Origin of the sequence: uncultured Winogradskyella sp., assembly GCF_947498345.1 — a bacterium.
Taxonomy (GTDB): Bacteria; Bacteroidota; Bacteroidia; order Flavobacteriales; family Flavobacteriaceae; genus Winogradskyella.
On sequence record NZ_CANMJY010000001.1, the window covers coordinates 115,343 to 173,013 of the forward strand.

58 protein-coding genes (2 of these 58 running past the window's edge) are annotated in these 57,671 nt (G+C 33.5%); 28 read left to right on the forward strand and 30 right to left on the reverse strand.

Annotated features, from left to right (window positions below):
• The 5 genes from Q0912_RS00455 to Q0912_RS00475 all read left to right on the forward strand — a co-directional run.
• A protein-coding gene (locus Q0912_RS00455; protein ID WP_299110771.1) for a DUF5686 and carboxypeptidase-like regulatory domain-containing protein crosses the window boundary here: on the forward strand, nucleotides 1-2,376 show its 3' portion. The gene continues 135 nt to the left of window position 1, outside the view; the window shows 2,376 of its 2,511 coding nt (coding positions 136-2,511); its start codon lies beyond the left edge, outside the window; its stop codon occupies nucleotides 2,374-2,376.
• Nucleotides 2,377-2,450: 74 nt separating this feature from the next.
• The gene (locus Q0912_RS00460) at nucleotides 2,451-3,851 is read left to right on the forward strand and encodes an arginine decarboxylase (protein WP_299110774.1); all 1,401 of its coding nucleotides are present in this window, start codon (nucleotides 2,451-2,453) and stop codon (nucleotides 3,849-3,851) included.
• Nucleotides 3,841-4,707 carry an agmatinase gene (gene speB, locus Q0912_RS00465; protein WP_299110777.1) on the forward strand — a complete coding sequence of 289 codons (867 nt, stop codon included), beginning with the start codon at nucleotides 3,841-3,843 and terminating at the stop codon, nucleotides 4,705-4,707. Before Q0912_RS00460 ends, speB begins: the two co-directional genes overlap by 11 nt.
• Complete coding sequence (locus Q0912_RS00470) at nucleotides 4,704-5,678, forward strand: deoxyhypusine synthase family protein (protein ID WP_299110779.1); 975 nt, start codon at nucleotides 4,704-4,706, stop codon at nucleotides 5,676-5,678. Before speB ends, Q0912_RS00470 begins: the two co-directional genes overlap by 4 nt.
• 14 nt (nucleotides 5,679-5,692) lie before the next feature.
• Nucleotides 5,693-5,998, forward strand: coding sequence for a hypothetical protein (locus Q0912_RS00475; protein ID WP_299110781.1), 306 nt, complete (start codon nucleotides 5,693-5,695; stop codon nucleotides 5,996-5,998).
• Here the strand turns inward: Q0912_RS00475 and Q0912_RS00480 are convergent.
• Nucleotides 5,995-7,365, reverse strand: coding sequence for a mannosyltransferase (locus Q0912_RS00480; RefSeq protein ID WP_299110783.1), 1,371 nt, complete (start codon nucleotides 7,363-7,365; stop codon nucleotides 5,995-5,997). The genes Q0912_RS00475 and Q0912_RS00480 overlap by 4 nt on opposite strands.
• Before the next feature lie 110 nt (nucleotides 7,366-7,475).
• Here Q0912_RS00480 and Q0912_RS00485 point away from each other — a divergent pair, with 110 nt between their 5' ends.
• The 5 genes from Q0912_RS00485 (at nucleotide 7,476) to Q0912_RS00505 (ending at nucleotide 9,841) form a co-directional block, all read left to right on the forward strand.
• A complete protein-coding gene (locus tag Q0912_RS00485) occupies nucleotides 7,476-7,709 on the forward strand; it encodes a thioredoxin family protein (protein WP_299110785.1) in 234 nt (77 codons plus the stop codon).
• 43 nt (nucleotides 7,710-7,752) lie between these two features.
• On the forward strand, nucleotides 7,753-8,484 hold the full coding sequence (locus tag Q0912_RS00490) for a hypothetical protein (protein ID WP_299110787.1): 732 nt from the start codon (nucleotides 7,753-7,755) through the stop codon (nucleotides 8,482-8,484).
• Nucleotides 8,484-8,747 carry a DUF2024 family protein gene (locus tag Q0912_RS00495; protein ID WP_299110789.1) on the forward strand — a complete coding sequence of 88 codons (264 nt, stop codon included), beginning with the start codon at nucleotides 8,484-8,486 and terminating at the stop codon, nucleotides 8,745-8,747. Before Q0912_RS00490 ends, Q0912_RS00495 begins: the two co-directional genes overlap by 1 nt.
• A 61-nt stretch (nucleotides 8,748-8,808) precedes the next feature.
• Nucleotides 8,809-9,411: a MarR family transcriptional regulator gene (locus tag Q0912_RS00500; RefSeq protein WP_299110791.1), complete on the forward strand. Its 603-nt coding sequence runs from the start codon at nucleotides 8,809-8,811 to the stop codon at nucleotides 9,409-9,411.
• A 1-nt stretch (nucleotide 9,412) separates the two neighbouring features.
• Nucleotides 9,413-9,841 carry an SRPBCC domain-containing protein gene (locus Q0912_RS00505; protein WP_299110793.1) on the forward strand — a complete coding sequence of 143 codons (429 nt, stop codon included), beginning with the start codon at nucleotides 9,413-9,415 and terminating at the stop codon, nucleotides 9,839-9,841.
• Between the two features lie 7 nt (nucleotides 9,842-9,848).
• Here the strand turns inward: Q0912_RS00505 and Q0912_RS00510 are convergent, their stop codons facing one another.
• The 6 genes from Q0912_RS00510 to Q0912_RS00535 form a co-directional block, all read right to left on the reverse strand.
• The gene (locus tag Q0912_RS00510) at nucleotides 9,849-11,339 is read right to left on the reverse strand and encodes a cellulose synthase family protein (RefSeq protein ID WP_299111885.1); all 1,491 of its coding nucleotides are present in this window, start codon (nucleotides 11,337-11,339) and stop codon (nucleotides 9,849-9,851) included.
• The gene (locus Q0912_RS00515) at nucleotides 11,339-12,028 is read right to left on the reverse strand and encodes a glycosyltransferase family 2 protein (protein WP_299110796.1); all 690 of its coding nucleotides are present in this window, start codon (nucleotides 12,026-12,028) and stop codon (nucleotides 11,339-11,341) included. Before Q0912_RS00515 ends, Q0912_RS00510 begins: the two co-directional genes overlap by 1 nt.
• The gene (locus Q0912_RS00520; RefSeq protein ID WP_299110800.1) at nucleotides 12,028-12,858 is read right to left on the reverse strand and encodes a hypothetical protein; all 831 of its coding nucleotides are present in this window, start codon (nucleotides 12,856-12,858) and stop codon (nucleotides 12,028-12,030) included. The genes Q0912_RS00515 and Q0912_RS00520 overlap by 1 nt, the downstream gene beginning before the upstream one ends.
• 244 nt (nucleotides 12,859-13,102) lie before the next feature.
• Entirely contained in the window at nucleotides 13,103-14,539 is a 1,437-nt protein-coding gene (locus Q0912_RS00525; protein ID WP_299110803.1) for a hypothetical protein, read from the reverse strand.
• A gap of 33 nt (nucleotides 14,540-14,572) precedes the next feature.
• Nucleotides 14,573-16,198: a 4Fe-4S dicluster domain-containing protein gene (locus Q0912_RS00530; protein WP_299110806.1), complete on the reverse strand. Its 1,626-nt coding sequence runs from the start codon at nucleotides 16,196-16,198 to the stop codon at nucleotides 14,573-14,575.
• A 2-nt stretch (nucleotides 16,199-16,200) separates the two neighbouring features.
• Complete coding sequence (locus Q0912_RS00535; RefSeq protein ID WP_299110809.1) at nucleotides 16,201-17,505, reverse strand: FAD/NAD(P)-binding oxidoreductase; 1,305 nt, start codon at nucleotides 17,503-17,505, stop codon at nucleotides 16,201-16,203.
• A 205-nt stretch (nucleotides 17,506-17,710) separates the two neighbouring features.
• On the opposite strand from Q0912_RS00535, the gene Q0912_RS00540 reads away from it, so the two are divergent.
• The 6 genes from Q0912_RS00540 to Q0912_RS00565 all read left to right on the forward strand — a co-directional run bounded on the left by Q0912_RS00540 (nucleotide 17,711) and on the right by Q0912_RS00565 (nucleotide 23,137).
• A complete protein-coding gene (locus Q0912_RS00540) occupies nucleotides 17,711-18,421 on the forward strand; it encodes a DUF547 domain-containing protein (RefSeq protein ID WP_299110812.1) in 711 nt (236 codons plus the stop codon).
• Nucleotides 18,422-18,488: 67 nt separating this feature from the next.
• A complete protein-coding gene (locus tag Q0912_RS00545) occupies nucleotides 18,489-19,358 on the forward strand; it encodes a transporter (RefSeq protein WP_299110815.1) in 870 nt (289 codons plus the stop codon).
• Nucleotides 19,359-19,434: 76 nt separating this feature from the next.
• On the forward strand, nucleotides 19,435-20,403 hold the full coding sequence (locus Q0912_RS00550) for a glycoside hydrolase (protein WP_299110818.1): 969 nt from the start codon (nucleotides 19,435-19,437) through the stop codon (nucleotides 20,401-20,403).
• A 59-nt stretch (nucleotides 20,404-20,462) separates the two neighbouring features.
• On the forward strand, nucleotides 20,463-21,725 hold the full coding sequence (locus Q0912_RS00555) for an outer membrane protein assembly factor (protein ID WP_299110821.1): 1,263 nt from the start codon (nucleotides 20,463-20,465) through the stop codon (nucleotides 21,723-21,725).
• Nucleotides 21,726-21,793: 68 nt separating this feature from the next.
• Complete coding sequence (locus tag Q0912_RS00560; RefSeq protein WP_299110825.1) at nucleotides 21,794-22,522, forward strand: metallophosphoesterase family protein; 729 nt, start codon at nucleotides 21,794-21,796, stop codon at nucleotides 22,520-22,522.
• A gap of 84 nt (nucleotides 22,523-22,606) precedes the next feature.
• Nucleotides 22,607-23,137 carry a hypothetical protein gene (locus Q0912_RS00565; protein WP_299110827.1) on the forward strand — a complete coding sequence of 177 codons (531 nt, stop codon included), beginning with the start codon at nucleotides 22,607-22,609 and terminating at the stop codon, nucleotides 23,135-23,137.
• Nucleotides 23,138-23,196: 59 nt separating this feature from the next.
• On the opposite strand, the gene Q0912_RS00570 is transcribed toward Q0912_RS00565, so the two are convergent.
• The 11 genes from Q0912_RS00570 to Q0912_RS00620 all read right to left on the reverse strand — a co-directional run bounded on the left by Q0912_RS00570 (nucleotide 23,197) and on the right by Q0912_RS00620 (nucleotide 31,578).
• Complete coding sequence (locus tag Q0912_RS00570) at nucleotides 23,197-23,886, reverse strand: TIGR04283 family arsenosugar biosynthesis glycosyltransferase (RefSeq protein ID WP_299110829.1); 690 nt, start codon at nucleotides 23,884-23,886, stop codon at nucleotides 23,197-23,199.
• A 33-nt stretch (nucleotides 23,887-23,919) separates the two neighbouring features.
• Nucleotides 23,920-24,876 carry a DUF547 domain-containing protein gene (locus Q0912_RS00575; protein WP_299110832.1) on the reverse strand — a complete coding sequence of 319 codons (957 nt, stop codon included), beginning with the start codon at nucleotides 24,874-24,876 and terminating at the stop codon, nucleotides 23,920-23,922.
• Entirely contained in the window at nucleotides 24,873-25,754 is an 882-nt protein-coding gene (locus Q0912_RS00580; protein WP_299110834.1) for a sterol desaturase family protein, read from the reverse strand. Before Q0912_RS00580 ends, Q0912_RS00575 begins: the two co-directional genes overlap by 4 nt.
• A gap of 64 nt (nucleotides 25,755-25,818) precedes the next feature.
• Nucleotides 25,819-26,787: an arsenosugar biosynthesis arsenite methyltransferase ArsM gene (arsM, locus tag Q0912_RS00585; RefSeq protein WP_299110836.1), complete on the reverse strand. Its 969-nt coding sequence runs from the start codon at nucleotides 26,785-26,787 to the stop codon at nucleotides 25,819-25,821.
• A gap of 3 nt (nucleotides 26,788-26,790) precedes the next feature.
• A complete protein-coding gene (locus Q0912_RS00590) occupies nucleotides 26,791-27,603 on the reverse strand; it encodes a purine-nucleoside phosphorylase (RefSeq protein ID WP_299110839.1) in 813 nt (270 codons plus the stop codon).
• A 3-nt stretch (nucleotides 27,604-27,606) separates the two neighbouring features.
• A complete protein-coding gene (locus Q0912_RS00595; protein ID WP_299110842.1) occupies nucleotides 27,607-28,326 on the reverse strand; it encodes a DM13 domain-containing protein in 720 nt (239 codons plus the stop codon).
• 13 nt (nucleotides 28,327-28,339) lie between these two features.
• The gene (locus Q0912_RS00600; protein ID WP_299110844.1) at nucleotides 28,340-28,939 is read right to left on the reverse strand and encodes a TIGR04282 family arsenosugar biosynthesis glycosyltransferase; all 600 of its coding nucleotides are present in this window, start codon (nucleotides 28,937-28,939) and stop codon (nucleotides 28,340-28,342) included.
• Nucleotides 28,932-29,444, reverse strand: coding sequence for a rhodanese-like domain-containing protein (locus Q0912_RS00605; protein ID WP_299110846.1), 513 nt, complete (start codon nucleotides 29,442-29,444; stop codon nucleotides 28,932-28,934). Before Q0912_RS00605 ends, Q0912_RS00600 begins: the two co-directional genes overlap by 8 nt.
• A gap of 35 nt (nucleotides 29,445-29,479) precedes the next feature.
• A complete protein-coding gene (gene arsS / locus Q0912_RS00610; RefSeq protein WP_299110848.1) occupies nucleotides 29,480-30,535 on the reverse strand; it encodes an arsenosugar biosynthesis radical SAM (seleno)protein ArsS in 1,056 nt (351 codons plus the stop codon).
• A gap of 7 nt (nucleotides 30,536-30,542) precedes the next feature.
• A complete protein-coding gene (locus Q0912_RS00615; RefSeq protein ID WP_299110850.1) occupies nucleotides 30,543-31,238 on the reverse strand; it encodes a hypothetical protein in 696 nt (231 codons plus the stop codon).
• A gap of 4 nt (nucleotides 31,239-31,242) precedes the next feature.
• Nucleotides 31,243-31,578 (reverse strand): arsenosugar biosynthesis-associated peroxidase-like protein, encoded by a 336-nt coding sequence (locus Q0912_RS00620; protein WP_008270413.1) that lies wholly within the window; start codon nucleotides 31,576-31,578, stop codon nucleotides 31,243-31,245.
• 136 nt (nucleotides 31,579-31,714) lie between these two features.
• Here Q0912_RS00620 and xdhC point away from each other — a divergent pair, with 136 nt between their 5' ends.
• From xdhC to Q0912_RS00635, 3 genes are read left to right on the forward strand one after another with little or no spacing between them, the layout of a single operon-like run.
• A complete protein-coding gene (xdhC, locus tag Q0912_RS00625; RefSeq protein ID WP_299110853.1) occupies nucleotides 31,715-32,506 on the forward strand; it encodes a xanthine dehydrogenase accessory protein XdhC in 792 nt (263 codons plus the stop codon).
• Between the two features lie 35 nt (nucleotides 32,507-32,541).
• Nucleotides 32,542-33,588 carry a hypothetical protein gene (locus Q0912_RS00630; RefSeq protein WP_299110855.1) on the forward strand — a complete coding sequence of 349 codons (1,047 nt, stop codon included), beginning with the start codon at nucleotides 32,542-32,544 and terminating at the stop codon, nucleotides 33,586-33,588.
• On the forward strand, nucleotides 33,585-34,076 hold the full coding sequence (locus Q0912_RS00635) for a nucleoside-triphosphatase (RefSeq protein WP_299110883.1): 492 nt from the start codon (nucleotides 33,585-33,587) through the stop codon (nucleotides 34,074-34,076). The genes Q0912_RS00630 and Q0912_RS00635 overlap by 4 nt, the downstream gene beginning before the upstream one ends.
• Here Q0912_RS00635 and Q0912_RS00640 read toward each other — a convergent pair.
• The 3 genes from Q0912_RS00640 to yiaA form a co-directional block, all read right to left on the reverse strand.
• On the reverse strand, nucleotides 34,053-34,535 hold the full coding sequence (locus Q0912_RS00640; RefSeq protein ID WP_299110886.1) for a hypothetical protein: 483 nt from the start codon (nucleotides 34,533-34,535) through the stop codon (nucleotides 34,053-34,055). The two genes, Q0912_RS00635 and Q0912_RS00640, sit on opposite strands and share 24 nt — an antisense overlap.
• A 47-nt stretch (nucleotides 34,536-34,582) precedes the next feature.
• The gene (locus Q0912_RS00645) at nucleotides 34,583-35,275 is read right to left on the reverse strand and encodes a CPBP family intramembrane glutamic endopeptidase (protein WP_299110888.1); all 693 of its coding nucleotides are present in this window, start codon (nucleotides 35,273-35,275) and stop codon (nucleotides 34,583-34,585) included.
• Nucleotides 35,276-35,360: 85 nt separating this feature from the next.
• Nucleotides 35,361-35,846, reverse strand: a complete 486-nt coding sequence (gene yiaA / locus Q0912_RS00650) for an inner membrane protein YiaA (RefSeq protein ID WP_299110891.1) — start codon at nucleotides 35,844-35,846, stop codon at nucleotides 35,361-35,363.
• A gap of 151 nt (nucleotides 35,847-35,997) precedes the next feature.
• Here yiaA and Q0912_RS00655 point away from each other — a divergent pair, with 151 nt between their 5' ends.
• From Q0912_RS00655 to Q0912_RS00665, 3 genes are all read left to right on the forward strand, one after another.
• Complete coding sequence (locus Q0912_RS00655) at nucleotides 35,998-37,497, forward strand: hypothetical protein (protein ID WP_299110894.1); 1,500 nt, start codon at nucleotides 35,998-36,000, stop codon at nucleotides 37,495-37,497.
• A gap of 67 nt (nucleotides 37,498-37,564) precedes the next feature.
• Nucleotides 37,565-37,990 carry a hypothetical protein gene (locus tag Q0912_RS00660; protein ID WP_299110896.1) on the forward strand — a complete coding sequence of 142 codons (426 nt, stop codon included), beginning with the start codon at nucleotides 37,565-37,567 and terminating at the stop codon, nucleotides 37,988-37,990.
• 40 nt (nucleotides 37,991-38,030) lie between these two features.
• Nucleotides 38,031-38,345, forward strand: a complete 315-nt coding sequence (locus Q0912_RS00665; protein WP_299110898.1) for a hypothetical protein — start codon at nucleotides 38,031-38,033, stop codon at nucleotides 38,343-38,345.
• A gap of 55 nt (nucleotides 38,346-38,400) precedes the next feature.
• On the opposite strand, the gene hemL is transcribed toward Q0912_RS00665, so the two are convergent.
• The 3 genes from hemL to Q0912_RS00680 are packed head-to-tail and all read right to left on the reverse strand — an operon-like array spanning nucleotide 38,401 to nucleotide 41,381.
• Complete coding sequence (gene hemL, locus Q0912_RS00670; RefSeq protein WP_299110900.1) at nucleotides 38,401-39,687, reverse strand: glutamate-1-semialdehyde 2,1-aminomutase; 1,287 nt, start codon at nucleotides 39,685-39,687, stop codon at nucleotides 38,401-38,403.
• Nucleotides 39,688-39,690: 3 nt separating this feature from the next.
• Nucleotides 39,691-40,494, reverse strand: a complete 804-nt coding sequence (locus Q0912_RS00675; RefSeq protein WP_299110902.1) for a glucosaminidase domain-containing protein — start codon at nucleotides 40,492-40,494, stop codon at nucleotides 39,691-39,693.
• Entirely contained in the window at nucleotides 40,491-41,381 is an 891-nt protein-coding gene (locus Q0912_RS00680; RefSeq protein WP_299110904.1) for a pyridoxal-phosphate dependent enzyme, read from the reverse strand. The genes Q0912_RS00675 and Q0912_RS00680 overlap by 4 nt, the downstream gene beginning before the upstream one ends.
• Before the next feature lie 153 nt (nucleotides 41,382-41,534).
• Here Q0912_RS00680 and Q0912_RS00685 point away from each other — a divergent pair, with 153 nt between their 5' ends.
• A complete protein-coding gene (locus Q0912_RS00685; protein WP_299110906.1) occupies nucleotides 41,535-45,407 on the forward strand; it encodes a GEVED domain-containing protein in 3,873 nt (1,290 codons plus the stop codon).
• On the opposite strand, the gene Q0912_RS00690 is transcribed toward Q0912_RS00685, so the two are convergent.
• Nucleotides 45,397-45,663, reverse strand: a complete 267-nt coding sequence (locus tag Q0912_RS00690; RefSeq protein WP_299110908.1) for a hypothetical protein — start codon at nucleotides 45,661-45,663, stop codon at nucleotides 45,397-45,399. The two genes, Q0912_RS00685 and Q0912_RS00690, sit on opposite strands and share 11 nt — an antisense overlap.
• Nucleotides 45,664-45,775: 112 nt before the next feature.
• On the opposite strand from Q0912_RS00690, the gene Q0912_RS00695 reads away from it, so the two are divergent.
• The 4 genes from Q0912_RS00695 to Q0912_RS00710 all read left to right on the forward strand — a co-directional run bounded on the left by Q0912_RS00695 (nucleotide 45,776) and on the right by Q0912_RS00710 (nucleotide 50,297).
• The gene (locus Q0912_RS00695) at nucleotides 45,776-45,937 is read left to right on the forward strand and encodes a DUF5522 domain-containing protein (RefSeq protein ID WP_299110909.1); all 162 of its coding nucleotides are present in this window, start codon (nucleotides 45,776-45,778) and stop codon (nucleotides 45,935-45,937) included.
• Nucleotides 45,937-47,946 (forward strand): urocanate hydratase, encoded by a 2,010-nt coding sequence (locus tag Q0912_RS00700; protein ID WP_299110910.1) that lies wholly within the window; start codon nucleotides 45,937-45,939, stop codon nucleotides 47,944-47,946. The genes Q0912_RS00695 and Q0912_RS00700 overlap by 1 nt, the downstream gene beginning before the upstream one ends.
• A gap of 11 nt (nucleotides 47,947-47,957) precedes the next feature.
• A complete protein-coding gene (locus Q0912_RS00705; RefSeq protein ID WP_299110911.1) occupies nucleotides 47,958-48,494 on the forward strand; it encodes a DUF4136 domain-containing protein in 537 nt (178 codons plus the stop codon).
• 123 nt (nucleotides 48,495-48,617) lie between these two features.
• The gene (locus Q0912_RS00710; RefSeq protein ID WP_299110912.1) at nucleotides 48,618-50,297 is read left to right on the forward strand and encodes a SulP family inorganic anion transporter; all 1,680 of its coding nucleotides are present in this window, start codon (nucleotides 48,618-48,620) and stop codon (nucleotides 50,295-50,297) included.
• A 3-nt stretch (nucleotides 50,298-50,300) separates the two neighbouring features.
• On the opposite strand, the gene Q0912_RS00715 is transcribed toward Q0912_RS00710, so the two are convergent.
• The 5 genes from Q0912_RS00715 to Q0912_RS00735 all read right to left on the reverse strand — a co-directional run bounded on the left by Q0912_RS00715 (nucleotide 50,301) and on the right by Q0912_RS00735 (nucleotide 57,055).
• Complete coding sequence (locus Q0912_RS00715; RefSeq protein ID WP_299110914.1) at nucleotides 50,301-51,362, reverse strand: bestrophin family ion channel; 1,062 nt, start codon at nucleotides 51,360-51,362, stop codon at nucleotides 50,301-50,303.
• Between the two features lie 15 nt (nucleotides 51,363-51,377).
• Nucleotides 51,378-52,481 (reverse strand): bestrophin family ion channel, encoded by a 1,104-nt coding sequence (locus Q0912_RS00720; protein ID WP_299110916.1) that lies wholly within the window; start codon nucleotides 52,479-52,481, stop codon nucleotides 51,378-51,380.
• Nucleotides 52,482-52,514: 33 nt separating this feature from the next.
• Nucleotides 52,515-54,569 carry an alpha-ketoacid dehydrogenase subunit alpha/beta gene (locus Q0912_RS00725; protein WP_299110918.1) on the reverse strand — a complete coding sequence of 685 codons (2,055 nt, stop codon included), beginning with the start codon at nucleotides 54,567-54,569 and terminating at the stop codon, nucleotides 52,515-52,517.
• A gap of 128 nt (nucleotides 54,570-54,697) precedes the next feature.
• Nucleotides 54,698-55,765 carry a branched-chain amino acid aminotransferase gene (locus Q0912_RS00730; protein WP_299110920.1) on the reverse strand — a complete coding sequence of 356 codons (1,068 nt, stop codon included), beginning with the start codon at nucleotides 55,763-55,765 and terminating at the stop codon, nucleotides 54,698-54,700.
• A 3-nt stretch (nucleotides 55,766-55,768) separates the two neighbouring features.
• Nucleotides 55,769-57,055 carry a dihydrolipoamide acetyltransferase family protein gene (locus Q0912_RS00735; RefSeq protein ID WP_299111887.1) on the reverse strand — a complete coding sequence of 429 codons (1,287 nt, stop codon included), beginning with the start codon at nucleotides 57,053-57,055 and terminating at the stop codon, nucleotides 55,769-55,771.
• A 187-nt stretch (nucleotides 57,056-57,242) separates the two neighbouring features.
• Between Q0912_RS00735 and Q0912_RS00740 the strand changes: the two genes are divergently transcribed.
• Nucleotides 57,243-57,671, forward strand: partial view of an Lrp/AsnC family transcriptional regulator gene (locus tag Q0912_RS00740; protein ID WP_299110922.1) — the 5' portion only. Its footprint extends 45 nt past the window's final position; the window shows 429 of its 474 coding nt (coding positions 1-429); the start codon lies at nucleotides 57,243-57,245; its stop codon lies beyond the right edge, outside the window.

Consider the following 57,671-nt stretch of genomic DNA (forward strand, 5'->3'; position numbering starts at 1 on the left):
ACGGAGGGTACAATTACTAACGAAGATGGTAAGTTTTACCTGGAGTCTGATGAAACCTGGGACACATTGATAGTTTCTTTTTTAGGCTATGAAGTCTTAGAGATCCCCTTAACTAAAAAGGTGAATTACGATTTAAAGTTTACGCTAAAAGAGGAGGCTTCTACGCTTGGTGAAGTTGTTATCATTACTGGTAAGCAATCTAAAAAGGCTTCAGAAAATCCCGCCATACGTATTCTTAAAAAGATATGGGAACGTAAACGAAAAAACGGCTTAAAACAGTTTAAACAGTACCAATACGATCAGTACGAAAAGGTAGAGTTTGATCTCAACACTATAGACAGTGCACTGATTAAAAGCAAACTTTTTAAAGGTATGGAATTTGTTTTTGAAGAGGTTGACACTTCTTCCGTAACAGGAAAAACATACCTACCTATATTCTTAAACGAATCTGTAAAAAAGGTTTATGGTGATAATGTTATCAATGAAAAACGCGAGGATTTAATTGGAAATAAAAATTCGGGCTTTAATAACAATCAGGTGATTATCGATTTTATTGATGATTTATATTCAGACTATGATGTCTATGATAATTATTTGAAATTTTTTGATAAGAGTTTTGTAAGTCCATTAAGCCGAACAGGAATTCAGACGTATAACTACGTATTATCTGATAGTGCCTATATAGATAACAAATGGTGTTACAACATTATATATTATCCAAGACGAAAAAACGAACTAACCTTTAAAGGTGATTTTTGGGTAGCAGATACAACATACGCGATTAAGGATATTAATATGCAAGCGTCTAAAAGCGCAAATATAAATTGGGTAAAAGAAATTTATATAGAACAAGAGTTTGAAGTATTAAACGACTCTGTATTTTTAATAAAACGTGATTATTTCTTATCTGATTTTGCATTGAATAAAAAGGAAAAATCTCGAGGTGTTTACGGAAAGCGTACCACACTTTATGATAATTATACATTTGATCAACCAAAAGATAAAAAATTCTACGATAAGGTTGTCTATAACTATGATGCAGATGTTTACAATAGAGAAGATGGCTTTTGGGAAAAGAACAGGCTTGAAGCATTAAATAAAGATGAAAAAGGGGTTTATAAAATGTTAGACACCTTAAAAACTGTAAAAAAGTTTAAGCGTCTTTATAATTTAGGAAGTATCCTTGCATCAGGATATATTGAATTCCCTAGTATTAATTTTGATTATGGACCTATTTTTTCAACCTTTGGTTTTAATGAAGTTGAAGGCTTGCGATTAAGAACTGGAGGGAGAACTTATTTTGGGCCAAATGATTTATGGAGGCTCGAAGGGTTTCTTGCCTATGGCTTTAGGGACGATAAGTTTAAGTACGGAATTTCTGGAAAATGGTTACTAGACAAACGGAGTCGGTTTACAATTTTTGGCGGGCAACGCCGGGATGTAGAACAAATAGGAGCCAGTTTAACGAGTTCTACAGATGTTCTGGGTAGAAGTTTAGCATCATCTGCTGTTGTGGGAACCGGAGCTAATGACAGACTTACAAATATTAGCTTAACAAATTTCGGAATGTCTATTGAACCTTTGCGAAATTTTGAAATCCGATTAGACGGGAGTTTTAGGCAACTTAAATCAGCCTCACCAACTTTTAGTTTAGATTTTAACGACCCAGAATCTTCAACAGGTATATCTTCTGAAGTTGATCAATTTGAAAGTAGATTGTCTTTAGCCTATTTTCCTAAACGTGAAATGACTGGTTTTGGAGTAGAACGAAAAAATAAAAATGATGATTTTGCCACACTTTTTGCTCAAGTAAGCAGAGGTGATCGCAACTGGTTTGATAGTGATTTTGATTATACTAAAGTACAATTCTCTTATATACAGCCATGGCAAGTCGGTGGTTTTGGTAGGTTAACTACATCTATCGAAGCTGGTAAAACCTTTGGAGAAGTGCCATTGGCATTACTAAGTGTAGTACCAGGTAACCAAACATATTTTTCAATTTACAACACCTTTTCTCAACTTGATTTTTATGAGTTTGTAACAGATACCTATACGTCGATGCATATTGAGCATAATTTTAATGGTCGTTTATTCTCTCGTATTCCATTTTTAAAGAAATACAACCTAAGAGCCATTGCGAGTATTAGAGGTGTTTGGGGAGAACTGTCAGATAATAATATAGCTTTAAGTACAACTGGGAACCCTGTTGAATTTCCTTTAGTTGCACCAGATTCTAGAGTCTATTATGAATATAGTATAGGTGTAGCCAATATCTTTAAAGTACTGCGTATAGACTTTAACTTTAGAGGTAACTATCTTGATAATCCTGATGCCAGAAGATTTGGTGTTACTGGTAGTTTTGGGTTTTACTTTTAGAAATTTGATTTAAAAATTTCTAATATACTACGCATTTATTTTAGTATTTTACACTTTTATATTTAATCATTTCAATGACTACTAAATATATAGATTTAGTTAAGCAAACTTTCGATTTTCCTCAATCTGAATTTAAGCTAGAAGACAAAACATTGCAGTTTCATACTATTGATTTAATGCAGTTAGTAATGCAATACGGTACACCATTAAAGTTTACCTATTTACCTCAAATATCTAATAATATACAACGTGCTAAAATCTGGTTTTCAAAAGCATTAAAAAAACACAATTATAAAGGCGAATATCATTACTCATATTGTACAAAGAGTTCACATTTTAAACATGTCTTAGACGAGGCTTTATCTAATACTATTCACATTGAAACGTCTTCAGCTTACGATATCGATATTGTAAGATTATTAAAAAAAGAAGGTAAAATCTCTAATGATACATACATATTAAGTAATGGTTTTAAACGCGAACAATACATTACTAATATTGCAGACCTCATTAATAAAGGCCATTATAATTGTGTTCCAATTATAGATAATTTTGAAGAAATTGGCTTACTTTCAAATGAAATTAAAGGGAGGTATAAAGTCGGAATAAGAATAGCTGCAGAAGAAGAACCAAAGTCAGAGTTTTATACTTCAAGACTTGGTGTGGGTTATAAAAACATTGTGCCCTTTTATAAAAATAAAATTCTAAACTCTGAAAAAGTAGAATTAAAAATGCTTCACTTTTTCATTAGTACTGGTATAAGAGATGATGCACATTATTGGAGCGAACTTATAAAATGTCTCAATATCTATACGGAGCTTAAAGCCATTTGCCCAGAGTTAGATAGTCTTAATATCGGAGGTGGATTTCCTATAAAAAATTCTCTAAATTTTGATTTTGACTATCAATACATGGTTAATGAAATTGTAAGGCAGATTCAAAAATCTTGTTACGAAGCTAATGTTGAAACCCCCGATATTTTTACAGAATTTGGTAGTTTTACCGTTGGCGAAAGCGGTGGTTCTATATATAAAGTACTACATCAAAAACAGCAAAATGACCGCGAAAAGTGGAATATGATAAACTCATCTTTCATAACAACATTACCAGATACTTGGGCAATCAATAAACGTTTTATAATGTTGCCAATAAATCGATGGAGCCAACCTTATGAACAAGTTTTATTAGGAGGTTTAACATGCGATAGCGAAGATTATTACAATAGTGAGAAGCATGTAAATGCTATTTATTTACCAAAGTTTGATAAAGAGGATTCATTATATGTTGGGTTTTTTAATACTGGTGCCTATCAGGAAACAATCGGAGGGTTTGGTGGGCTTCAACATTGTTTAATTCCGTCTCCAAAGCATATATTAATTAAGCGAGACGATAAAGGTAACTTAACGACAGAAGTTTTTAAGACCGCACAAAAAAGTGAAGATTTGTTAAACATACTAGGATATAATGAAGACTAATACTTATGCAGGTATACCTGAAGAATTTTCAAAATTAGAAACTTCTGAGATTGTTTTAATCCCTGTGCCTTATGATGGTACAAGTACTTGGCAAAAAGGCGCGGATAAAGGACCAAATGCATTTTTAGAAGCTTCAGAAAATATGGAGCTTTACGATATCGAAACGGATTCAGAAGTATATAAACAGGGGCTTTATTTAGCTGATACTATAACGGAAAATAGTTCACCCGAAGCTATGGTAGAAGCTGTGCATCAAGCGACTAAAAAATACATCAAGGAAAATAAGTTTGTTACTGTGTTTGGTGGTGAACATTCTATTTCTATCGGAACGATTAGAGCTTTTAATGAGATGTTTCAAGACTTAACAGTACTACAAATAGACGCACATGCCGATTTGCGTGAAAGCTACCAAGACTCTAAATATAACCATGCATGTGCAGTTTACGAAGCCAGTCAAACGACAAATCTTATTCAAGTTGGAATTCGCTCTATGGATGTTACAGAAAAAAACGTTATAAACGAAGAGCAGACTTACTTTGCTCATCAAATGGTAATGGATGACAACTGGAAGGATTCAGCCATTAACCAGATGACAGATAATGTATTTATCACTTTCGATTTAGATGCACTAGATCCATCAATTATGCCAAGTACTGGTACACCAGAACCAGGTGGTTTATTATGGTATGACACTTTGGCGTTTTTAAAACAGGTATTTGAAGCAAAACATGTAGTAGGATTTGATATTGTAGAATTGTGTCCAAATGCTATGGATAAATCGTCCGATTTTTTGGCCGCGAAGTTGTATTACAAGATGTTGAGTTATAAATTTATAGATAAAAAAACTAAATTATGACCGAAAAAGGCCAAATTTCAGATTTTTTAGAGACCTATTATCTCCATTTTAATGCAGCAACGTTAGTTGATGCTGCAAAGGCCTATGAAGACCAATTGAACAATGGATCTAAGATGTTAGTGTCTTTAGCTGGAGCAATGAGTACTGCAGAATTAGGAAAGATTTTTGCAGAAATGATTCGCAAAGATAAAGTACATATTATATCAACTACTGGTGCAAACTTAGAAGAAGACATTATGAATTTGGTAGCACATAGTCATTATAAACGTGTGCCAAATTATAGGGATTTAACACCTCAAGACGAATGGAATTTGTTAGAAAAAGGTTTAAACCGTGTTACGGACACTTGTATTCCTGAAGAGGAAGCTTTTCGAAGAATACAAGGTCATATGTTAAAGTTATGGAAAGCTGCTGAAGCTAAAGGTGAGCGTTACTTGCCACATGAGTATATGTATAAGTTATTATTGTCTGGTGTTTTAGAAAAGTATTACGAAATAGATATAAAAGACTCGTGGATGTATGCAGCAGCAGAAAAGAATTTACCTATAGTATGCCCAGGTTGGGAAGATAGTACTATGGGCAATATTTTTGCGAGCTATGTACTTAAGGAAGAGTTAAAAGTGAATACTATAAAATCTGGTATTGAATATATGACTTTTTTAGCAGATTGGTATACCAATAACGCTAAAGATAAAATAGGCTTTTTTCAAATAGGTGGTGGTATTGCTGGCGATTTTCCTATATGTGTAGTGCCCATGTTATCCCAGGATATGGGTCGTGCTGATACACCATTTTGGAGTTATTTTTGCCAGATCAGTGATAGTACAACGAGCTACGGATCGTATTCTGGTGCTGTGCCAAACGAAAAGATAACTTGGGGAAAGTTAGATGTAAATACACCAAAATTTATTATAGAAAGTGATGCAACTATTGTAGTTCCACTAATTTTTGCGTATCTTTTAAACATGTAAATCTACCTAACAAGATGAACAGAAAAGACCAACACTTAAAACGTGTCATAGTTGACTTTAAGAAATTGACACCAGAAATTTTAGCGCTATTGGTTGAACGTTATCCTGATGGATATGATGATATTCATATTATTACCTTTAAGAATGCTAAAGACGAATTAATAGAAGCCGTTGAGGTTACTACAGAGGATACTAAGTATTTAGTAAAGGTGAGTACTAAACTGGTAGCAACTATGGCAAACTATGACAAAGATGATTATGAAGACTTTGACGCCGATGATGAAAATGCAGTTCAGCCACCTGAAGATTTTGACGCTTAGATTTTAATTCGTTTTTTTAGAGCAACTTCCCAAATAAAAGCAGAAAATACAATAAGGTATTCTAATCCGATAATCCATAAATTCTCTGATTTATCAGAAGTGCCTATGGCTAAATAGGATAGATAACTTAAAATCATTACTAAGCTCCAAATCAATGGGAATCTATAGTTAGTAAATATGCAAAGTACAACTAAAGTTGCAATATACCAAGGATGAACGGTTGTGCTTAAAAAGAGATATAGGCTAAATACTAATAGTAAAGATGTTGTCAATTTAGGAATTGAATCACTACGTTTTAAAAAGGAAAATCCTAAAATAATCAGCACTGAAGTAATTGGTAAGATTTTGGTTATAATGGCTATCTCATTATAACCAGTAATGGAGTAACCAATCGCTCGAGCAATATAATATACACTAGCATTAAATTCAAAATTACCAAACCAGAGCCCAACAGTTTTAGAATAATTATTGATAAATTCCATTGAAAAGAATGGCAAGAAAAATAGTAATATGGTTACCCCAATAATAAGATAAAAGTATGTTAGTTTTTTTAAGCCATTAATAAGGTTATTGTTCTTAACAAACCACCAAAAAAACAAAGGTAAAAACATTAATGGAATTAGTTTTACTGAGATAGAGCAAGCCCAAAGAATTGCAGCCCATTTCCATTTGCCAGAGTGTAATAAATACAAACTCCACACTAAGAAGAAAATCATCACTCCTTCAAAATGAAGATTTCCTGTTAATTCAATAATGATAAATGGATTTAAGACATACCAGAAGATCCTAGTTGATGGTAATTTTAAGCGTTCTAAAAGCTTCTTTCCAAAATATAATGTGCCAATATCTGCAAATATGATTAAGATGCGCATTACTATTACAGAACCCAAAATACTATTACCAGTAAATAAACTAGCTATAAAAAAGCATAGCTGATTTATTGGAGGATAATTTGTAAAATGCATAGAGCTGAGTTCACCCATGCCATTATATAAGTCTTGTGCTTGTGCCACTGGGAATTTATTGTTCTGAATAAATGAATCAGGAGTGTGGAGATAAGGGTTAAATCCTTCAAATATCATACGACCATCCCAAATAAAGCGATAAAAATCTTGGGACAAATTCGGAATAGCAAATAAAAATAAAAGCCTAAAGAGAATAGCGGAAATCACTAAAAGTCTAAAATAGAAACCAGTAGTCTTAATAATTTGAAACGCTAGTACAAATAGTGCTGTATAAAGCAACATGAGTTTCGTTATATCTGTTCTTGCCAAATTATAAGCAAAAGTGAGGTATAAGATGGAACTTATTAAAACAAAGAGAAGTGTAGTTTTTTTGTACTTAAATAGGTTGACTAGTCCAAGCATAAGATCAAAGATAGAATCTTTATATTAAAAAAATATGTTAAATAATATAATTAGTTAGGAATCCTTACTATATTTGTATCGCAATAGTGCAATAATCAAAAAAATTAAACATGAGTAAATCAATTTTTTATCACGCAGGGTGTCCTGTATGTGTTACTGCAGAACAAGACATCGTCGATTTAGCAGGTAGGGGCAATGTAGAAATAGTTCATTTAGGAAATGATGGTTCTAGAATTACTGAGGCTGAAAATGCAGGTGTAAAATCCGTACCAGCCTTATTAACCAGCAATGGAAATGTATTGCATATTAATTTTGGGGCTTCTTTAGAAGAAGTTAAAGGGTAAATTTTTTAATTTAAATAGTTAGTAATCCTAATTAATAGAAAAAATGAAAACAAATTTAAGCTTATTAGCATTAGTCTTTCTTACAATCACTTCGGTTTCTTGTGCACAAGAGAAAGAAAGTCCGTATAATACGAAAGACCTGGAGATTACGTCTGTTCATGTTACTCATAACTCAGATCTGGATGTTACTATTTGGACAATTGATGTAAAAGGAACGGCAGGTAATACAAAACCTATCCCAGTAGGGCAATTAGATGGTGCACCGGTATTGGGTTATGTTTTTCTAACATCATTAAAACCACAAGATGTTGGTTTTAGCCAAACAGAAGGTATTGTAGCACTTGCTTTAACTTCACATCCTGATTTTGATGATACACCATTATGGGATGAGAACAATGATACTATTTTTAACAATGATGGCATTATATGGCATCCACATTGGGTTGTACTTCATGAAGATAACCGTGTAGAAGGTGGATTTTCTGTTAAGCAATTTGATAAAGAAAATAAAGATGTAAAGTTGCCGCCTACTAACCCAGGAATGCCAATGTATATGGATTCGCCAGGTTATCCGGTGAAAACAAAAGAGAATACAATAAAAGTTATTGTTCCTGATTATAGAATAAATAACAATATAAGTTTTAACTACGATGGGGTTGCGGCTTTTATGATGGTAAATATTAGTAAAGAAGATACACCTATGCTGGGTGTATATGAAGTGTTTAGTGTAGCGAGCGGTGACTTATCTCTTCCTTATTCAGTAAAACAAGATTAATGAAAGTAGCTGTTTGGGATACTTACGTATCAAGAGAAGATGGTAAACTAATGCATTTTGACATAGTTGTGCCAGATTATATTAAAAATGAGAGCATCGTTTTTGGTTTTGGTGAGACTTATTTAAAAAATAAGCCTTTTAAAACAGGAAGCATTACATCTAAAGAATGTCAGTTTTGCCATATGGAAAAAGCACCTAATAATATCGTGAGTGAAATAAAAGTCAAAGGCTATTATATCATAGAGATGGAATATTGTAATTAATTTAATTAGGATTGCTAACTTTGCCTATCATCAAGCAAATTTTGATGATAGGCATTTTAATATGAGTGATTTTAATCCAAAATACCAAATTAATAATCTAAGTAGTAAAATTGTTGCTGGCTTAGAACGTATTTCTGAGGCATACAAAGTGTTATTATGGGAAAAAGCTAAGCTACTAGGTTTGAGTCCTATTCAAATTCAGATTTTGATATTTACAAGCTATCATGACATTACTCTTTGTAACGTAAGTCATTTAGCTAAAGAGTTTAATATTACTAAACCGACTGTAAGTGATGCTGTTCGTGTTTTATTAAAAAAAGAATTAGTTGCCAAGGTATTTCCCAGCAATGATAGTAGAAGTTATGCTATACAGCTGACCAAATCAGGTCAGGATATAGTAAAAAATACTGAACATTTTGCTCAACCTATAAAACAGCAGGTAGATATACTTGACGCAAGTCAAAAAGAAGACCTATTTAAATCTATTACTCAACTTATCTATAAACTTAATCAAGTTGATGTGCTATCAGTTCAAAGAACTTGTTTAAACTGTAGATTCTACGAAAAGGATGGCAAAGATTCTTTTTGTAACTTATTAGAGACCAAGCTAAAGACCTCAGATATTAGAATAGATTGTGAAGAATTTCAATTAAAAAACACATAAAATGAGCCATTCCATTTACTTCAATTTTATAATTAAGAGTGATAGAGAAACTGTTTATAAAGCGGTTTCTCAGCCAGAGTACTTAGTCAATTGGTGGCCTTTAAAATGTTCTGGTATTCCAAAAAAAGGTGAGCTATATAACTTTAATTTTACAGATACCTATGATTGGTATGCTGAAGTTAAAAGTTGCGAGCAAAATGACCACATTTCTTATAAAATGATAAAATCTGATGCTGACTGGAACCCAACTACCTTAGGGTTTAAGCTAAAGAAAAAAGAAAAAGGTACTTGCCTTAATTTTTTTCATAAAGATTGGCCAGAACTCAATAATCATTTTAAACATTCATCATTTTGCTGGGCAATGCTATTAAAAGGCTTAAAGGATTATTTAGAAAAGGGAATTATTGTTCCTTTTGAAGATAGGGAATAAAAGATGCTTACACTTTAGAGCTTAAAGACTTAAAGAACACGTAACCAAAGCCTATGAACAACATTAAATGAAATGGAAATAATCCAAAATCACCTCCTTGATCTCCAACAACAAAAGCGCTATACATTCCAAATCCAAAGTAAGACATTAAAATACCTTCCAAAACTACATTTCTAGATAGTTTTTTTCTTAGATATTTATTGTTTTTCCAGTTGTCTTTAAATTTTCTGATATTAAACTTTGGTGTGCGTACAAATTCGCTTTTTTTACCGATATGGCCTTCAATAACTGCTATTGAGTTATGAAGAGAAAAACCCATGGCAATAGAGAAAAAAGTAAAAAACATACCAATATACCCGAAGAATCGTTTAAAGCCACTTCCATAAATATTTTTGTACATAAACCAATAGCATACAAAGAATATGATTGTACTCATTACAAAGAAACTCATCACATAAAAATAGTTACGTAAATGTGCGTATTCATTTTTAATGTACAGCATCGGAATACTTAAAACTGCAACAATAAAAATGCTTAAAAACATTGAACTGTTTAAAAGGTGCAGCAATCCATGGATCTTAGTCTTTGCAGAAATGTTTTTAGATTTAATAACGCGCCAAAGCATTTTTCTAAAGTTTTCTGCCCCACCTTTATTCCATCTAAATTGTTGTGAGCGTACAGCACTAATAACTATAGGTAATTCTGCAGGGGTCTCTACATCTTCTAAGTATTTAAATTCCCAGTTTTTTAGCTGAGCCCTGTAACTTAAATCGAGGTCTTCGGTTAGTGTATCTCCTTCCCAATTACCAGCATCTATAATGCAATCTTTTCTCCAAACACCTGCAGTGCCATTAAAATTGATAAAGTGACCTTTACTATTTCTACCCACTTGCTCTAGTGTAAAATGTGCATCTAATGCAAAAGCCTGAATTTTTGTAAGTATAGAGTAATTTCTATTAATATGCCCCCATCGTGTTTGTACAACTCCAATTTTTTTATTTTTAAAATATGGGATAGTACGTTTTAACCAGTTTGGTTGCGGTAGAAAGTCAGCGTCAAAAATGGCAATATATTCTCCTTTTGCAATAACCAATCCTTCTTTTAATGCTCCGGCTTTAAAGCCTTTACGGTCGGTTCTGGTAATATGTTTTATATCTAAACCTTTAGCAGCTAATTTTTCTATATGAGTTTTTGTAGTATGTACAGTTTCGTCTGTAGAATCATCTAGTACCTGAATTTCTAACTTATGCTTTGGATATTCTATAAGCGCAATATTATCTAATAAGCGCTCCATAACATACATTTCATTATAGACAGGAAGTTGAATCGTTACATAAGGGACTTCATCAGAGTTTGATAAATCGAAGGTTTCACAATGCTTACGTTTTTTGCGTGATGAGAGGTAATTATATAATAAATTCAATTGCGCCAATGCATACATAAATATAAGCACAATGGCGATAGTATAAATGATGATTATGAAATATTGTAAGTATATCACTTAAAACTGTATTTAAAAATCCATGTTAGGATTTTAACGCCTGCAAAGATAGCTCCTTTTATGGTTCCTGAAACTTTTGAGACACCAATTCTGTTTCTGTAGTTTACGGGAATCTCTCTATAACTTAGCTTTTGTTTTAATGCTTTTAACTGCATTTCTACGGTCCAGCCATAGGTTTTATCTTCCATTTTTAAGTCTAAAAGCTTATTATATTTTATAGCTCTAAAAGGACCTAAGTCTGTAAATGTTGATTTAAAAAATAGCTTCATCAATGTGGTGGCTAGCCAGTTGCCAAAAATTTGAGGCGCAGTCATGGAACCATCTTCTCGTAATGCTTTAGTTCTTGCTCCAACCACAAAATCGATGTTTTCTTCAATAATAGGTTGAACAATTTTTGTTAACTCTTCAGGGTAATCACTATAATCTCCGTCTAAAAACACAACAATGTCTGGTCGTTTTTCTTGCTTTGCTACATAGGCCATACCTTTTAAGCATGCATAACCATAGCCTTTTTGATGCTCTGTCAAAACAGTTGCTCCCGCTTTTTTAGCATTGGCTTCAGTGTTGTCCGTAGAGTTATTACTTACTACAATGATTTCATCAACAATTTCAGGGATGTCTTTTATGACTTTAGAAATGGACTCTTCCTCGTTAAAGGCGGGAATGATAACTACGATTTTAGTCATTAACTTTTTAGATCAGATAATTTGTTTTCTTTTTTGAATGATTTTAAATCCGTCCACTCCTTGATTCGTTCACCCTTAGAATATTTTACAGCTGAGGTCAATTTTTCATTTTTATACATTAAACAATAACCATTTTTTTGATTATTACTTAATTGGCATTTATAATTGATTTTTTCATTATCGTCATAAAACAACCACCAATTTTGTTTTTTACCATTTACAAAATGACCTTCTGACGTCTTTTTACCATTTGCGCTGTAAAAATGCCAATAGCCGTTGGATTTTCCAAGCTTAAATTCACCATCTTTTTCTAATTGTCCGGTTGAATGGTGAAATTTCCAATAGCCATCTTCTTTTCCGTTTTTAAAAAGCCCTTCCTTTGCGAGTTTTCCATTTGTATGAAATGACTTCCAAAAATTTGTTTTTAAGCCATTTAAATAAAGACCCTCTTCTTTAAGTTGTTTGTTCTGGTGATAGAATTTCCAATGGTCAAGGCGTTTATCATTTTTAAAATTTCCTTCTGCTACAAGTATATTAGCTTTATAAATTTTCCAATAGTCAGTTTTTAGGCCGTTTTTAAAATGTCCTTCTTTTTCTAGATGCCCTTTAGTATCGTAAAATTTCCAATACCCATTTTTCTTACCATTTTTAAAATGACCTTCTTTGGCAAGTTTCCTATTCTTATGGTAAAATTTCCAATAATAAATTTTTTTATCATTTTCAATCCAGCCTTCAGAATTCATTTTACCATTCTCATACGGGTTTTTTTGATAAAGTTTTTGCCCATGTATAAATGAGGAAATAAAAAAGGCAATAATAATTAGTCGCATTATTTTTGATTTACAAATTTCATTAGGCCATCGTTGTTATGTAATAGAACCTCTGTCGGATTAATTCATACTTCCATACAAAGAGTCTTTATTTTTAATACTATTTGAGGTCAATCAATGTATGAGATACCACGCTAAAAAGTAGATGTCATATAATATTTAAGCTATTTATTGAGTGTTTAATAGAGACTTTAGAAGACCTTTTTTTATATCGAAGATTAATCTAACTCCTTATTTAGACAATTTAATTACTTAATGATCGCTTTAATTGTTTAATGGTTTTTTCGAAAATTGGCAATTCAATACCAACTATGAATCTGAGGCGTTGATATCTAATTTCTGAAAGGACACCTTCAATATCTGGATTTAGTACGCTTATATTCTGTGAATCATCTTGAGGTATGTTTACGCGACTGGAGGCATAGGTGCCACCAAGAACAATACTTCCCCAACTAATGTTGAAGTCTGTCCCAATCCCAAAATGCCAAAAATCATTAAAGATATTTATGTTTGCTTGGTCAGAAACAAATTCATTAATGATTGATACACTCTTCTCATGAGCATTGAAATCGGATGAAAAACTGAGAAGTAATCTCAATCTCTCATTTATATGTATTTCAGCTCCAACTCCAAAATTAAAGACGGACTTGTATTGCTCATTAAAGTGTGTTTGTGCTAGTTTGTCGTTAATGAATTGCTCTGATAAACTTAAACGCTCATATTCCCCTAAAGCTAAAAACCACTGTAGTTTACCAAATAACTTGTGCTTTCCAAGTGTATATTCTATACCTCCTTCTATCCCAAATGCAGTTTTTCTTTTATTTTCAATATCATCATCTGATAGTTGCGTAATTTCCCCTGAATCATTGATGGATCCACTGAAAAAGCCTTGTGTTGATATTTCTGCCTTTTTTATAACAGCAATATGTGGAAGTGTAATTGTGGTGCCTATTTTTAAGTTCTCGTTGACCCAGGTAGCCCCTAATTTGAAGAACAATCCATAGGTCTGTTGCTTAAACCTTATTTTTTCTGTACCAACAAGGACGTCATCATTAGACTGTAACCCAGAGAATAAAAAATCACCAGAGCTTCTTAAATTATAGATACTCAAAAAAGCCGAAGCTCCAATAGACCAGTTTTTACTAGGCTGATGCGCCCAAGTAAGGCCAATCCATTCTTCGGTTAATTTATCACTAATATCTAGATCTAAGGCTACTTGTTCGAAGCCTTCAATATCCGACGTTACATCTGAATCTAAAACTCCGGTACTGAATGATAAATTTAAATCACTTCTATGTCTAGATAAAAAGGAATAGGCAAAACTATGATTGGGAAGAGACTTAAACTTAAAATTTCCTACAACAATACTTGGAAGTCCCCTAAATTGTGAAGATGAAGCACTTCTATCGCCTCCAAATACATATTTGTAATCAAAATTGTTTAATTCATAGGCCTTGACATTAATTAAAAAATTATATTGTGTATTAAATACCAAAGATGAGGGGTTGTAATAGGTAATCGCCAAATCAGATACTCCAGCAATAACATTACCAGACAAAAGGGAAGATTGATTACCGTATTGTTCAAAATTGTAGTTGCCTTCTTGTGCATTAATATTGTGGCTGTACAATATCAAAAGGCCAGTCGATATGAAAGTAAGCAGATTACTAATCTTAAACATCTACAAAAATGTTAGTTTAAGAAAACAATTTAGTTATTTTTCATTAACTAATGTCATTAAATCTACATCGTTACCTAGTAAAACCTCAGTCGGATTAATTCGCCCTTTCATACTATCATTTTCTAATTTTAATACACCTCTTGGACAAACAGCAGAACAAATACCACAACCTACGCAGCTAGAACGTACAATGTTTTCACCTTTTTGAGCATAGTGCCTTACATCGATTCCCATTTCACAGCTGTTAGAACAGTTACCACAAGAAATACATTGTCCGCCATTAGTTGTAATTCTGAATTTTGAGAATAGACGTTGTTGAAATCCTAAGATCGCTGCCATAGGACAACCAAATCGGCACCATGCACGACTACCTAAAATTGGATAAAAACCAGTTCCTATAACTCCAGAAAAGATTGAGCCGATATAAAATCCATAGGCAGATTTTAATTTGTATGATTTTATAAAGAATATTTCTTCCGTTGAACCAGTATAAAACAAAATTACTAATGCTGCTAGAACAACAAAATATCCTATCGCTCCATATTTAGCATCTTTTCCTAGCTCATTTCTTTTAAAAACCATTACAGTTACAAATAAAACTGTTAGAAATATTCCAACACTTACAAGGAAAGTTTCATTGCTTAACCAGTATTCAACAAATTTTTTGTCACCTTCAGGTCCAGTCCAAAAGCCACCAGCTTTTAAATAGGAACTGACAACAGCAACAGTCATAATCACTGAAAAAACCAAAACCGTATGAATTAACCAGCGTTCAAGCTTCCAAGCAGATTGTTTCTTCGATGATAAATGTCTAAATGGGTCACCAACTGTTTCTGCCAAGCCACCGCAGCCACAAACCCAAGAGCAGTACCATCTTTTCCCATATTTGTAAGTTAAAAATGGTGAAATGACAAAGATTGAGAGTATACCAAATATTAAAAATGCTAACCCTATGTTTCCGGTAGTTAAGAACCCTTCAATTCTATATTGTTCAAAATTGTAATAACTAAGTGGCCACATATTTTTTAAATCATAATAGGGTATACCACTATTTAATCTGTACATGAATTCTGGAATTAAAAAGGCAAAAGCTAATTGAAAAAACATTACAGAAACTGTACGTATTTGTTGGTAACGATTATGTCTGTATTTTAAAATAAACTTATATCCAAAAGCTAGTATAGCGACTGTATATAGTGTACCATAAACAAACCATTGACTTGCATTTCTTCCGCTTAATAGTTGGCTTAACGGATCAAAAAGGCTAATCAATCCAGTATTACTTCCATTAGCACCTTGACCTAACCCCAGATATTCAGCGAAAAAATATAAAACTATGTAAAATGCAGTTAAAATAACACCAAGAATCCAGCCCCAAACTCCTCTTGAAGAAATAGATTTAAACCATTGCCCATCATTTTTTATACCTTCTAATTTGTTTAAGTAAGCCTCTCTAGAATAGACAATAGTACCAATTACAATTAAGCCGAGAGATAGTGTTAAAAACAAGCCTTCATTCGGAAAATTAGTATTAAAAAGTGCCAAAGTCAATATAAATAAGCCAATGACTCCTATGACTAAGGCAACTTTCTGTTTTGTTGTTATATCTAAAGCATCAGGTCTTGCTAGAGACATACTATGATTTAATTTATTACTCATGGTTATGCGGTTTGTAATTGATTATTGTAGGCTGATAAAATGTCTTTTTCAAATCTCGAATAAAATTCAGGGTCAAAATTAGCTTCAGAAAGATGGTTTATTACATAATCCACATCTTTTTTCTCAGTAAGCCATCTGTCGAAAGTTTCATGACGCATTCTAATTCCGAAGGTGTTAATGCCTAAAAATTCGTTGTTGTCTTTATGAAATGCTACTGTAATGCATTTGGTGTCATCGCTATGTATCCAGTGGAAATGTTGTTCATAGTCTTGTTTGCTTCGTTCACTAAATACCCAACCATAAGTTTGATATTCTATATCCATAAACTTTGCGGAATTAAACCAATGTCCGGGATTATATTGTATACGATTACCACAGATGGTTTGTGCTAAAGTTTCACCCATCATTCTCCCAGTATACCAAACGGCTTCTATAGGTCTGCGATTTCCTATGGCTTCATGCTGTTCTGCACAATCTCCAATAGCATAAACATCAGGTATATTAGTCTCGAGATAACGATTTACTTTTACACCTCTACCCGTTTCTATTTCAGAATTTTTTATAAAATCGATGTTAGGTGATACACCAGCAGTTAATCCAACAACATTACATAGTATTTCTTCGCCAGTTTCTTCAATAATGACAGACTTTACTTTTCCATTTTCGTCAGATTTTATTTCCTTCAAATTTGTAGAAAGACGTAAATCGATATGATGATTTTTAATATGTCTATTAATCATGGCACTTTCACCTTCAGGCAAAACACCATTCCAAAAACTAGATTCACGAACTAAAAACGTAACAGGAATACTTCTACTGTTAAGCATTTCTGCTAATTCAATTCCTATTAGACCTCCACCAACAATCACAGCACGCTTACATACATCCTTATTGGGTGCATGCTTTTCTAGATTTTTTAAATCTTGTTTGTGGTACATGCCCATAACACCTTCTAAATCTTGTCCTGGCCATCCAAATTTGTTTGGCTTACTTCCCGTAGCAATAACAAGCTTATCATATTGTAGCGTGTCTCCTTCAGCAAAATGAAGTGTTTTAGATTTTGTTTCTACGGTCTTTACATAACCTTTTTTTAGATCGATACGATTTTTCTCCCAGAACCAATTTTCGTAAGGTTGCGTGTGCTCAAACTTCATATGTCCCATATAAACGTACATGAGAGCAGTACGCGAAAAGAAATAATCCGTTTCAGCAGAAACGATAGTAATTTTTTTATCGGAAAGTTTTCTGATATGCCTTGCTAAAGTAACTCCAGAAATACCATTACCAATGATGACAATATGCTCCATAAAATTCGATTGTTAGTTAGTGGTCTGTCGAACTTAAAGGTAAGAACTTAATCCTGATTTTCAATTTAGATAGATTTTAAATTAAAAATGATTTGTAAGGTTTTGGGTTGAATTAAGACGCTAAAAATCTTTTTTATCCAATGTAAGTTACCTAACATTTTATGCGACAGAAGAGCCATTACTTTGTAAAATAAAAATAGAAATCATGAAAAAATACCTTTTGTATATAGCGTTATTATCTATTAGTGTAATAAGTGCTCAAGACATAGAAGTTTTCTTTTTAAAGACAAATACATTTTTAAAAACTCATGTTAAAGATGGAAAAGTTGACTATAAAGCTATACATAAAGATCAATCTGCTTTAGATGAAATATTAAAATTGGCTGAGAGTATTACGATTAATACTTCTAATGCGAAAAATTATCAGGCATTTTGGATTAACGCTTATAATATTGCTACCATAAAAGGTATTATAGACAATTACCCAACAAAATCACCTTTAGATAACAAAGGGTTTTTTGATAAGACGACTTATAGTTTAGGCGGAAAAAACATAACCTTAAATGATATAGAAAATAAATTATTGAGAGCTAATTTTAAAGATGCACGCTTTCATTTTGTATTGGTTTGTGGTGCTGTTGGTTGCCCTCCGTTGATAAGTGAAGCTTATATGCCAAGTACTTTAGATACTCAATTAGAATCTCAAACAAAAAAAACTTTGAATGGTAACTTTTTAAAAGTCAATACAAAGAAGAAAAAAGTTGAAGTTTCTGAAATTATGAAATGGTACAAAGAAGATTTCACTAGAGATGGAATGACGGAAATTGACTTTATAAATAAATACAGAACAAAGCAAATTCCTGATAATTACAAGGTTAGTTATTTTTCATATAACTGGAGTTTAAATACACAATAATATTCCTGTTTTCATAGGAATCTCATAATTAACAAATAACAACAAACAATCAAATAAAAAAGCAATGATGAAAAAAATAAGTATACTAGCAATGGCATTGATGATGTCATTTATAGGGTTTTCTCAAGATGATGAAGATTCTCAAAAAAGTGTGATACAAGAGTATACACCTTCAAAATTATTAAGCAAGGGGCAATGGGATATTAAGTGGTTTAATAACCTATATACTCAAACGGAAAGTACATTTACCAATGGAAGAGAGGCTAGACAAACGTTTTTTACATCAACATTAGATGTGTTTACAGGGGTATCAGAAAGCAGTAGGTTTAATGTAGGATTACTTTTAGAATTTAGATCTAATGTAATAGATGATAGGTATCCTTTAGAAGTATTAAAGTTTGATGGTGAAAAAGGAACAGCACGTTCTGGTTTTACATCATTTGCTCCAGCGATAAAGTTTAACCCACTAAAAAACGTATCTAATTTTACTATACAAACGGCATTTCATATACCATTGGTAGATAATGAAGTTGAGGATGAAGTATTCTTAGATCAGAAAGGGTTTATTTTTCAAAACAGATTCTTTTATGATTATACATTTCCTAGTGGTGATTGGCAAATTTTTACGGAGTTGAATACAGAATATAACTTTGGAAAAAAAGAAGATAGTTTTGCTAATAACAGTTTACTATTAACACCTGGTGTCTTTTTAAGCTATTTTCCTAGTAGCAAATTTACCATATTAGCTTTAATACAACACCAACAACGTATCGATACAGGTAACGATTTTGAACAAGATTTTACAGCTCTTGGTGGTGGTGTAAAATATCAATTAACTAAAGTTTTAAATATTGAAACTTTGTATACCAATTTTGTTAGAGGTAATAATACAGGTCTTGGTGAAACATTTAATATAGGTTTAAGAGCATTGTTCTAAGATTTATATAAATTAGACACTTAATTCATTAACAATGAAATGTATTAAGTGTCTTTTTTTATGCATCATATTCACGATGTTATCTTCTTGTAACGGACAAGTAGAGAAAATAAATGGTGTTAGTTTTGTAGCTGCACCAGACAAAGTAAATCAATCTCATATAGAGCCTGTTGTTAAAGTAAATGCAAATTATGCAGCGGTAATGCCATTTGGTTTTGTTAAAAATCTAGAGCACCCAGATATAATTCATAATACAGAACGTCAATGGTTTGGTGAAACCAGAGCAGGTGCAAAACAATATATAGAGGAGCTTCGTAAAAAGAGTATTAAGATAATGATAAAACCACAGATTTGGGTTTGGCGAGGTGAGTTTACAGGCTTAATTAAAATGAAAACTGAAGAAGATTGGAAAACATTAGAAGACTCATATACACGTTTTATTATAGAATATACTGAGCTTGCAGAAGAAGTTAATGCCGAAATTTTGTGTATTGGTACCGAACTGGAATTATTTGTAAAGCATAGACCAGAATATTGGTCTGGTTTAATAAAAGAAATTAAAACAATTTATAAAGGCAAGCTTACCTATGCCGCAAATTGGGACGAGTTTAAAAGAACCCCATTTTGGAATCAGTTAGACTATATTGGAGTAGATGCTTATTTTCCAGTAAGTGAAGAGCAAACTCCTACCTATCAAAAATGTATTGAGGGTTGGAAAGCTCATAAATTAGCAATTAAATCCTTGTCAGACAAACATAATAAGCCTGCTTTATTTACAGAATATGGCTATAGAAGTGTGGATTATGCTGGGAAAGAACCTTGGGTTTCAGACCATACAATGACGAATGTAAATTTAGAAGCCCAGGTCAATACCACAAAAGCACTTTATGAAACCTTTTGGAAAGAAGAATGGTTTGCAGGAGGCTTTATCTGGAAATGGTTTATAAAATATGATGAGGTAGGTGGAAAAGATAATCCTATGTTTACACCTCAGAATAAGCCCGTAGAGGAAATCATCAGAACGTACTACAAATCAGAAGAATAAAATTGAAAAATTAGTAAGGTTATGTAAGGTTAGCGACAAAGTGTAGTAATAACCATATCATGAAACACCTTTCAATCTTATTAATCCTATTAGTATCCTTAGCTAATGCCCAGGAGTATAAAGTCGCTGATCTAAAAGTGCAGGGTAATAAAAAGCTAAAGTCATCTTTTGTAAAGAAAATAGCGTTTATAAAATCAGGAGTTGTTTTAGACTCTTCACTAATTGAAGAAGATATTAGATTATTGAAACGATTACCATCGATTGCCCATGCTTATTATCAAGTGTTTCCGGCAGAAGAATCAGGTGAATACAATGTGTTTTATAATATTGAAGAGAACTTTACTATTATACCTTCAGCTAATGTTTATACAACAAATGACGATGAGTTTGCATACCGTTTAGGTTTGTATGAGTTTAATCTATTCGGACAGAATATCACCTTTGGTGGTTTTTATCAAAAGGATATATACGATTCTTATGCAATCAATTTTAGAGCTCCTTTTCTGTTTTCAAGGAAGTTAGGATTGGCTGTTAACTTTCAAAATTTAACAACGCAAGAACCCGTTTTTTTTGACAATACTACTGCAGACTATCGTTATAATAATGAATCTTTTGAGGTTTTAGGATTATATCAGATCAACTTCACTAATAGATTAGAATTTGGTGTTAATTTTTTTACAGAAGATTATGAGTACAAGTCTGGCGCTACCAATCCAAATGTACCACAAGCACTGGTTGTAGATAAAATGTTGTACAAACTCATCTATGAGTATAATAACCTTAATTACGACTATCAATATGTTGAAGGGTTTCGGAGCATTTTCAATTTTCAATATGTGCATTCTACAGATGATAATATGTTACCTGACTTTTTAATTGGCTGGAATGACTTTCAATACTTTATGCGTTTTGGAAAAAAAGGAAATTGGGCCAATAGATTACGACTTGGATTTGCAACAAATGATGATACACCCTTTGCACCATTCGCTGTTGATAATAACCTAAATATTAGAGGAGTAGGTAATCTTATTGATCGGGGTACAGCTGCAATAGTTCTAAATACAGAATATAGGCACACAATATATGAAAAAGGTTGGTTTACGCTTCAAAGCAATGCTTTTATAGATGCTGGGAGTTGGCGAAATCCAGGTGGTGATTTAGGCGATTTCACAGACTCGCAAAACATTCGTGTGTATCCTGGTTTTGGATTGCGATTTATTCATAAAAAAATCTTCAATGCTATTTTTAGAATTGACTATGGTATTGGCATTACACCAGATTCTACCCAAGGGCTAGTTTTTGGTATCGGGCAGTATTTTTAATACTAATAAAATCTAAATATTACTTATATTCTTTTATATAAACTAGTTTTGTATAAATCAATTATTAGATGCGAACACTAGCTGTAGGAGATATTCATGGAGGTTTAAAAGCTTTAGTACAAGTTTTAGATGAAGCCAAGGTAACAGAAGACGATCAACTCATTTTTTTAGGAGATTATGTAGATGGTTGGAGTGAGTCTGCCCAAGTTATTCGCTATTTAATAGACTTATCTAAAACCAATAAATGTATTTTTATAAAAGGTAATCATGATGCATGGTGTGAACAATGGTTGGCATCAGGAATTGTAAATGATGTGTGGTTTCAACATGGAGGAAAAGAAACTATAGAAAGTTATACAGGATTTTCGGAAGAAGAGAAGAAAATGCATCTTAACTTCTTTGAGGCTATGGATATGTATCATATTGATAATCAAAAACGCTTATTTGTACATGCAGGTTTTACAGCGATGCATGGAGTAGAGAAAGAATACAATATTGAAGCTTTCTATTTTGATAGAACGCTTTGGGAAATGGCATTGACTATGGATAAGCGTATTAAAAAACACTCAGAATTATACCCAAATCGCCTAAAACATTATAGCGAAATATATATTGGTCATACACCAACACTCTACTATCACAAATATAAACCCATGCATGCTATAAATGTTTGGAATGTAGATACAGGAGCTGCATTTACCGGGAAATTATCTGCAATAGATATAGATAGTAAAGAAGTTTATCAAAGTAATACCTTACCTATTTTATACCCTAATGAAATAGGCAGGAATAAATAATTACTTTGTAATTTTTTTCTTTCAAATAGAAGCTGAAAAACGTGTTTTATTTATATATTAGCCAGCAATTACAAATTATTTATTATGAAATTATTAAAATCTTTTTTACTTATTATTATACTGGTATCTTTTTCTGCTTGTAGTAGTGATGATGATGGTGGTGGATCAAATTCTGTTGAATTAACAATTGAAAATCTTGTAGGTACTTACGAAGTGACTTTCCTTAGAGGTTCTTCTGAAACCTCGGTTACTGCAACCGATGGTAGTACTGTTGTTACAGAGACAGAAGAAAGAGAAGGGGATACGTTTACAAATGCGATCTTCGTTTTTAATGCTAATGGTACTTATACGACATCTGGCAACTTTAGAGAAACTTCAACGGTAACTATTACAGGACAATCACCAGAAACTGAATCAGAAATAGTATCGATAGATGATTCGGGTACTTACTCTGTTAATACTGAAAGTAGAACAATTATTTTTGATAGTGACGAAATTAATGATGTTACCCGTTTTAATGGTACAGAATTAAGAATAGTTGAAAATTATATAGACTCTTTTGAGTCTTTTAATGAAGTTGGAATTGTAGAAATACGAATGACTAAATTACAATAGTGATAATATATCACTAAAGAATATTAAGAAGACTGTCTGTAAGGGCAGTCTTTTTTGTTTTAATTAATATGCTTCTCATAGTAAGCTAACATTTCATCCGCGGATGCTCCTAACCATCGTTTTACGTAGATTGTCCAGAAATGATATTGCAGTTTCCATATACCCACTTTTTTGTATAGTCTGGCTGAGGTTCTTATTTTTTTATTGATAACTACAAACTCTTTTCTAGAATAGAGTTCGTTAATTAAAATGTTGTCTTCGTAAATAATATAATCTTCATCATAACCACCTATATCTTCAAAAAGCGTACGTGTTATAAACTGACTTTGATCACCACCTCTACAAGCACGCCAGGAAAATTGGGTGAGCCAACTGGCCAAACGTAACCACCAATGCATACTTTCAAATTGCATTCTAAAACAACCAGCATTATTCCCCTTTTTTACTTCATCTAAGATATATTTGTCATATCTGTTTGGAGGAAAAGAATCTGCATGGAGAAAATAAAAAATATCTCCTTTTGCTTTTAGAGCACCTAGATTCATTTGCTTTGCCCTCCCTTTTTTAGAATCTAATAAAATAATATTTAGGTCTAAAGATTTCACAACGTTTTGAGTGCCATCAGTACTCCCTCCGTCTACTACAATAATTTCAGAAATTGTATTTAGAGAAGCATTATCAATGAGGTGAAAGAGTAAGTCTTTGATCGTTTTTGACTCATTTAAAACAGGAATTATTATACTTATCATATATCTAATTACGAGAAATCTCTAACCTCAGTTTTAGTCGTTTAATTCCCAACTATAATCTTTAAAACTTCTTTTTGCATTGTTGGAAATTGTTACATCAGTATATTGATTAAGAAAATCGATTAACGATCCATTTTGCTTAAAGTCTTTAGCAAACCATTTAAATATCTTAGATAGTTTAATTCTATCTTTTGAAAGCTCATTTTTTGAAGAATCTGATAAAAATTCTTTAGTGGCATCAGTCAATTGCTCATCTAAATGAGATACTGTATAAGCCTTATTTTGAAGTTTAGGACAAGATGCTGAAGCACAAACTATAGCAAAATGAATACGAGGCTCATTCATTTTTCTTAGGATTTTGTGTTCAATATCATTAAGATTCAGCCACTTGTCGCCAAATTTCCAAAGACGTTGATCCCATGGGTCTTTAATCTCTTTGATGCTTTTTAAAGGGTGATTTCTGATGATTAGATCTACAGTCAAAGCGTTGTAGGCATTTATCCAGTAGACTAATTTGTCCTCTTTTGTTGATGCTTCAATATCTAAAAAGTCACCTTGTAATTCATTAATATAATTGAGTAGCGCTGAATGATTTTTCTTAAATTTCTTATAATCTACCTTCCCTTCATCAGTAACGTATCCTTTTAGTAAAAAATCCCATCTTGAATGGTCAAATCTAAGTTTGCTTTTAACATTAGAATCTTTTTTTACCCTTTCAGCTATGAGTGGAGGCATATTAACTGTTGTTTCTTTTTTGCTATACAATATTTTTGATGAATCAACAGAAATTATTTTAACCGTTGAATCCTTTTCCTTTAATGCTTTAATATAGTCTTCTACTTCATGTTCTTTGGTAGTTTTAACTGTAACAGGAGCTTCAGAAACAATAGCAATGTCCTTAGTGGTTTGTGTCTGGGTTTCAACAACATGTTTTGTTCCGCAACAAGAGGATGCGAAAAAGGTTAAAATAAATATGAGGACTAACTTCATTTTTTTAAAGGGTATAATTCCTGGCTTACAAAATCCTTTGGAAATGTTTCATCACCTTCAAAACCTAATTCAATATCTCTACCATCATAGGGTATAAAATTGGTTTTAAAGAGATAGTCCCAGAGACTTAACGTTAGTCCAAAATTAACACCATACCTTACATGTTCTGGCAAACCTTTTGCATGATGCCAAATATGCATTTTAGGATTATTGAAGATATATTTTAAATAGCCGTAGTCCCAACCCAAGTTAGCGTGGTTGAGATGACCTATGGCTATAGCGAAGAAGTATATTATAGCTACATCTTGTGAGCTGTAATTTGCAATAATTGCTAAAGGAATATATCTTATGGAATTATAAATTACAGGTTCCATCCAGTGGTAACGCAAATGTGCAGCAAACCCCATTTCCTTCACTGAGTGATGTACTTTGTGAAAGTTCCACAAAAATGGCACACGGTGCAAAAGTCTATGAGTATTCCATTGTACAAAATCATTGACTAAGAAGAAAATCAATAAGCCTAACCATTTAGGTAAATCTGTTGAATCAAATAACTGAAAACTCGAAAGTGAAAGATCAACTCTGCTAAGTACATCATTTAAAAATTCTGCAGCAGTGTTAGAAAGTGCAATTAAAACAATAAGATTTAACAGAAAAAAATTGAAGAACATGTAAAATATATCTAGCCAAAAATCTTTTCTAAATAATGCTTGTTGTTTTCTCCATGGAAAAGCAATTTCTAAAATCCAGACTAAAAAGGAAATTGCTATGAGGCCATAAAAAAAGTTATTCCAATGATTAAGATCAATAAGTTCGTACTTAAGATAATTCCAATAACTAGAATATGAGTTTTTTATAATGTCTATATATTTTTTCATATTAAAAAGAAACCTTTTAGCAAACAGCTAAAAGGTTAATTTACAAAAATTAATGTTCTTTATATTAACAACAGCCTCCACCATCATAATGATATGTAGATTCACTAATAAATATATCATCTCTACCTAAACTTGCTAATGCACCTGCAGTTTTATCGCAAACAGCTAATGGTTGATTCTTTAATAAGATATGGCCTTTTTTATCGTCTAAATAATCTTCATCGCCAAAATAGATAGCAGCTTTACCAGTAAAAATACAAGGACCATCTTCTGGCATTGGGTCTTTAATAGCAGCAACTTCAATTGATTCTATATAAATCAATTCATCTGTATTGTAGTGTTTTGGATCAAGAATTCTATAAGGTTTACGGGCTCTAATCTCAATAGTGCCAAATCCAGCATCAGTTAATGCTTTTACATATTCAGCAATAGGTAAGCTGCCGCTTAAGCAAAGTGCACGTAATCTATCATCGTTACGTAGTTCGTCGTTCATAGGTTGCTCGCAAGTAGGATCGCTCATTACCAAACGACCATGTGGTTTTAAAACACGATACATTTCTGCAATAGCTTTCTTTAAATCATCAGCTTTAAAAATATTAAACAAGCAGTTCTGGGCAGCAACATCTATGCTGCTATCTTCAACAGGAAGATTCATCGCATCCCCTTTTTTAAGCTCTACAAATTCTGATTTAAACCAATCATTTTGCGCTTCAGCTTCTTTAAAGTTTTTGCGAGATGCTTCTAACATTTCATCGACAACATCAACACCAATAACTCCACCTTTTTGTCGATTGAAATAAGAGAATTGGAGCAATTCCATGCCGCCTCCAACACCTACATAAAGCATCTTAGGATTATTTGTCAAATCACGAGCATGCACAGTAGAACCACATCCATAGTTCATCTCTTGCATAATTCGTGGAATCTTTAAGCCAGGTAATTCCCATATTGGATTTGTGGTGCAGCATAATCCGACATCAGGAGTTAATGCTGCTTCTTTATATAAATCGTTTGTAGCTTCTAAATAGCTCATATATTAAAGTGTTTTAATCAATTCTTTGAATAGAGTTATCATATTAGGTTCTGCTTTTGCGGCCATTGCAATAATTTCAGCAATGTTAACAGGCTTTAGATTATCTGGGTCGCACTCATCTGTTAAAACTGACACTGCAGCAGCTTTTAATCCTAAATGATTAGCAACTATAATTTCTGGAACCGTACTCATACCAACGGCATCAGAGCCTATAACTTTAAGCATTCTATATTCTGCTCTGGTTTCTAACTGAGGCCCAACAACTGAAGCATAAACACCTTTATGTAAGGTAATGTTGTTTGCTTTGGCAATAGTTTCAAATTTCGAATTAATCTCTAAATCATAAGGGGCGCTCATATCTGCAAAGCGTTCTCCTAATTCTGATACACCTTTAAAAGCTAATGGAGAACTTCCTTGAAGATTGATGTGATCGTCAATAAGCATTAATTCTCCTTTTTTAAAGTTTAAATTAATTGCACCAGCTGCATTAGAGACTAATAAGGTTTTAATCCCGAGTCTTTCCATAATTCGTACAGGAAACGTTACATCTTGAAGCGTATACCCTTCGTATACATGAAAACGCCCTTGCATAACAACAACTTTTTTTCCTCCTAAATTTCCGTAAATCAATTTGCCTTTATGAAACTCCACAGTTGCAGTAGGGAAGTTGGGTATATGATTATAGCTAGCTTCAGCTAAAATTTCAATTTCATTGATTAGTTGCCCTAATCCTGTGCCTAAGATGATACCAACTTCAGGCTTATCAAAACCCTTTGCTTGTAAATATTCTGTGCTTTCAGTTATAAATTTAATCATCAATTATTGTTTAACCAGCCGTTTTGTAATGGTTTGGTTATCGGCTGTTATTTGCACCAAATATACACCAGTTTTTAATGAAGATAAACTAATATTTTGATTCCTTACACCTTCGTTTTTTAAAAATAAAACTTCTTTACCTAAAACATCAAAAACTTTAATATTCATGTTTAACAGGTTGTTGTTTGCCATAATAAGATTTTCTTTAGCTGGGTTTGGGTAAAACCTTACTGAGGTTTCCAGGTTGTTTTCGTCAATACTTAAGCTTGAGCAATCTACACCAGTATTTGAGCCTAAAGCTACATGTCCCCATCTTTCGTTAATTGAAATACATTGTATAACAATAAAATCAAAGTCATCAAGTTCGGTATTTGATGGGATAGAGAATGTCATCATACCTGTTATAGGTGATGTACCTGGTCCGCCAAAGCCACCAGCATCATTTTCTAATTGACCAGATATTTGTATGGCATCAGATCCGGCTGCTACGATGTCGTCAGTCTTTGAAAGGTACACTCTTAAGTCGGCACCTTGTACTGTTGCAAAATTGGGCTCAAAAACCACATCTTTATCACCAGAAGTCGTAAATGTGATTTTTGCATCTCCACTAATACTGTATTGAGGATCACTTTGTATAAATGAACCCGAACGTTCACATTGAGAATTAATAAATTGGTTTGTTGTAGCAATTAGTATTGTTACTAAAAGTAGTTTTCTTTTCATAATAATGCATTTTTTAGAAATATTTCTTGAAAACCTTGTATGGTTTTAGGTCTTCAATGGTATCTATGTCGTTAAGCATTTCTAAAACATACACACTATTGTGAATTAATTTTGATAGAGTTTGTTCGTATACGGTTTCTGTTCCCCAATTTTCAATATTAAAAACGGTTGGATAAAGCGTTTTCATTCCTAAAAGATAATAGCCGCCATCTTCCGCTGGTCCTATAGCAATGTCATTATTATCTAAGGCTTTAAAAGCATTTTCGATTATAGTTTCATTTAGATCTAATAAATCGCTTCCTATAATGACAACTTTTTCGTAGCCCTTTTTGAATAATGCTTCAAAAGCATTTTTCATGCGTTCGCCAAGGTCATTACCATGTTGAAGTTTTTTATTGAAGTGTAAATCATTCCAAGAATCATTTTTGGTAATGTTTTCAGAGTAGAAAACATAAGGGTCGCAATTCACTTTTTGGGCAATTGATGCTGTGTGATTTATAAGATACTTATACACTTCTAAGGCATTGACATCTCCAATAACTCTAGCTAAACGCGTTTTGCATTTGCCCAGTTCGGGATTCCTTGCAAAAACAATTAAAGCCTTCTTAGTCATTCTCTTTTTTGTCTTTAGAATATACCTTATTCCCTTTAACTAACCACTTAGACCATGCCTTAGAAAACGCATGGATATCTGCCGTTTCCCCCTTTTCATTGTAAACTTTATAGTCATTATTTTTCCATTCAAAAATACCGCCAAATAGATTAAAAACATTAGTATAGCCTTCTTCTTTAAGCTGTTCAGCGATATCTTCTGATCGGATGCCTAATGAGCAGTACACAACTATTTTTAAAGATTTATCTTTGATTTTTTTCGTAACTAAACTAATGTCAAAGTTGTCATAACCAATATGTATGGCATCTTTTAAGTGACTGGTTTTATATTCTAAATCCTCTCTGGCATCTAATAGAATAGCCTTTGTTTTTGGCATTGCCAATTCGTGTACCGAAATGTATGGAATACTTTCAGAATTATATTTTTTCAGTAATTCTGAAAGTGTTTCTTGTGCGAATCCAAACGCAGTAAAAAACAATAATGTGTATAAAACTTTGTATTTCATATCTTAGTAAGATTACTGTGTTCGTGGGTACTGGATTAAGCGACAACACCTTGACAACTACTTCCTGCACCTGCAGTGCAGCCATAACAATGTTGTGAGATTACAATGTTTCTACCCTCAAGTAGTTCTTCATTATATTCTGAAATGTGCTTTATTTTACTGTTTACGGGCAATTCTAACATCTGATTAAAATCACAGTCAAATAAGTAGCCATCCCAACTTACGGAAAGCGTATTTGTACACATTACATTAGCAACAGCAGCTGGGTTATAAGCCTCGACTAACTGATACATGTAATCTTCATAATTTTCTGAGGCAATCAAATAATCTAAGAATCTACTAATAGGTAAATTGGTAATTGCAAATAGATTATGAAATTGAATGCCGAAATCTTCCATCAAAGCTTTCTTGAAGTCTTTTTCCATAGACATTTGATCTCCTGGTAAAAATGCACCAGAAGGATTATAGACCAAATCTAGTCTTAGATCACTATCTGGCATACCATAGCCTATGGCATTTAACTCTTGAAGTGCCTTGATAGATTTGTCGAAAACACCATCACCACGTTGTTTATCTGTTTTCCCACGTGTCCAGTGAGGCATAGAGCTTACTACATGGACATTGTGCTTTTTAAAGAATTCTGGTAAGTCGTAATATTTTTTATTTGCACGTATAATAGTAAGGTTTGAGCGTACTATAAAATCTTTAATACCAGCTTTAGCAGCTTCTTCAACAAACCATCTAAAGTCTGGGTTCATCTCTGGTGCACCACCTGTTAAATCCAGAGTATGTGCTCCCGTATTTTTTATGACTTCGAGACATTGTCGCATGGTTTCTCTAGTCATAATCTCCTTTCGGTCAGGACCTGCATCTACATGGCAATGATCACAAACTTGATTGCACATGTAACCTACATTGATTTGAAGTATTTCAAGTTTTTTGGCTTTTAATGGAAACTGATTGGTTTCAGCAATTTTGTTTTTAAACGTAGGGAGCTCACCATTCTGAAAAATACCATTAGATAAAATTTCGAGTTGCCTATTACTATTTGCTAAATCGCTATCGCGTTTTTTTAAAGATTTTGTAGCCATTATTTTATTAAGATAATCTCATTATTAATCGTATCACTGCAAACAAAGCCAAAATAACTCCGATAATCACCGAAATTGTCATAGAAGATTTAGCTTTTGATAGGTGTACATTTAAAGATTCTGATTGTGATTTTTCTAAACTGATATTGTTAAAACTCTCTGTAATAGAACTAATGAGTATATTCTTTACATCTTTAGACATGCGTTTTTCACGTAAAATCTGACATATTTCAATGGAATCAGTAGTTAGCTTTTCTTTAAAAACCCGAATGGATTCATTCTTTTTTGTAAAGAGTACCTTGTTAACATAATTAATTATGTCTTCATCTATTTCATTGGTTAATTTCACCAATTCTTCAGTGTCTTTGGTGTTATTAAACTTTAACTTCAAGTTTTCACTTTGCTGAATAGTTTTCTCTATATGAGGTTTTAAAAAATCATAAATTTTATGTTCAGTTTCCTCATTGCAAAGCCACTCAGATCTGATAATACTTATTAGGCCTGATTTATTTTTAGCATTAATCTGGGCATTATATATGCTTGTGAAACTATTGTAAAATTTAGGGCTTAGCCAATCAATAAATGCACTGTCAAAATCTGATTTCTTAGGGAGTTTTGTAAATGTATTTATCTTCTGATTGGTTATCAGATTATTTAAACTTTCGTTTTCCGCGAGGATATTTTCAAATTGTTGTTCTGACATTTGCTTAACCATCTAATTTATTAACCTTATTCATCATTTGTACACCATGTACCAAAGTAGCGCCACTTTTTATAGCTGCACCAACATGTATGGCTTCCATCATTTCTTCTTTGGTTACACCACGTTGAAGACCATCTTTAGTATAGGCATCGATACAATAAGGACATTGTTCGGTGTGGGCAACGGCTAATGCAATTAAAGATTTTTCGCGAGCAGATAATGCTCCTTCTTCAAAAACTTTTCCATAATATTCAAAGAATTTATTCCCTAATTCCTCACTCCATTCTGTTATTTTTCCAAACTTTCTTAAGTCAGCCGGATCGTAATATGTTTTTGACATTTTTTTAGTTTCTAAATTTTTAATACGAAAAATCAAGATAAGACTTTTTGTCGAAGTTAATTCTTAAAGATTACAGAAAAACTGAATTTTTTTTCACGCAAAAAGTCTTACATTTAAATGCACTTTTTTAATCAGTATGAAAAACTGGGTAGAACTTTTATCAGAATTTAAAGAGAAGCGACAACCCATTGCTTTGGTTACTGTTACTAAATGTCATGGTTCTACACCTTGTGTAGTATCTTCTCGTATGATTGTGACAGAAAGTAAATCTATTTATGGTACTATTGGAGGTGGGAAATTAGAGTATAAAGCCATTGACGAAGCAATTATAGCTTTAAAAGAAAACAGAATTATTGAATCATCTTATACTTTAGGGCCAGATTTTGCACAATGTTGCGGTGGAAAAGTTGAATTTATTATAGAACCTATGAACCAATCACCTGAATTATTTTTGTTTGGAGCTGGACATATCGGAACCGAGATTGCTAAACTTTTAATAGATACACCTTTTAAAGTAAAACTCATAGATTCCAGACCTAATTGGTTTACTAAATTTGATATCCATGAAAGTATAGAACAATGTCAGGTAAAAGAAAATGATTTTAAAACCTTTAAGGATGCTGTAAGTTGGGGAAAGAATTGTTACGTTTTGGTGTTAACACATAATCATGCTATTGATTTTGATATTATAGCGATGGCTTTAGAAAATGAAACTAAATATTTAGGATTGATTGGGAGTAAAACCAAAAAAGTACGTTTCAACAATATGCTCATTAAGGAAATGAATATAAAAGATGGGATAAAAAATGTTGTTTGCCCAATAGGATTACCCATAGGTGGTGATACACCGAAAGAAATTGCCATTAGTGTTGTTGCTCAATTACTTCAAGTGCATTACCAAAGAGTAACACAGGAAATGTCACACTGAGCGTAGCCGAAGTGTGTTTTGAAAGATGAAATATAATGAACCATAAAGAGATTCCCGTTTTCTCAGGTAGTAACATGAAGAATAATAAACATATTATTGATAGACTTACTGCGCTTTGGGCTTTAAATGAATCTGGTCTTGGCGGATTTTTGCATGTATTTAATACACCTTTTACAGGACTGGTTGTAGGAGGTATAGCCATCTTATTAATTAGCTTGATTGCCTATTATGCAGAGCATAAATGGCAGGCGATCCTCAAAGCTTTGGTTGTGGTACTCATTATAAAAATGGCTGTAAGTCCATATTCGCCTTTTGGTGCTTATGTGGCTGTTAGTTTTCAAGCAATCTTTGGAGCATTATTATTATCAAAGTTTTCTTGGAAAAGTGCAACTGTTATTGTTTTGGGAATAGTAACATTTTTAGAATCTGCACTGCAAAAGTTGTTGATATTAACTATTGTTTATGGAACTGAGTTATGGGAGGCAATTAACTTATATGGTCTTTGGGTTCAGAAAAAATTGAATTTTATTTCAGAAACATCAACAGCTACATTTTTAATTTGCCTTTACTTAATTGTTTATGGTGTTTGTGGCTTGCTTGTTGGTATTTTCATTAAAGAGATTATTAAAATTATTTCTGAAAAACAGGAAGCGGATTTTTACCTTGAGAGTGTCGTAGATACTTCTGAAAGTGGCAAGAAGAAAATGGGTTTCAAAACCAAAGTGATTTGGATGTGGTTGATTACTATTGCGATAATCGTTTTGGCATTTTCATTTTTTGGAGGACATCTATTCGAATGGCAAAAAGGGATTTATATCTTGTTAAGAAGCTTTTTAATCCTGATGCTTTGGTATTTAATATTAGGGCCTTTTATATTGAAGTTGATGCGGAATTATTTAAGTAAAAAAGAATCGCAATACAAAGCCGATATCTCAAGTACTATGGGTTTGTTTCCGTATTTTAGGAAGATTCTATCTTATACATGGAAAAAAACAAAGCATCTAAAAGGGTATAAAAGGTTTAAGTATTTTATGGCAAATAGTATTTCTAATTGTATTCATTTTAAAGTGCATTCAAAGTGATTTATATTCTGTCTGGTGATATACGTTCAGGAAAAACAACAGCACTTTTAAATTGGGTTGAAGGACGAAATGATGTTGATGGTTTACTCTGTCCTGATGGAGAAAATGGGAAACGTTTTTTTCTAAACATAAAGTCAAAACAACAGTTTGAACTCGAGGTTGAATCTGAATCTGAAGATACTATAACTATTGGATCTTTTCATTTTTTGAAATCTTCGTTTAAAAGAGCCAATGAATTTTTAATGCTAATGCTTATGGCGCCAGCAAAGATGTTTCTTGTAATCGATGAGCTAGGGAAACTCGAGTTAAAAAATCAAGGATTGCATGATCCTGCTACACTCCTTATTCCAAAATTTATAAATAATACTAAGCAACACTTAATACTTGTGGTTAGAACATCTTTATATGATGAGACAATACAGCATTATGGAATTGAAAACCACAAGCGAATAACTGTGAAAGATTTAGCTGAAAATAGTCTCGCTTAGTGCATAATAAATTGCCATCAAAGCAGAAAAAACAGCACTTGCTATAAAGCGCCATTTTAGATGAATGTTGTTTTGAATAATATAATTGGCAATAAATGAGATTAAGATATTTGCTAAAAACGACCAAAATGCAATTTCTAATAAATTCCAACCTATAGACTCAAACTGACCAGAAAACAATTTTATTAATAGTAAGTGCCTGGCAATCCATAATGGATTAAAGTATAACATTGCTAATGCTGTTTTACTCAAAGTAGCTTTTATCCCTTTTAAGTTTTGGGTTTGTTTTACAATCCAATCAAAATAATTCGGAATTTCAAAAGCATAAACAGTTGCGCCAACGGCAATCATTCCTAATAAACGCGACCAGGAAAACTCATTAAGCAAAAGCGCAGCAATAGTATCACCAGCACTATAAATAAGTGCGCCTCTAAAAATGTTTTTTTTGGTGTAATGCAATACTAAAAATTATGAGTTTTCAATTTAGAGATTATTTATGCTTTAAATTAAAAATATTTTAAAAATACATCAGCAAAAGGATCTTGGTTTACAACTGTGTAATAAAAAACAGCTCCTAACCAACCATGAAACAACCCAAGAATATATATGTTTTTGGCTTTTAGGTAAACATAGCCATAGAATAGAGCTAAGATAAATGTCCCAGTCATTAACCAAATAGACGGATAATGGACAATAGAAAAAACCACTGCTGTAATAAGAATAATAAAGGTCTTACTAAGCTTTATGCGTTTTAAATCCTTTAGGTTACCTGCTAATAAACCAATGGTTAAAAATTGTTGAATACTTCCCCAAATAGGATATGTAACTATTAAAGGCAAAATATGCCAGGTTAGATTTATGTTGCCCAGAGCGTAACCAATTACAAAGAATGATGCTATAGAAAATAGAGCAAATGGTAATACTAATCTTAAAACTAATTTAAAGTTGTCTAATCGAAACCCCCAATCTATAAGAACATTTTTGTCTTTTTTATAACGATAAAACACATAGATAGACCAAGCTAAAATGGTAAATATCACAAAAGGTAATCGCCAATTGAGGTAATCCATAAAAACAAATTTTCCGATTCCAGTGATAACAACACCTAATATTTCTAATACACGGACTTTGTCTGATATTGGTCGCGTAAGTTTTAATTTAGAAAAATCTGTTAAGTATTTAGTGAGTTTATTTTTCATTGTGAGATGCATTTTTAAAACCTCGCAGCTCTAAACCAACCTGCGAGGTTTTGGGTTACTAACTAACCATCATTAAAACTAATCTTTAACCTTCTTTAGTTTCAATTTCTTTATCAATATAAGCCACATCTCTAGTGTTTTTTTGTACAGCAATAGCAGCAAAGAGACTCAGTGTAAACGACATGCCGTAAAATCCCTTTTCACTTAATTCTAAATCGGCATTCCAAAGTCCAATAACCAATAATACAATTGCTGCTATTGAGGTAAACCAACTAATGCCATAATACATTTCGGTAACTTGTATGTCTTCTAGCTTATCTCTAACGGCTTTCTGTACCGAAATAACCGAAAACAAACCAAAAAGAAGAACCGTAAAGTAATAGCCTTTTTCATTGAGTTCCATGGAGGCATTCCAAAGCCCTATACAATAAGATACCATGCCAATTAATAAAGCTGTCCATGAGGCTCCAATGAACGCTGGTGTTGGTTTTTGATTGTAAACTTTAGCTTTTTTCTTCTTTTCTTTTAATTTTTCTTCGTCCTTTATGGATACAGTTGTTTGATAATTCATAATGTTTTGTTTTAATGATTACAAGACAAATCTCTGGCTAAAACCAATGATTTAAAAATTAAATTCTTTTAAAAACTGTCGATATATTAATATTTATAATCAATGATATTATTATATTTATTATAGTTTAATAATATTTTATGACGATATAATGATAGCTTTAAAATCAATAATTGAAACATTTGGTATAGGAGAACAGCAAAAATTTATTGCATTTTTAGAGCAAAAGAACAAACGTAAGGATACCAAAAATATTCAGCTGTTTAAGTTATTGGTAAAAAAGCATCTGGATTCTAAATCAATAAAAAGAACACTCTATGGCACCAAAAGCAGTAATGCATATCACGCGTTAAGAAAGCGATTGTTTCAATCGTTAATAGAATTTACAGCGAATAAAAATCTAGAAGATGAAAATTCAATTGACATGCAGATTATTAAGTATATTTTAGCTTCGCGAACTTATTTGCTCCAAAAAAACTATGATATAGCCTATAAAATATTAGATAAAGCAGAACGTATGGCAGATGAGCATCTGCTATTTCCTATTCTAAATGAAATTTACCATACTAAAATTCAATATGCTTCAAGTTATCCGAAAATAGATTTAGAAACGCTTATTGCCAAACAAAAGGAAAATCAAAAAAAACATCAACTCGAAGATCAATTAAACATTGTTTATGCGAAATTAAAAATGGTATTAAATGCTGTGAGTTATAAAGGTGAAATTATAAATTTTGAAATGACACTCAGTAAGCTTTTAAAAACATCTAATATTGAGTTGAATTCATCCCTTTCTTTTAAGTCCTTATATCAAATCTTGGCCATAGCTAATATTTCGGCATTAATGACAACCAGGTACTTTCAGATAGAAGATTTTGTCTTAAAAAGTTATGCTATTCTGAAAACAAAAAAGGAAACAAACAAGCAATTATACTATCAAATCCATATTGTGTATATTATAGCTAATACGCTTTTTAGAAACAAAAAGTTTGAAGCTTCATTGTCTTATATCAAAGAAATGGAGGAGTTGATGGAGCTTAAAAACGGTTTATATCATAGGGAATTTATCCTAAAGAAGACCTTAGTTAAAGCTCTTAATCTCAATTTTATTAGCTGTCAAGAGAAAGCTATTGCTATTGTTAAAGATGTGATAGAAAAAAAACACAACGATACAGAAGCCTTGCTAGATTTGCATTTATCGCTTTTGATGTTCTACTTTCAGAAAGAAGATTTTTTTAAAGCCAAAACTGTTTTGTCTAAACTTTACCATACAGATCAATGGTATATAGAAAAAGCAGGAATGGATTGGGTAATAAAAAAGAACCTTGCAGAGATTCTGCTTTATATTGAAGTGCAAGATGATGATTTATTGTATTCGAGATTAAAGAGTTTTAAACGTCGTTATACTTCTTATTTAAAAGATATCGGACAAGAAAGAATCATTACATTTCTAAGTTATGCCGAAGAGCTTTATAAAAATCCAGACATCACTAAAAATAAAACTATTGAAACACAACTCAAAACAACTTTCGAGTGGTCTTCAGTATATGAAGAAGATATTTTTGTTATTAGCTTTTATGCTTGGTTGAAAAATAAATTTGAGAAATCCAGTCTCTTTGAAACTACGCAAAAACTCATAAAATCTGCGTAGGGTTTACATTTAGAAATTAAAATTGCGTATTTTTAAAGCATACTAAATACATCAAAAAACAATGATTATGAAAAATTTATTATTGATAGCTATTACTTTTTTTACACTAAATATTGTAGCACAAGAAAAAAAGTTGATTGTAGAAAAAGACCGAACAGAAACTCTAGCTGATAATGAAACCAAAAAGTTAACAAAACAACTTGGTTTAAATACTGAACAGCAACAGAAAGTTCATGCGATTATGCTTAGCCATTTTAATGAAGAATTACAAATGAAGAAGAAGATGAAGCAAAAAGTTACATCTAAAGAAGTAATTGATAAAAATGAAGTTAGAAAAGTAACCGTCAAACAAAGACAAAAATATTCTAAAAAATTGGATGATCAGCTCAAGGAAGTTTTTACTGAGGATCAGTATAAGAACTATAGTGCAATAAAGCTAAAGCAAAAAAACACTAAACAAAAAGCCCCAAAAAAGCGCACATCTTTTAAATAAAATTGTTATTTTAGTGACCAAATTAATTAAATAAACCACAATGAAAAAGATAATTACAATATGCATGTTTGCTTTTACAATGCTATTAGGAATGCAATCTGTTACAGCTCAAAATAACTCAGAAAAGGTTAATGCAGAAGCTATAGAGAAAACTGAAGCTTTAAAAAAAGTTGTACAGTTTAACAGCGAACAAACAGATAGAGTTTACCTGGCAATTAAAGAATATACTAAGGTTAAAATGAGTTCAGCAAGTAAGGCCTCTGTAATGAAAGCTAAAAGTAATTTAGAGAGACAAATGAAGACCATTCTTACTGAAGAGCAATATGAGCGTTACAGAACTTTTGCCGAAGAATAGTAAGATTACTTTTTATAAATATTTAAAGCTTCACAATTAAGTGAGGCTTTTTTTGTCACAAACTTTTGGCGACCTCTTCAACGGCTGCAATAGTCTCATTTAAATCCTGATAGGTAAGCGCATCAGTGATGAACCAGGTTTCAAAAGCGCTTGGCGCAATATAAATTCCTTTATTAAGCAAGCCGTGAAAGAATTTTTTAAAGGTATCGTTGTTGCCCTTGGCGGCACTTTCAAAATCCACAACAGCTTGGTCAGAAAAATGAACAGAAATCATAGAGCCTATTCTATTAATCGTATGAGGGATGTTATTTTTATTTAAAGCCTCTGTAATTCCATTATGAAGGTACTTAGTCTTTTCTTCTAGCCTATTCATTAAGCCCTTATCTTGGTCAATAGCTTTTAGCATCGCAAGTCCTGCGGACATGGCTAAAGGGTTTCCACTAAGCGTGCCTGCTTGATATACAGGGCCAAGTGGTGCTAAAAGGTTCATTATGTCATTACGTGCTGCAAAAGCACCTACTGGCAGGCCTCCACCAACAACTTTTCCAAAGCATACAATATCTGCGTTTATACCTTTAAGTTCTTGTACTCCGCCATTAGCTAATCTAAAACCTGTCATTACTTCATCGAAAATTAAAAGTATATCATTGCTGTCACAAATGGTTCTTAATCCTTCTAGGAATCCTTCCGTCGGTGGAATACATCCCATGTTGCCAGCGACAGGCTCAATTATAATGGCTGCAATTTCATTTTTATTGGCTTTAATAAGTGCTTTAACGTTTTCTATATCATTATACTTTGCCAATAATGTGTCTTTTGCTGTACCTTGGGTAACACCAGGGCTATTAGGTGTTCCGAAAGTTACAGCTCCACTACCTGCAGCGATTAAAAAGGAATCACTATGTCCATGGTAGCAACCGGCAAATTTTATAATCTTATCTTTTTTTGTATAACCTCTGGCTAACCTAATTGCGCTCATACAGGCCTCAGTGCCAGAATTCACAAATCTGATCTTATCAATGTTTGGAACCATTGCAACCGCTAATTCAGCAATTTCAGTTTCTAGAGCTGTTGGCATGCCAAAAGATGTGCCAAGTTTTGTTTTTTTAATCACCGCATCTACAACAGGTGGAAAAGCATGGCCCAACAACATAGGTCCCCACGAATTGATATAATCAATAAAACGATTACCATCTTCATCATAGATATAAGCTCCTTGTGCCGATTTTGCAAAAATGGGTGTCCCTCCTACAGCTTTAAAAGCTCTTACAGGCGAATTTACTCCACCGGGAATAACATTTTGAGCTTCTTTGAATAAAGCACTACTTCTTTGGTATAACATAAGTTAATTAGGAATCATGATTTCTTGACCCAAAGCCAAGTTGTTAGAACTAAGATTATTTAATGTTTTAATAGCTTCAACGGTTGTGTTGTAGCGTTTGGCTAATGAATATAAGGTGTCACCTTTCTCAATGATATATCTTATTACCCCACTATTAACACGTACTATTTCTACGTCATTATTTTCTAAAACGTCATTGTCGTATTTGTATAATTTGTAACGCTCAATTAAACTAATAAGCTTTTGTGGATACTTTCTGTCAGTTGCGTAACCAGCAGCCCGTAAGCCTTTTGCCCAGCCTTTATAATCATTAGGTTTTAATTTGAAAAGATTTGCATAGCGTTTACGTCCTGTTAAAAAATCGGAATGATCCTTGTAAGACGATTGGGCTTTTTTATATTTTCTGAAACATTCTTGTTTACGGTCATCGTCATGATAGATTTTAGCTCCTTTCCAGCCATGGCATTTAATTCCGAAATGATTATTAGCCTTAACTGCCAAGCGTCCACGGCCAGAAGCAGATTCTAATATACCTTGTGCTAAAGTAATACTAGCTGGGATTTTTGATTTTCGCATTTCAGCTTTTGCTATATCTGCATATTGAGCAATATAACTTTCGGTAGATGTTGGTGGCTTGGTTGTGGTTTCCTCAACCTTTTCAGAATTAACTTTTTTAGTGTCTTTAACAACGGTTTTTTCTGATTTGTTTTTATCGTTTTCTTTCTTGGGTACAATACCTTTCTTTGGGCCACAGCTAAAGACAGATACAACAAATACTAGTATTATATATTTGAGTTTTAAATTCATTTTATTAAAGGCAACCCTTTTTGTTTTAATTTTAAATTTATTCCTTCAATACCTTGCAAACCACCCGTATGGATTGCTAATATTTTTGAGTTTTTTGGAAAAATCCCTTTCTCAATTAGGTCAAAAATCCCATACATCATCTTCCCTGTGTAAATAGGATCTAATGGAATGTTATACTTAGCTTTGAAGGTATTGATAAACGCAATAAGTTCTTCATTTATTTTTCCATAACCACCAAAATGATAATCAGTAATTAATTTCCAATTATCCTGTGCTGCAAATTTACGAATATCTTGTTGTAAAAAATCACCCTTCAACGCAGGAAAACCAAATATTTTTTGATGAGGTTGCGACGCATTTATCAATCCAGAAATCGTGCCACCTGTGCCAACACTGCAACAAATAAAATCAAACTTATCATCCCTGTCATTAAGGATTTCTTCGCAACCTTTTACAGCTAAGGCATTCGTACCTCCCTCTGGAAGTAAATAAAAATCACCATATTTAGTTATAAGGCGTTCAATATACTGAGAATCTTGCTTGTTTCTATATGCTGTTCTGCTTATAAAATGTAATTGCATGCCAAATTGTTTAGCAAACATTAAGGTTGGGTTTGCATTGATCTTAGATTCTAATTCTTCACCTCTAATTATACCAATAGTTTTAAGGTTGTGCATTTTACCTGCATAAGCTGTTGCTGCTATATGGTTAGAATAAGCACCGCCAAAAGTTAAAAGGGTTGTCTTTTTTTGAGATATAGCAGCTTTTATGTTGTACTTAAGTTTTCGGTATTTATTGCCTGAAATAAAAGGATGATTAAGATATTCTGGCTTCATAAAGAGCTGATTATCAACTTGAATATTGTTTAAAACTTGATTTTTCAACATTTAAACTAAATTTTTAACAAATTCTTAAAAAAAAAGTTAAATTAACATTAATTTTAATACATTTAGCCTTAATCCCTGCATAATCTATTTTTTTGACTTCCTGCAAATATATAAGGATTGTCATGGTTTTATTCTTGTTCAAAAATATAGATTATGACTAGATTTTTACCTTTTTTAGTTTTTATTTTCGCATTCACTACAACGACCTCTCAGACTACAGTGATAGATCCAATTGGTGATGGTGGATTTGAGAATGGTGTTACATTTGCAGCTAATGGTTGGAGCGAAAATAATCCAGTTAGTGCTACTGATAATCAATGGGTATGTGATACTGGAGCAACAATAGGGTTTAGTGGTACAAATGCTGCATATATAACAAATAATGCAAACGCTACACCTCCACCTCATACCTATACTAATACCGCTACTAGAGTTGCTCACTTATATAAAGACATTACTTTTCCTGTTGGGGAATCAAACATTACTTTAGATTTTGATTGGATTGTGGATGGCGAAATTGGTTTTTTTGCTTATGATTATATGACAATTTGGGTAGTGCCACAAACTTTCACTCCTACTTATGGTACACAAATAACAGCGACAGGAACAGCACCTTCGGGAAATGTGCAGATCGGAGGGTTTTTTGGCGAACAATATACTTGGACCAGTAGCACTTTTCAATTGCCAACGGGCTATGCAGGCAATAATGCAAGACTGGTTTTTGAGTGGACTAATGATGGTAGCGCTGGGGATAACCCTCCAATTGCTATAGATAATGTGAGTTTAGTTACTAATGTAAATACGTCTTACTGTAATGCAACATCAAACTTCACTTTAGATTATATTGAAGATTTTTCAACGAATGTTGGCTTTGGATCAGACATTTCTAACCTAAACTCAGGGTTTACACCTCCTGGTTATCAAGATAATTCTGCTACTGAAATTGTAGAGCAACTGGCAGGCGGTATTGTGGATTTTACCGTGGATTTCTCGGGTACGTTTTTAACCTATGGGTTTAATATATGGGTAGATTGGAATAATGATTTTGATTTTGATGATGCTAATGAAAAAGTATATGCGTCTGGTGGTTTTACGACTGGACTTACAGATGATTTTATAGTTCCTGGAACTATAACTCCAGGTAGCTACAGAATGCGTATACGAGCAGATTATATTGATGCGGATCCTGACTCTTGCGGAACTATAGATGATGGCGAAACCGAAGACTATACGCTTACAGTACCAGCAATTACATGTACAGGTGACCCATCCAACATTACAGTTAATGCTATTACTATAACAACAGCTACAATTAGTTGGACAGCCCCAAGTCCAATACCTGGAGTTGGTTATGAATATTTTGTTACTACTAATAATAGTACTCCGGGGTATTCACAAACTCCAACCGGAACAACAAATAATTCGACTACAACAGTTAATTTAACAGGACTAGCTGAGAATACAACGTATTATGTTTGGGTGAGATCTATTTGTGCCAGTGGAGTTGCCGGTGCAGGTTTTTGGATAGGCCCAGAATCTTTTACGACATTAACCGCTCCGCCAACAGTAACTGACGTCTCTATTTGTCCTGGTGATGCCTCACAAGATCTAACGGCTACAGCATTATGCACAGGTTCAACAACAACAAATACTATTGCAGGAAACTTAGATGTTGCTGGTCCTTACGCAGATACTCCTCCGTGGTTTATTGTGAGTACAGATCCTTGTGCATTTGATCCGACCTATAATAGAAACTATGATACTTTTGATTTTCAAGTTGATACCGATGGTGTTTATGTTTTTGAGATAGACCCAACTTTACCACCAGATTTTATGGGATATATAGTTATAAATGATCCGTTAGATCCTTTTACATATGGATCTTGTGCAACTGGTACCTGGATTGCCGGGGACGATGATTCTGGTCCTGGTTTGGATGCAGCTATTACAGCAAATCTTCTTGCAGGTGTTGACTATACGCTTGTAACTACTTTGGCTTTTTCTGCAAGTCAATCTACACCATATACTTGGAATATTTCGGGAGTGGGCTCAATCATCAGTGGTACCGTTGGTACAATGGAATGGTATACAAGTGCGAGTGGAGGCACACCAATAGCTACAGGCTCTAACTTTGATCCTGTAGGTGTTGCAGGTTCTGGCCTGCCAAATACAAATACACCTGGAGTATACAGTTATTGGGCAGCATGTGCATCGAGCCCAACAATAAGAACACAAGCAGATTTTGTTATTGGTAAGATTTGGAATGGAACTCCTGGAAATACAGATTGGGCAATTGCAACAAATTGGAACCCTAATAGTGTGCCTACTGCAACAGAATGCGTTATCATTCCCAACACTGGTGGTAACGATCCGATAATTGATGGTACAACGGATGGCTTGGGTTATACGTTAACTATTGAATCTGGGGCAACATTGACCCAAAATTCTAATTCTACTTTGACCATTACTAATATAATTACTATTGAAAATGGTGGTGTATATGATATGCAAGATAGTGCTAGTTTAATACAAATTGATGATATTGCTAACTCTGTTGGAGCTAGTGGATTATTTACAATGGACCGAAATACAAACATAAGACAGAACGATTATGTCTATTGGTCTTCTCCTGTAACAACTTTTGATATAACAAGTATTTCCCCAGCAACGCCAGGTGCTTATTTATATGAATGGATGCCAACAACATTTCAAGGTATTGGACCTCCTGGTAATATGGTTTTTGGTGAGTGGCAAAATTATAGTTCGGGGAATATGGATATAGGTAAGGGCTATATAGCGAGAGGACCTAGTGGCCATACAGCTACTCCTTCGGTATTTACAGCTACTTTTTCTGGAACTCCAAATAATGGTACTATAATTCAGCCGATTGAAAGAGGAGCATACATGGGAGGGAATTATACATACCAACCCATACCTGGTGGTGATAATTTACTTGTAACCAGTGATGATGATAATTGGAATCTTGTGGGTAATCCTTATCCTTCAGCAATTGAAGCTACAGATTTTTTAACGCTTCCGGCTAATACACACATTGATGGTTTTGTGTATTTGTGGACTCATGGAACAGATATAGCTATAGGAGCAGATCCATTTTACGATGATTATGTATATAATTATAATGTTGCAGATTATATAGCTTATAACTCTAGTGGTACTTCAACTCCTTCTGGTTTTAATGGTAATATTGCTTCTGGTCAAGGCTTCTTTGTTTTAATGAGAGATACAGGTTCGGTAAATGAAACAGTAACGTTTAATAATTCTATGAGAAGCAGCGCCTATAGTAATGACCAGTTTTACAGAAGTTCTAATCCGTCTAATGATAACACTGAAAACCATAATAGAATTTGGTTAGATTATATAAGTCCATCTGGGCAAACCAATACCACTTTGATTGCTTATGTAAATGGCGCCACTAATGGAAAAGATAGAATGTTTGATGCTAAAAATACTCAGGGTAGTGGTTTAAATCTGTATTCAATGATTAATAATGATGCCTACCTTATTCAAGGTCGTCAACTCCCATTTCAAGATACAGATCTAGTCCCTATTGGGATAAATATTACCGAGTCTGGTTTACAAACTATAGCTATAAACACGCTTCAAGGTTTGTTTGAGGAGTCTGAACAAGATGTATATTTAGAAGACTTAGTAACAGGTGTTATTCATGATTTAAAAAACGCGCCATATTCATTTTTTAGTGATGAGGAAATTATTAATGATAGATTTATTCTAAGATATACTAATACAACATTAGGGATTGATGATTATGATACGTTAAATGGAATTCAAATTTTTGAAGCTAATGAAAAGATTATAATAAAATCTGACTTTGAAACCATTGAAGCTATCGAAGTTTATGACATTTTAGGAAGAACTCTTTTCCATAATAAATCAGTTAATTCTAATCGTTTTAGTATAAACACTATTCAGTCTAGCGAAATATCACTATTCATTAAAATAAGGTTAGTTGATGGTAAACAAAAAATTGAAAAAATTATCTTCTAAAATAATTTATAAAAACATACAAAGGTCTGGATTTTATATAGTCCAGATCTTTTTCATTGCTGTAGGCCTCACGTTCAAAAGAAATGTTTTTGTATGCCATGTGCCAATTTTTATATTGAGCTAAACGTACACAAAATTCAATACCATAAATGACAAAAAAAGGTATAATTAAGAGTTCTAATTGTTGCCTTAAGTGGATCTTTTCATGATTTATCAAAACAGAATTTCCTCTTAGGTTCTTATACTTTAAAAACATGAAAGGGAAAATTGTTAGACCTAAATAGCCCTTGGGCACCATATATTTTGAAATCAATATCACACTTTCCTTAATTCAAAAATCAAACCAAATTACATTATCTTTGTGAGATATGAAGAAATACGTCCCAATTGAAGACGGAGACTACTACTTAACTCCTGAAGGTTATCGCTGTTTTACAGAACAATATCATTTAAAAAGAGGGTATTGTTGTGAAAGCGGTTGTAGACATTGTCCATATGGATTTAGTAAAGATAAATTAAGAAAAAAGTAATGCAAGTAACTGAATTATCATTTAAAGCTCAGATATTAGAAGGTATTCCTGAAACTCTACCTCAACCAAAACCTTACAATTCATCAATAAATCATGCACCAAAACGTAAAGCTATTCTCTCCCCCGAAGAAGAAAAACTAGCGCTTAAAAATGCCTTACGCTATTTTGATAAAAAGCATCACAAAGAATTATTACCAGAGTTTAAAAATGAATTAGATGCTTATGGTCGTATTTACATGTATCGTCTCAGACCAGACTACAAAATGTATGCAAGACCAATAGACGAATATCCCGCAAAGTCTAAACAAGCAGCAGCAATAATGCTAATGATTCAGAATAATTTAGATTATGCAGTAGCACAACATCCTTATGAGTTGATTACTTACGGTGGTAATGGAGGTGTATTTTCAAATTGGGCACAGTATAGATTAACCATGAAGTATTTGGCCGAAATGAATGATGAGCAAACTTTGGTAATGTACTCTGGTCATCCTATGGGGTTATTTCCTTCTCATAAAGAAGCACCAAGAGTAGTTGTAACCAATGGCATGATGATTCCTAATTATTCTAAACCAGATGATTGGGAAAAATTCAATGCGCTTGGTGTTACTCAATATGGACAGATGACAGCAGGAAGCTATATGTATATTGGTCCTCAAGGTATTGTGCACGGAACCACTATAACTGTATTAAATGGATTTAGAAAAATAGGAAAAGAGCCTAAAGGAAATTTATTTATTACTTCTGGCCTAGGTGGAATGTCTGGTGCACAACCTAAAGCTGGTAATATTGCTGGATGTATTACAGTATGTGCAGAAGTTAATCCAAAAATTACTCAAGTTAGATTAGATCAAGGTTGGATTGACGAAAAAATTACAGATTTAAATGAACTTGTAAAAAGGGTTACCAAGGCAAAAGCTAAAAAAGAAACTATTTCTATTGCGTATTTAGGAAATGTCGTTGATGTTTGGGAAAAATTTGATGAAGCTAATATTTGTATTGATTTAGGAAGTGACCAAACCTCTCTTCATAATCCATGGGCAGGAGGTTATTATCCTGTTGGGTTATCATTTGAACAAGCTAACGACATGATGGCAAATGAGCCAGAAAAGTTCAAAGTAAAAGTTCAAGAAAGCTTAAGGCAACATGCTGATGCCATAAATAAACATACAGCAAAAGGCACTTATTTCTTTGATTACGGAAATGCGTTTTTACTTGAAGCTTCTCGAGCTGGTGCAGATGTAATGTCTGATAATCCAGAATTAGGAAGAGAATTTAAATATCCCAGCTATGTACAAGATATAATGGGCCCAATGTGTTTTGATTATGGTTTTGGACCTTTCCGTTGGGTTTGTGCCTCAGGAAAGCCAGAAGATTTAGCTAAAACTGATGAAATCGCTTGTGATGTACTTGAAGATATAATGAAAAATTCACCTCAGGAAATTCAACAACAAATGGCTGACAATATTCAGTGGATAAAAGGAGCGCAGGAAAACAAACTTGTAGTGGGTTCTCAAGCCAGAATATTATATGCCGATGCTGAAGGAAGAATGAAAATTGCTGAGGCATTTAATAACGCTATTAGAAATGGGGATATTGGCTATGTCATTTTAGGAAGAGACCACCATGATGTTTCCGGTACTGACTCCCCATATAGAGAAACCAGTAATATTTATGATGGTTCGAGATTCACAGCAGATATGGCAATACACAATGTTATTGGAGATAGTTTTAGAGGTGCCACATGGGTGAGTATTCATAATGGAGGTGGAGTAGGATGGGGAGAGGTAATTAATGGTGGATTCGGCATGGTTCTTGATGGTACTAAAGAAGCGTCAACCAGATTAAAACAGATGTTATTTTGGGATGTGAATAATGGTATTTCTAGACGAAGTTGGGCTAGAAATGAAGGTGCGGTTTTTGCTATAAAACGCGCTATGGAAGTTGAGCCTAATTTAAAAGTAACATTACCAAATTACGTTGATGATGATTTATTAGAAACAATTTAAAAAAAAACAATATGAAGAAGTTACTTAAATTCACGCCCATTTTAGTGTTTGCCATCCTTCTTTCTTCTTGTAGTTCTGTAAGAGTTGCGGCTGATTATGACAGAGAGGCAAACTTTGACCAATACAAGACTTTTGCATTTTTTAAGCCTGGTATTGATAAAGCAGAAATTAGCGATATTGATAAACGGAGAATCTTGAGAGCAATAGAAGCTGAGCTTATGGCTAAAGGTATGACTAAATCAGAAAACCCAGATATGCTCGTGAGCATTTTTACTAAATCTAACCAACGTGTTGATATATACAACAATGCATGGGGAGTTGGTGGCTGGGGCTGGGGCTGGGGTCCTGGATTTGGTTGGGGTGGAAGCCAGGTTTCTACTCGAACAGAAGGCATGCTTTTTATTGATTTAATTGATACTGATAAGAAGGAACTAATTTGGCAAGGCTCAGGTACAGGTTATTTAGTAACTAAAAACGTAGATAAAAAAGAAGCACGTATTAAAGAGTTTGTTTCTAAAACTATGGAGCAATTTCCTCCATCTAAATAAAAAGAAGCTACATATTATATTAGACATAAGCACTAGATAATCTAGTGCTTTTTTTAGATTATTCATTCTATTAGGCTATAAATCTAAATACGCTATCTTTGCCGACTTTTAAGGATTTATATTATGATATTAGGCCATACTACAAGAAAAAACTTTACACAAAACCCAAAGAATGATATTCTTTCGGGTTTAACAGTTGCCTTAGCATTAGTGCCAGAAGCTGTTGCATTTGCATTTGTTGCTGGTGTAGATCCATTAGTTGGGCTTTATGGTGCCTTTATGATGGGAATTGTTACTGCTTTATTTGGTGGTCGACCAGGAATGATCTCTGGAGCAACAGGCGCTATGGCTGTTGTTATGGTACACCTTATTCAAAAAGGAAATGAAGTTGGTTTAGCATTAGATACTCCTATTGAAAATTTAGGCTTACAATGGCTGTTTATTACATTACTTTTTGTTGGCGGTATTCAAATTTTAGCTGGTGTTTTTAAACTTGGAAAGTTTGTACGATTAATTCCTCATCCTGTAATGATGGGATTTGTTAATGGTTTAGCCATAGTAATTTTCTTATCTCAGTTAGGTTTATTTCCAAATGCTGTACCTAAAGATATTTCGATATGGAGCAATACTTCTCAATGGTTTGAGGCTTTGTTTTCTAATGGTACTTTTTGGAAAATGATGGGTTTCATTGGTTTAACCATGGGTATTATGTATGGTTTACCTAAATTAACAAAGAAGATTCCTGCTGCATTAATTGCCATTATTGTGGTAGCTTGTATAACCATTTTTGGCAGTATAGAAATGAGTACAGTTGGATCCTTTATTAGAGAAGGTGGTGGTGAAGGCCTACAAGGTGGTCTACCTACATTCCAAGATCAAGTTTTTGGTTTCTTTGGTACGCTTTCTGGACATTGGGATTTAATCATTTCCACAGCGTTTATATTAGCTGCTGTAGGACTTATTGAATCATTAATGACACTCAATCTGGTTGATGAAATTACCGAAACCAGGGGCAATGGAAATAGAGAATGTATAGCCCAAGGAGGTGCAAATATGCTCAATGGTCTTTTTGGTGGTATGGGCGGCTGTGCTATGATTGGACAATCTATAATCAATGTAGATTCTGGTGGTAGAGGACGTTTATCTGGTGCGGTTGCTGCTATAGCATTACTCTGTTTTGTATTATTTGGTGCGCCATTAATTGAACAAATACCAATAGCTGCATTAGTAGGTGTAATGTTTATGGTAGTCATAGGAACATTTGCCTGGTCTAGTTTTAGAATTATTAGAAAGATTCCTTTGTCAGATGCCATAGTTTTAATTGCTGTTTCAGCTATAACAGTATGGAAAGACTTAGCCGTAGCTGTTATTGCTGGTGTTATTATTTCCGCATTAGTTTTTGCATGGAAAAATGCTACAATGATTAGAGCACGTAAGCGTATTCAAGCTAACGGCACAAAAACTTATGAAATATGGGGGCCATTGTTTTTTGGCTCTATTCAGAATTTTAATTCAAAATTTGATGCCAAAAATGACCCAGATAAAGTAGAAATAGATTTTGTCGAATCTCGAGTAAGTGACCATTCTGCTTTAGAAGCCATCTTTAACATTGTTAACAAATATGAAGCTGAAGGTAAATCTATCAAACTAAAACATCTTAGTGAAGATTGTAAAATACTGCTCAGAAAAGCCAGCCCTAAATTTGAAGAAGTTATCATCGAAGATGTAGACGACCCAAGATATCACTTAGCTGCTGATCCAGAGAAATTCACGAAACCACTTTCAGAATATAAACTAGATTAACAGCTACATCTGAACATTTTTTTCTTCAGGGAATTGACTAGGAATTTCATTTGGTTCCTCATCTAACATTTGCCTTAGATCAATCTCAATTCCGCGAGAAATAGTAGATATAGGCACATCGTTTGGACCACCTTCAAATGGGTTCTCTCCACTCCTTGCCAAACGTTCCATAGTATGAAAAGCCCATGATACTGTAGCACAAAATGGTATTGCTATCCAAATAAAATACTTTCCGACTAGGAAAAAATCATCTACCATAGTATCACCTATTTCAGCAAATTCTGGAATTAATCCAAAAGGTAATAGAATTGTAAATACTCTTGTGAGGTATAATCCTAAACTTGCATATTGCCTTGGATAAGGAAAGTTCTTTATACGTTCTGATTTTCCTTGATGTGTAAAAAGCGATTCTAAAACATTTTCAAGCTCCAGAAACGCGAATTCCCATATGAGACCTTTTTCTTTTAATTCTCTAATATGTTTTGATTGCAGGTATAATAACGCGGTTTGCTTATTGCTTTTAGATAAGACATATTTTCTTTCCTCTTCTGATAAATACATCATCAGATTATCTTCGAGAGTAGAGACTTCTTCTGGAATATGAATCATATTTCGCCATTCCTGGTTTGTCTTAGCTTTATGTTGTGTTTCCCAACTTTTACGTTGACGCATAGCATAGCGTAATGCTGTCATCCAGGCAATATGTCTATAGACCAAGGTCTTTTTATGCTTCTTTAATTCTGCATCAGAAATTGAATCATCACAATATTCATTTGACACCATATCCTGGACTTTCATACCCCAAGTTCGTGATGTATTTACAATAGCTCCCCAAATCATTCGTGCCTCCCAAATACGACCATAAGCTGAGTTATTTTGAAAACCTACAAGGAAAGCTACAGCAGTACCAATTAGTGCCACAGGTGTCCATGGTACATTTAAAAATGTAAAGCCAAATACTTTATAAAGAATAGTAATTATTCCTGCGTATAAAAGATATATTAATGTTTCACCTCTAGTCCAAAGCACCATGTCTTTGACCGAGTATCTTTTTTTGGTTAGCATAGTTCAAATTGTAATTTACATGACAATATCATTCTTCCATACATAAGGTTCAGGAATATCTGTGTCGTCAATAAGTTGTCTGATATCAATTTCAATACCTCTACTCATGTTGGTAATAGGCACGTCGTTTGGTCCGCCTTCAAATGGGTTTTCTGTATTTTCTCCAATAGCTTCCATCGTGTGAAACACCCATGCTAACAAAGCACTAAAAGGTATCGAAAACCACACAAAATGTTTTGCAATAAATTCCTGAATTAAATGCCCCCAAGATGTCCTTGATTGATGAACTGTTAACTCACTCATAATATGCTTTCCAATCGATTCAAACTCCTCCATAATTCCATAAGGAATCATCAAAATAAATAGCCAAACAAAAATATAATTCATGGTGGCATACTGTCTTGGATACGGGAAATTCTTAATACGCTCACTCTTTCCTTGGAGCGTGTAGAATTCAACCAACATATTCTCCATTTCCATATGCCTAAAATCATCTATAAGGCCTAAGGTTTTTAATTCTTTTAATCGCCTAGATTGAATCCCTAAAATTTGTGATGCTTGATTCACTTTAGCAAATAACTCATCATACTCTTTATCTGAAACATATGGACTAATAGCTTCTTTGATAGGAATTGTGTCTTCGCAAACCAAATATTGCGATTCACGAAATTCCTTATTAGATTTCTTATTTTTTAAATGCATTTCCCAAGGTTTATCCTTTCGCAATTGATATCGCAAAGCCGTAAGCCAAGCCACATGTCGATGTACTAGTTCCTTGTGTATATGATGAAGTTCAGCTTCAGAGATAGGATTTTTTGCAAATTGATTTGTAATAAAATCTTTAACTTGAATAGTCCAAGATCTCGATGCATTAACAATACCACCCCAAATTTTACGAGCTTCCCAAAGCCTATCGTATGAGGCGTTATTCTTAAAACTGACCAAAAAGGCTACAGCTGTACCTAAAACACCTAAAGGCAACCAAGGGACATGTAACCATTTTAAGCCAACAATATCAAATAGAATAACTGGTATTGTAGCTAAAATAAAAAAAAGGAATAGATACCTTCGCGTCCATTTAATGACCCCTTTTACGGGAAATATTCGTCTTGTATACATGAAATTATGTTATATCATGTAATATACAAAAGACTAATAATTAAGCAAGACTTCTATTTTAGCTTTTACCTTTTCGGTTGAAGGAATCATGGTTTGTTCTAAAGTAGAATTTAACGGGATTGCTGGCATATTTTCGCTTCCAATTGTCATTACTGGCGCATCTAAATATTTGAAACATTCTTCTTGAATTTTTCCAGCTAATGCTCTCGCAAAACTATTATTAGAAGGCTCTTCAGTTACCACTAAACATTTACCTGTTTTCTTAACTGACTTCATAATTGTGTCTTCATCAAGCGGATATAATGTTCGTAAATCAATGATTTCTATTTGATCTCGCATATCGAGTTCTCCTGACGCATTATAAGCCCAATGAACACCCATTCCATAAGTTATTATAGTCAGCGTTTCAACATCATCTTGTTTCCAAATTTCTTGAAGTACCCAAGCTTTGCCAAATGGTAATATATAATCTTCAGAAGGTTCAACGGATGTTGCACCATTTGTTCCTGGTACTTTAGACCAATACAAACCTTTGTGTTCTAATATAACCACAGGATTTGGGTCGTGATAAGCCGCTTTCATTAAGCCTTTTAAGTCAGCTCCATTACTTGGATAGGCGATTTTAATACCACGAATATTTGTAATTACACTTTCTACTGAAGACGAATGGTATGGCCCACCACTGCCATATGCACCAATGGGCACACGAAGAATCATACTCACAGGCCATTTACCATTAGATAGATAGCAACTGCGACTTACTTCAGTAAATAACTGATTGAGTCCTGGCCAAATGTAATCGGCAAACTGCACCTCAACAATTGGTTTTAATCCAACCGCAGACATTCCAACCGTGGAACCCACGATAAAAGCTTCTTGTATTGGCGTATTAAATACACGGTCGTCACCAAACTTTTGAGCTAATGTTGCTGCTTCCCTAAACACACCGCCTAGTCGTCCTCCAACATCTTGACCATATAGCAAGCATTCTTTATGCTCACGCATTAATTCTTCAACAGCAAATAAAGCACAGTCGACCATTACCACTTTATCAGCTCCTTCTGGTTCACGTGTTCCTTTTTCTTCTGTTATTGGCGTTGGTACAAAATCATGCGTAAATAAATCTTCAGGTTTTGGATTTTCAGCTTCTAAGGCTTTTTCGAAGTCTGATGTTACTTTTTCTTTAGCTTCATCTTCTATCACATTGACCTCAGATTCAGTAAACCCATTATCTAATAATTGTTGTTTTAAAACCGGATATGGGTCACGTGAACGTGCTTCGTCTAAATCATCACGATACCATTCCATTCGCACACCAGATGTATGATGATTTAACAACGGAACTTTGGCATGTACTAAAAATGGGCGACGCTCTTTACGTATAATCTCAATCACTTTTTCGATAGCTTCATAGCTTTCTATAAAATTAGCGCCATCAATTGAAATCGCATCTAAACCATGAAATCCTTGAGCGTATTCAAATGCGTTTTGCGCTCTTGTTTCTGCAGCATTCGCCGAAATATCCCATCCATTGTCCTGTACCAAGTATAAAATAGGCATTTGCTTCAAGGCAGCCATTTGGAACGCTTCAGCTATCTCACCTTCAGTCACAGAGGCATCACCAAGTGAACATACTGAAATTGGATTCTCAATAGAATCGTCATTTAAACCTTGTAATTCTTTGTATTGCATTCCCATAGCAACACCTGTTGCTGGAATAGCTTGCATACCAGTTGCTGAAGACTGGTGCGGAATTTTAGGCTTATCATCGTCTTTTAAACTTGGATGCGAATAATACGTTCTTCCACCAGAAAACGGGTCACCTTTTTTAGCTAACAACTGTAACATTAAATCATAGGGCTCTAAACCAAATGACAATAACATGGCATCATCCCTATAGTAAGGAAATGCATAATCTTGAGGTAATAATTGCATTCCTAAAGCAACCTGAATGGCTTCATGACCACGAGATGTGGCATGTACGTATTTTGAAACTTGCTTAAAGTTTTCTTCATACAACTCTGCCATAGCTTTTGCTGTGCAGAGTTTTGAAAATCCTTTTTTTAATATGTCTTTATTCATATTCATTTACTGTGAAGGCAGGAATCTTATTTTTCAACTTTATTGTTTCTGTGTTAGCGATTGAACGGTTTGTTTGAGCTCCTCGCAGAGAGCGAGTGTGAAAGCGCGACCCTTGTGGTAACACGCAAATTACGCTACACTAATTCTTTTCTTGTTTTCAGCATCCAACCAAATGTATCATCTTTCTGACCAGTTTTAATGGCATTCAAGGTATTGTTAATCTCTAATCCTACCAGACTTTCATCAGATACGTGAATGGTTTCACCTTCTAATCCAATGTCTTGAATATATGCGATACCTACTGCTGTTCCTGCTCCAAAAGCTTCTTCTAATGTTCCATTTTGAGAAGCTTCCTTTATCTCTTGCAATGTAATTAAGCGCTCTGTTACCTTAAACCCTTTATCTCTAAGTAAATCTATGACGCTCTTTCGGGTTATGCCATCTAATACAGAGCCATCTAGCTTTGGTGTAATGAAATCACCATCTATTTTGAAAAAGATATTCATCGTACCTACTTCTTGAATATACTTATGTTCTTGTGCATCTAACCACAATACCTGGTCATAACCTTTTGCTTTGGCTAATTCCGTAGGTCTAATTGCTGCTGCATAGTTACCTGCTGCTTTGGCTTCGCCTGTTCCGCCGTGTGCAGCTCTTATAAATTGCTTTTCTGCCCATAGCTTAATACGCTTACTAAAAAACGGACCAGCAGGTGATGCCATAATAATGAACTTATAATGTGTAGCGGCACGCATACCAATAAAGGGTTCATCTGCGTACATAAAAGGTCTTAGATACAAGGCACTTCCTTCTTTTGGCGGAATCCAATTATGTTCTAAACTTACCAATTCCTTTAAACCTTCAACAAATAATTCTTCGGGGAAATTTGGCATTCCCATTCGGTCAGCACTTTTGTTTAATCGCTTAGCATTTTGGTCTGGTCTAAACAACATTGGTTCTCCTTCCGTATCCTTGTAGGCTTTCATACCTTCGAAAATAGCTTGCCCATAATGCAACGCCATTGCTGCCGGATGTGTTGGAATTAGTCCCATTGGAACTATTCTTGGATTTGTCCATTCACCATTTTCATAATCACAGATAAACATGTGGTCTGTGAATGTGGTTCCTAATGGTATATTGTCGAAGTCTAAAGCATCAACTTTAGATTGTTCTACTTTGGTAATATTTATATTATAAGACATAACTTATATTTTTCTATTGATATCAAATTGTTCAAAATAATCCGCAACGCGACGTACAAAACTTCCGCCTAGAAAACCATCTACGACACGATGGTCAAAGGATAAGGATAGGTACATCATGCTACGTATAGCTATTTCATCTCCGTTTTCGGTCTCAATAACTTCGGGACGCTTTTTAATAATGCCTAAAGCTAGAATGGCGACTTCTGGCTGATTGATTATCGGTGTTCCCATAACGCTTCCAAATGTTCCAACATTAGAAATTGTAAACGTGCTTCCTTGAATATCATCGGCTTTTAATTTGTTCTCGCGAGCTTTTACAACCAATTCATTAACGTTCACAGCCAAAGTTTTTAAATCTTTAGTGTCAGCATTTTTTACTACTGGAACAATTAAATTACCGCTTGGTAATGCTGTGGCCATGCCTACATTAATATCTTCTTTTACGATGATATTCTTTCCATCTACAGAGGCATTTATGTTAGGAAAATCCTTAATGGCTTTTGCAACAGCTTCGACAAATAATGGCGTAAAGGTTAAACGTTCACCATATTTGTCTTGAAATGCTTTTTTGTTGGCATTTCTCCAATTAACCATATTGGTGAGATCAGCCTCAACATAAGCCGTGACATGTGGTGATGTATGCTTAGAATAAACCATATGGTCAGCTATCATCTGACGCATACGGTCCATTTCTATAATTTTCCCTTTTCCTTTATCAAATGTTAATTGTGGTATTCTATAAGCTGTTGGGTCTTGAGTTACAGGTTGAGCAAATTTATAAGGACGACCATCTTCTATATACTGAAAAACATCACTCTTTCTTAATCTGCCTTCTTTACCTGTTGCTGGAACTCTAGCTAATTCTTCAAAGCTTATATGAAGCTCCTTTGCAATTGAAATTATCAATGGTGAGAAGAACAACGTATTAGAATTTGATACACTAAACTTCTCAGTAGTTTGAGTTGGTGAAACTTTTGGTCTATTAGCTGATTTTGTTTGTTTCTCTTTTGAAGGCTTTTCATTCTTAGGTTTACTATCTTTTTTTACTATAGAAACAACAGCTTCACCATTGCTCTGAATTATGGCTATAGTCTCACCAATTTTAACAACATCATTAGCTTTAAACAAGATTTCTTCAACAATACCAGAAACATTAGATGGAACTTCAGAGTCAACTTTATCAGTAGCAACTTCTAACAACATTTCGTCTTCTTCGATAGTATCACCAACATTCTTAAACCACGTTATAATAGCTGCTTCAGTTATACTCTCACCCAATCTGGGCATTTTAAATTCAATTTTAGCCAATCTGAAAATAATTTTACAAGAATCAAAGATACTTAAAAGCTAATTTTTCGCATGTTAAAAACTTTTAAATTGAACTTAAACAGAATATTATTCTTTAAAAATGTCTTTATGTAGTATTTTATTCTTATATATTTACATTTCTTAATGTTAAAAAAATAATTTCCTTATGTCATATGCATTGGACAAAATAGACACACAAATCCTCTCTATTCTTCAAAAGGACAGTAATCGTACTACAAAGAGTATAGCAGAAGAGCTTGGAATGACAACTTCACCTGTTTTTGAACGCATTAAAAAATTAGAGAAAGAAGGTTATATTAAAAAATATGTTGCTGTTCTTGACAATAAGAAAATTGGATTAAAACTTACTGTATTTATTGGTATTACGCTTCAAGGCCATACCAGAAGTTATTTAGAAAAGTTTGTAACTGAGATCAATAACTTTCCAGAAGTTGTAGAATGTCACCGAGTTAGTGGAAACTATGATTATTTACTCAAATTAATAGTCGAAGATATTGAAGCTTATGAAACATTCATCATTTCGAAATTGACACTTTTGCCTTACCTTGGAAATGTTCAAAGTTTAATTACATTA

Bases quoted from the DNA above. Each gene is read 5' to 3' on its own strand.
- Q0912_RS00620 (WP_008270413.1), bottom strand. From the start codon at position 31,578: ATGTCAAAAACATATTACGATCCGGCTGACTTAAGAAAGTTTGGAAAA.
- Q0912_RS00600 (WP_299110844.1), bottom strand. From the start codon at position 28,939: ATGACTAAGAAGGCTTTAATTGTTTTTGCAAGGAATCCCGAACTGGGC.
- Q0912_RS00710 (WP_299110912.1), top strand. From the start codon at position 48,618: ATGATATTAGGCCATACTACAAGAAAAAACTTTACACAAAACCCAAAG.
- Q0912_RS00505 (WP_299110793.1), top strand. From the start codon at position 9,413: ATGAGCCATTCCATTTACTTCAATTTTATAATTAAGAGTGATAGAGAA.
- Q0912_RS00520 (WP_299110800.1), bottom strand. From the start codon at position 12,858: ATGCGACTAATTATTATTGCCTTTTTTATTTCCTCATTTATACATGGG.
- Q0912_RS00545 (WP_299110815.1), top strand. From the start codon at position 18,489: ATGAAAAAAATAAGTATACTAGCAATGGCATTGATGATGTCATTTATA.
- Q0912_RS00730 (WP_299110920.1), bottom strand. From the start codon at position 55,765: ATGTCTTATAATATAAATATTACCAAAGTAGAACAATCTAAAGTTGAT.
- Q0912_RS00475 (WP_299110781.1), top strand. From the start codon at position 5,693: ATGAACAGAAAAGACCAACACTTAAAACGTGTCATAGTTGACTTTAAG.
- Q0912_RS00470 (WP_299110779.1), top strand. From the start codon at position 4,704: ATGACCGAAAAAGGCCAAATTTCAGATTTTTTAGAGACCTATTATCTC.
- Q0912_RS00705 (WP_299110911.1), top strand. From the start codon at position 47,958: ATGAAGAAGTTACTTAAATTCACGCCCATTTTAGTGTTTGCCATCCTT.
- Q0912_RS00645 (WP_299110888.1), bottom strand. From the start codon at position 35,275: ATGAAAAATAAACTCACTAAATACTTAACAGATTTTTCTAAATTAAAA.
- Q0912_RS00560 (WP_299110825.1), top strand. From the start codon at position 21,794: ATGCGAACACTAGCTGTAGGAGATATTCATGGAGGTTTAAAAGCTTTA.
- Q0912_RS00605 (WP_299110846.1), bottom strand. From the start codon at position 29,444: ATGAAATACAAAGTTTTATACACATTATTGTTTTTTACTGCGTTTGGA.
- Q0912_RS00615 (WP_299110850.1), bottom strand. From the start codon at position 31,238: ATGTCAGAACAACAATTTGAAAATATCCTCGCGGAAAACGAAAGTTTA.
- Q0912_RS00485 (WP_299110785.1), top strand. From the start codon at position 7,476: ATGAGTAAATCAATTTTTTATCACGCAGGGTGTCCTGTATGTGTTACT.
- Q0912_RS00695 (WP_299110909.1), top strand. From the start codon at position 45,776: ATGAAGAAATACGTCCCAATTGAAGACGGAGACTACTACTTAACTCCT.
- Q0912_RS00595 (WP_299110842.1), bottom strand. From the start codon at position 28,326: ATGAAAAGAAAACTACTTTTAGTAACAATACTAATTGCTACAACAAAC.
- Q0912_RS00570 (WP_299110829.1), bottom strand. From the start codon at position 23,886: ATGATAAGTATAATAATTCCTGTTTTAAATGAGTCAAAAACGATCAAA.
- Q0912_RS00685 (WP_299110906.1), top strand. From the start codon at position 41,535: ATGACTAGATTTTTACCTTTTTTAGTTTTTATTTTCGCATTCACTACA.
- Q0912_RS00580 (WP_299110834.1), bottom strand. From the start codon at position 25,754: ATGAAAAAATATATAGACATTATAAAAAACTCATATTCTAGTTATTGG.
- speB (WP_299110777.1), top strand. From the start codon at position 3,841: ATGAAGACTAATACTTATGCAGGTATACCTGAAGAATTTTCAAAATTA.
- Q0912_RS00735 (WP_299111887.1), bottom strand. From the start codon at position 57,055: ATGCCCAGATTGGGTGAGAGTATAACTGAAGCAGCTATTATAACGTGG.
- Q0912_RS00500 (WP_299110791.1), top strand. From the start codon at position 8,809: ATGAGTGATTTTAATCCAAAATACCAAATTAATAATCTAAGTAGTAAA.
- Q0912_RS00675 (WP_299110902.1), bottom strand. From the start codon at position 40,494: ATGAATTTAAAACTCAAATATATAATACTAGTATTTGTTGTATCTGTC.
- Q0912_RS00630 (WP_299110855.1), top strand. From the start codon at position 32,542: ATGAACCATAAAGAGATTCCCGTTTTCTCAGGTAGTAACATGAAGAAT.
- Q0912_RS00715 (WP_299110914.1), bottom strand. From the start codon at position 51,362: ATGCTAACCAAAAAAAGATACTCGGTCAAAGACATGGTGCTTTGGACT.
- xdhC (WP_299110853.1), top strand. From the start codon at position 31,715: ATGAAAAACTGGGTAGAACTTTTATCAGAATTTAAAGAGAAGCGACAA.
- Q0912_RS00480 (WP_299110783.1), bottom strand. From the start codon at position 7,365: ATGCTTGGACTAGTCAACCTATTTAAGTACAAAAAAACTACACTTCTC.
- Q0912_RS00565 (WP_299110827.1), top strand. From the start codon at position 22,607: ATGAAATTATTAAAATCTTTTTTACTTATTATTATACTGGTATCTTTT.
- Q0912_RS00700 (WP_299110910.1), top strand. From the start codon at position 45,937: ATGCAAGTAACTGAATTATCATTTAAAGCTCAGATATTAGAAGGTATT.
- Q0912_RS00555 (WP_299110821.1), top strand. From the start codon at position 20,463: ATGAAACACCTTTCAATCTTATTAATCCTATTAGTATCCTTAGCTAAT.
- Q0912_RS00575 (WP_299110832.1), bottom strand. From the start codon at position 24,876: ATGAAGTTAGTCCTCATATTTATTTTAACCTTTTTCGCATCCTCTTGT.
- Q0912_RS00660 (WP_299110896.1), top strand. From the start codon at position 37,565: ATGAAAAATTTATTATTGATAGCTATTACTTTTTTTACACTAAATATT.
- Q0912_RS00590 (WP_299110839.1), bottom strand. From the start codon at position 27,603: ATGATTAAATTTATAACTGAAAGCACAGAATATTTACAAGCAAAGGGT.
- arsS (WP_299110848.1), bottom strand. From the start codon at position 30,535: ATGGCTACAAAATCTTTAAAAAAACGCGATAGCGATTTAGCAAATAGT.
- Q0912_RS00680 (WP_299110904.1), bottom strand. From the start codon at position 41,381: ATGTTGAAAAATCAAGTTTTAAACAATATTCAAGTTGATAATCAGCTC.
- Q0912_RS00530 (WP_299110806.1), bottom strand. From the start codon at position 16,198: ATGAGTAATAAATTAAATCATAGTATGTCTCTAGCAAGACCTGATGCT.
- Q0912_RS00720 (WP_299110916.1), bottom strand. From the start codon at position 52,481: ATGTATACAAGACGAATATTTCCCGTAAAAGGGGTCATTAAATGGACG.
- Q0912_RS00495 (WP_299110789.1), top strand. From the start codon at position 8,484: ATGAAAGTAGCTGTTTGGGATACTTACGTATCAAGAGAAGATGGTAAA.
- Q0912_RS00535 (WP_299110809.1), bottom strand. From the start codon at position 17,505: ATGGAGCATATTGTCATCATTGGTAATGGTATTTCTGGAGTTACTTTA.
- Q0912_RS00515 (WP_299110796.1), bottom strand. From the start codon at position 12,028: ATGACTAAAATCGTAGTTATCATTCCCGCCTTTAACGAGGAAGAGTCC.
- Q0912_RS00460 (WP_299110774.1), top strand. From the start codon at position 2,451: ATGACTACTAAATATATAGATTTAGTTAAGCAAACTTTCGATTTTCCT.
- Q0912_RS00665 (WP_299110898.1), top strand. From the start codon at position 38,031: ATGAAAAAGATAATTACAATATGCATGTTTGCTTTTACAATGCTATTA.
- yiaA (WP_299110891.1), bottom strand. From the start codon at position 35,846: ATGAATTATCAAACAACTGTATCCATAAAGGACGAAGAAAAATTAAAA.
- hemL (WP_299110900.1), bottom strand. From the start codon at position 39,687: ATGTTATACCAAAGAAGTAGTGCTTTATTCAAAGAAGCTCAAAATGTT.
- Q0912_RS00490 (WP_299110787.1), top strand. From the start codon at position 7,753: ATGAAAACAAATTTAAGCTTATTAGCATTAGTCTTTCTTACAATCACT.
- Q0912_RS00655 (WP_299110894.1), top strand. From the start codon at position 35,998: ATGATAGCTTTAAAATCAATAATTGAAACATTTGGTATAGGAGAACAG.
- arsM (WP_299110836.1), bottom strand. From the start codon at position 26,787: ATGAGCTATTTAGAAGCTACAAACGATTTATATAAAGAAGCAGCATTA.
- Q0912_RS00725 (WP_299110918.1), bottom strand. From the start codon at position 54,569: ATGAATATGAATAAAGACATATTAAAAAAAGGATTTTCAAAACTCTGC.
- Q0912_RS00525 (WP_299110803.1), bottom strand. From the start codon at position 14,539: ATGTTTAAGATTAGTAATCTGCTTACTTTCATATCGACTGGCCTTTTG.
- Q0912_RS00690 (WP_299110908.1), bottom strand. From the start codon at position 45,663: ATGTTTTTAAAGTATAAGAACCTAAGAGGAAATTCTGTTTTGATAAAT.
- Q0912_RS00540 (WP_299110812.1), top strand. From the start codon at position 17,711: ATGAAAAAATACCTTTTGTATATAGCGTTATTATCTATTAGTGTAATA.
- Q0912_RS00550 (WP_299110818.1), top strand. From the start codon at position 19,435: ATGTTATCTTCTTGTAACGGACAAGTAGAGAAAATAAATGGTGTTAGT.